Genomic DNA, 57,671 nt, shown 5'->3' on the forward strand with positions numbered 1-57,671 from the left:
GGCGTGCCCTTCGCCCTGCTCCGCAGGGCCGGAGCCGCCGGCGTCTCGTTCGACTTCGGGCTGCTCACCGAACGTGACGAGGAGCCGATCGGCGAGGCGGTGGAGGCCGGCACCAGGCTCTTCGCCGGTGTGGTGCCCTCCACCGACACGGCATTGTCCGACCCGGGCGGTAGCGTCATGGGTGTCAGGACGCTGTGGCGCAGGCTGGGGCTGAATCCGGGGACTCTCGCCGAGTCCGTGGTCGTCACCCCCACGTGCGGGCTCGCGGGCGCCTCGCCCGCGTACGCCCGGGCGGCGCTCGCCCACTGCGCCCGGGCGGCGAGATCGCTCGCGGACAACCCAGAGTGACCGGGTTCTGAAGGCACGGGAGGACGGACGAAGGTGGCAGTCGAACAGGGGGCCCTGCCCGGTGAAGAGGCGGTCGTGCCCTCCGAGGCACGGGAGAAGCACGCCGAGCTGGCCGAGCAGGTCGAGGAGCACCGCTTCCGGTACTACGTGAAGGACCAGCCGGTCGTCAGCGACGCGGAGTTCGACCGGCTCCTGCGCGCCCTGGAGGCGCTGGAGGAGGAGTACCCGGAGCTCCGCACGCCCGACTCGCCGACCCAGAAGGTGGCCGGGCAGTACGAGACGGACTTCGCCTCCGTCGAGCACCGCGAGCGCATGCTCTCGCTGGACAACGCCTTCGACGACGAGGAGCTGGCGACCTGGGCCGAGCGCGTCGCCCGGGACGTCGGCACCCCCGACTTCCACTTCCTGTGCGAGCTCAAGGTCGACGGCCTCGCCGTCAACCTCACCTACGAGCACGGCCGGCTGACCCGCGCCGCCACCCGCGGCGACGGGCGCTCCGGCGAGGACATCACGCCCAACGTGCGCACGATCGCCGACATCCCCGAGCGCCTCCGGGGCGACCGGATCCCGGAGCTCGTCGAGATCCGGGGCGAGGTCTACTTCCCCATGGAGGCCTTCGAGGCGCTCAACGCGCGCCTGGTGGAGGCCGGCGACAAGCCCTTCGCCAACCCGCGCAACGCGGCCGCCGGCTCACTGCGCCAGAAGGACCCGAAGGTCACCGCCACCCGCCCGCTCCACATGGTGGTCCACGGCATCGGCGCCCGCGAGGGCTTCGAGATCTCCCGCCTCTCGGAGGCGTACGGGCTGCTGCGCGCGTGGGGCCTGCCCACCTCCACGCACAACGAGGTGGTCGGCGGCCTCCCCGAGGTGCGCGCGTTCATCGCGCACTACGGCGAGAACCGCCACTCCGTCGCCCACGAGATCGACGGCGTCGTCGTCAAGCTCGACGAGATCCCGCTCCAGGGCCGGCTCGGCTCCACCGCGCGCGCCCCGCGCTGGGCGATCGCCTGGAAGTACGCGCCGGAGGAGGTCAACACCAAGCTGGTCGACATCAAGGTCGGCGTCGGCCGCACCGGTCGCGTCACCCCGTACGCGCAGGTGGAGCCGGTCACCGTGGCCGGCTCCGAGGTCGAGTTCGCCACCCTGCACAACCAGGAGGTGGTGAAGGCCAAGGGCGTCCTCATCGGCGACACCGTGGTGCTCCGCAAGGCCGGCGACGTCATCCCCGAGATCCTCGGCCCGGTCGTCGACCTGCGGGACGGCACCGAGCGGGAGTTCGTGATGCCGGCCGAATGCCCCGAGTGCGGCACGGCGCTGAAGCCGATGAAGGAGGGCGACATCGACCTCCGCTGCCCGAACGCCCGGACCTGCCCGGCCCAGCTGCGCGAGCGGCTCTTCTTCCTCGCCGGCCGCCAGTGCCTGGACATCGAGAACTTCGGCGCGGTGGCCGCCGCGGCCCTCACCCGGCCCCTGGAGCCCGCCGAGCCGCCGCTCACCGACGAGGGCGACCTCTTCGACCTCACCATCGAGCAGCTGCTGCCCATCAAGGCGTACGTGCTCGACGCCGACTCCGGGCTGCCCAAGCGGGACCCGAAGACCGGCGAGGAGAAGATCGCCACCGTCTTCGCCAACCAGAAGGGCGAGCCGAAGAAGAACGCGCTCGCCATGCTGGAGCACATCGCCGCCGCGAAGACCCGGCCGCTCGCCCGGTTCATCAACGGCCTCTCCATCCGCCACGTCGGCCCCGTCGCCGCCGAGGCGCTGGCCCGCGAGTTCCGCTCGCTGGAGCGGATCGAGCAGGCCACCGAGGAGGAGCTGGCCGCCGTCGACGGCGTCGGCGGGATCATCGCCGCCGCCGTGAAGCAGTGGTTCTCCGAGGAGTGGCACCGCGAGATCGTGCGGAAGTGGCGCGCCGCCGGCGTCGCCCTGGAGGACGAGGGCGCCGGGGAGGACGAGGGGCCGCGCCCGCTGGAGGGCCTGACGGTCGTCGTGACCGGCACCCTGGAGCAGTTCACCCGGGATGGCGCAAAAGAATCGCTCCAGAGCCGCGGAGCGAAGGTCACCGGTTCCGTTTCGAAGAAGACCTCCTTCGTCGTGGTGGGGGAGAACCCGGGTTCCAAGTACGACAAGGCGATGCAGCTGAAGGTTCCGGTTCTCGACGAGGACGGCTTCAAGATCCTGCTCGAACAGGGTCCCGACGCCGCTCGCGAGGTCGCACGGCCGATCGAGGAGTAACCCGCGGTCACCCCTCTCCGGGCCCCGGAAGCTCACCCGTTCGGCGCATACCAGATCGTTACGGGTGGCCAGGTCGCATTCGGGCAAGAGAGGGAGAGCGCTGCCCCTCGGCGCCCTCGGCGGCCTAGTGTGGTGACCGTGCGTCTCGTCCCGCACCGCCGCGCGAGGGTGCTGCGCGGCCGTGCGCCAGGACGAACGGCCCCGTGCCATGCGCCCCGCCCCTGAAGCCGGCGGGGCGTACGACCGGTGGCCGGGACGCCACCCGGGCCGCCTCGCCGCGGTCCATCGGACAGCGACGGCACCGCCGCCTGTGAGAGGGACGGGAATGGAACCGACCGAGAGTGCCGCCCCGGTGCCACGGCCGCGCGGCCGGGTGCTCCCCGCGGGCTTCGCCGGCCTGCCCACCGCCGTGGTGGGCACCGCCGCCGCCGTGCTCGTCACCGGGCTCCAGCGGGCCCTGACGACCGGCGTCCCCCTCTTCCCCGGAGGGGTCGCCGGCTGGTCCCTCGCCCTCCTCACCGGCCTCATCGTCGGCCACCTCGTGGCCCTCGGGCGCGAGCGCTGGTGGGGCGGCACCGGCTCCGGCGCCGCCCTCACCCTCGCCGTCCTCCTCCTGTACGGCTGGGTCCCCGCCGGCCTCGTCTCGCTCACCGTCGTCGTCCTCGTCAGCGCCGCCCGCCGGCACCGCTGGCGCCAGGGCCTGCTGCACGGCGCCGCCGACATCCTCGGCGTCGGCGCGGCCGCCCTCGTCCTCGCCCTCTTCGGCGACGTCCCCTCCGTCGACGACCCCTGGCACCCGCTCGACTGGACGATCGGCGACGTCCCCGAGATCGTCCTCGCCGCCGGCGCCTACCTCCTCGCGACCCGGCTGCTGCTGTGGTACACCCTCGCCCCGCCCGGCCGCGGCCTGCCCACCGTCGCCCGCACCGCCCTGCTCCGGCAGGGCCTCGTGGCCGTCGCGCTGCTCGGCATCGCCCCGCTGATCTGCGTCGTCGCCGCCGCCTTCCCGGTCCTGCTGCCGCTCTTCGCGATCCCGCTGATCGCCCTCGACTCCACCCTCTGGATCGCCCGCGCCCGCGCCGAGGAGCAGCTCCGCGACCCCCTCACCGGGCTGCCCAATCGCCAGTGGCTCCTGGAGCGGACCTGGACCGCCCTGGAGGAGGCCCAGGACGCCGAGTCCCGCTCCGCCCTCGTCCTCATCGACCTCGACCGCTTCCGCTCGGTCAACGACACCCTCGGGCACCTCGCCGGCGACCGGCTCCTCCTCCAGATCGCCGAACGGCTCCGCCTCGCCCTGCCCCGCGGCGCCGAGGCCGCCCGGCTCGGCGGCGACGAGTTCGCCGTCCTGCTGCCCCTCGCCGACTCCACCACCAGCGCCCAGCGGGTCGCCCGCCACCTCGTCGCCGCCCTCTCCTCCCCGCTCGACCTCGACGGCCTCACCCTCGTCCTGGAGGCCAGCGCCGGCGTCGCCGTCTACCCCGACCACGCCGGCGACGCCGAGGGCCTGCTGCGCCGCGCCGACGTCGCCATGTACCAGGCCAAGCGCGACCGGACCGGCGTCGAGGTGTACGAGTCCAAGCGCGACTCCAACACCCCCGACCGCCTCGGTCTCCTCGGCGACCTGCGCCGGGCGCTCGACGCCGGCGAGGTCGAGCTCCACTACCAGCCGAAGGTCCGCTTCGACGGCCAGGTCGCCGGCCTGGAGGCGCTCGTCCGCTGGGTCCACCCGGAGCGCGGAAAGGTTCCACCGGACGAGTTCATCGCCATCGCCGAGTCCTCCGGCCTGATGCCGCACCTCACCGAGTACGTCCTGGAGACCGCCCTCGCCCAGGTCGCCCGCTGGCGCGCCCAGGGCCTGGAGGTCCCCGTCGCGGTCAACGTCTCGCCGCGCGACGTCCACACCCCCGGCTTCGCCGGCGCCGTCGCCGCCCGCCTCGCCCGGCACGGCGTCCCGGCCGGCTCGCTCCAGCTGGAGATAACGGAGCACGTCCTCCTGGAGGACCCCCAGCGCGCCGCCGACACGCTCAACGGCCTCACCGGCCACGGCGTCAAGATGTCCCTGGACGACTTCGGCACCGGCTACTCCTCCCTCGTCCACCTGCGCCGCCTCCCGGTCAGCGAACTGAAGATCGACCGCTCCTTCGTCGCCCGGCTCGCCGTCGACACCGAGGACGCCGAGATCGTCCGCTGCACCGTCGACCTCGCCCACTCGCTGGGCCTGCTGGTCGTCGCCGAGGGCGTCGAGGACGACGAGACCTGGGAGCGGCTGCGCGACCTGGGCTGCGACGCCGTCCAGGGCTGGCTGGTCTCCGCCGCCATGCCGCCCGCCGAGACCACCGCCTGGCTGCGCGCCCGCGGCGAGCACGGCTGGCGCCGGGCCGTCGAGACCGCCGCGCCCGCGATCGAGCTCGACCCGGCCCCCGGACACGTCGTGCAGTGACCCGCGAGGGGCCGCGGAGCCGTCCCGGAGGGCCGTCCGGGACGGCCGTTTCACAGGCAGCGGTGCCGTCCCCATAGGATTGGCCCCACACCATCAGACTCACCCCAGAGGATCGCTGCATGCCTGGCATCACGCGCGAGGAGGTCGCACACCTCGCTCGGCTGGCGCGTCTGGAACTCGCCGAAGAGGAACTCGACCACTTCGCCGGTCAGCTCGACGACATCATCGGCGCGGTCGCCCGCGTCTCCGAGGTCGCCGAGCAGGACGTACCGCCGACCTCCCACCCGCTGCCGCTGACGAACGTCATGCGCGCGGACGAGGTCCGTCCTTCGCTCACCCCCGCGCAGGCGCTCTCCGGCGCCCCCGCCCAGGAACAGCAGCGTTTCAAGGTGCCGCAGATCCTGGGGGAGGACTGACCATGACGGACATCATCAAGCTCACCGCCGCCGAGATCGCCGCGGGCATCGCCTCCGGCGAGCTCACCGCGGTCGAGGTTACCGAGGCCCACCTGGCCCGCATCGAGGCCGTCGACGAGAAGGTCCACGCCTTCCTCCACGTCGACCGCGAGGGCGCCCTGGCGCAGGCCCGCGCCGTCGACGAGAAGCGCGCCCGCGGCGAGAAGCTCGGCCCGCTGGCCGGCGTCCCGCTGGCGCTCAAGGACATCTTCACGACCCGGGGCATCCCCACTACGGTCGGCTCGAAGATGCTGGAGGGCTGGATCCCGCCGTACGACGCGACCCTGGTCAAGCGGCTCAAGGCCGCCGACGTGGTCATCCTCGGCAAGACCAACATGGACGAGTTCGCCATGGGCTCCTCCACCGAGAACAGCGCCTACGGCCCGACCGGCAACCCCTGGGACCTGACCCGGATCCCCGGTGGCTCCGGCGGCGGCTCCTCGGCCGCGCTCGCCGCCTTCCAGGCCCCGCTGGCCATCGGCACGGACACCGGCGGTTCCATCCGCCAGCCCGCCGCCGTCACCGGCACCGTCGGCGTCAAGCCCACCTACGGCTCGGTCTCCCGCTACGGCATGGTGGCCTTCTCCTCCTCCCTCGACCAGGGCGGCCCCTGTGCCCGCACGGTCCTGGACGCGGCCCTGCTGCACGAGGCGATCGCCGGCCACGACCCGCTCGACTCCACCTCGATCGACCTGCCGGTCCCGCCCGTGGTCGAGGCCGCGCGCAACGGCTCGGTGGCCGGGATGCGGGTCGGCGTCGTGAAGCAGTTCCGCGGCGAGGGCTACCAGGCCGGCGTCATGCAGCGCTTCGACGAGTCCGTCGAGCTGCTGAAGGAGCTGGGCGCCGAGGTCGTCGAGCTGGACTGCCCGACCTTCGACCTGGCCCTCTCGGCGTACTACCTGATCGCGCCGTCCGAGTGCTCGTCCAACCTGGCCCGCTTCGACGGCCTGCGGTACGGCCTGCGCGCCGGCGACGACGGCACCCGCTCGGCCGAGGACGTCACCGCCCTGACCCGCGAGGCCGGCTTCGGCCCCGAGGTGAAGCGCCGCATCATCCTCGGCACCTACGCGCTCAGCTCCGGCTACTACGACGCGTGGTTCGGCTCGGCCCAGAAGGTCCGCACCCTCATCACCCGCGAGTTCGAGAAGGCCTTCGAGCAGGTCGACGTGATCGTCTCCCCGACGACCCCGACCACCGCCTTCCCGATCGGCGAGCGCGCCGACGACCCGATGGCGATGTACCTCGCGGACCTGTGCACCATCCCGACCAACCTGGCCGGAAACGCCGCCATGTCGCTGCCCTGCGGCCTGGCGCCGGAGGACGGTCTCCCGGTCGGGCTGCAGATCATCGCCCCCGCCATGCAGGACGACCGGCTCTACAAGGTCGGTGCCGCCGTCGAGGCCGCCTTCGTGGAAAAGTGGGGTCACCCGCTGATCGAGGAGGCTCCGTCGCTGTGAGTACCAGTGCACTGCAGAAGGCCAAGGGCTTCAAGAAGTCCAGGACCGGCACGTACCTGTCCATGGGCACCACCGCGTTCGGCGCCGTCGCCGTGACGAAGCAGATCAGGAAGGCCCGTGCCGAGCACGACACGCTGAAGCTGGTCGACGCCGTCGTGTCCGCCGCCGCCATCGTCACCGGCCTCGCGATCCTGTACCGCGAGCTGAAGCGCCTCGGCGACGACGACGTCCTGCTGGGCTGAGAGGGAAAGTTCCACCGTGACTGTCACTGAACTGCTGTCGTACGAGGCGGCACTGGCCTCGTTCGACCCCGTCATGGGCCTGGAGGTCCATGTCGAGCTCGGCACCAAGACCAAGATGTTCTGCGGCTGCTCGACCGAGCTGGGCGCCGAGCCGAACGCGCAGACCTGCCCGACCTGTCTCGGCCTGCCCGGCGCGCTGCCGGTCGTGAACGAGATCGGCGTCGAGTCGGCCGTCAAGATCGGCCTCGCGCTGCACTGCGAGATCGCCGAGTGGTGCCGCTTCGCCCGGAAGAACTACTTCTATCCGGACATGCCGAAGAACTTCCAGACCTCCCAGTACGACGAGCCGATCGCCTTCAACGGCTACCTGGACGTCCAGCTGGAGGACGGCGAGGTCTTCCGCGTGGAGATCGAGCGCGCCCACATGGAGGAGGACACCGGCAAGTCCACCCACATCGGTGGCGCGACCGGCCGCATCCACGGCGCCTCGCACTCGCTGCTCGACTACAACCGGGCCGGCATCCCGCTCATCGAGATCGTCACCAAGCCGATCGTCGGTGCCGGCGAGCGCGCCCCCGAGGTCGCCAAGGCCTACGTGGCCGAGCTGCGCGAGGTCATCCGCTCCCTGGGCGTCTCCGAGGCGCGCATGGACCAGGGCCAGATGCGCTGCGACGTCAACCTGTCGCTGATGCCGAAGGGTTCCGAGACCTTCGGCACCCGCTCGGAGACGAAGAACGTGAACTCGCTCCGCTCGGTCGAGCGGGCGGCGCGCTTCGAGATCCAGCGCCACGCGGCGGTCCTGGAGTCCGGCGGCACGATCGTGCAGGAGACCCGTCACTTCCACGAGGACGACGGCTCCACCACCTCCGGCCGCATCAAGGACAACGCCGAGGACTACCGCTACTTCCCGGAGCCGGACCTGGTCCCCGTCGCCCCGGCCCGCGAGTGGGTCGAGGAGCTGCGCAAGGGCCTGCCCGAGCTGCCGCGCGTGCGCCGCAACCGGCTGCGCGAGGAGTGGGCCGTCTCCGAGCAGGAGATGCAGTCCATCCTCAACGCCGGCGCGGTCGACGCGATCGTCGCCACCGTCGAGGCGGGCGCCGACGCGGCCTCCGCGCGCAAGTGGTGGATGGGCGAGCTGGCCCGCAACGCCAACGAGAAGGGCGTCTCCCTGGAGGAGCTGCCCATCACGCCGGCGGACGTGGCCCGGGTCTCGGCCCTGGTCGCCGGCGGCGACCTCAACGACAAGCTGGCCCGCCAGGTCATCGAGGGCGTCCTCGCCGGCGAGGGCGCTCCGGACGAGGTCGTCGAGAAGCGCGGTCTGAAGGTCGTCTCCGACGACGGCGCGCTCGGCGCGGCCGTGGACGAGGCGATCGCGGGCAACGCGGCCATCGCCGACAAGATCCGCGGCGGCAAGGTCGCGGCGGTCGGCGCCCTGGTCGGCGCGGTCATGAAGGCCACCCGTGGCCAGGCCGACGCGGCGAAGGTCAAGGACCTCATCCTGGAGCGGCTGGGCGTCAGCGAGGGCTGATCCCCCGCCCGTACGGGAGAAGAGGGCGTGCGGCCCCGCACCGGAGCGATCCGGTGCGGGGCCTTCCCGTCTCCCGCGCTCCGTCAGAAGCAGGAGATGGAGGTCGTCGAGCGCACCCGCAGGGAGCTGGCCTCGTCGCGCTGCCCGACCTTGTTGCCGGCGACGTTGTCGGTGGAGAGGCGGTCGTAGTTCACCGCGCTTCCGGGGTTGACGCAGAAGACGAGGCCGCCGCCGTAGTTGGCGTCGTAGTAGTAGTGGCTCTCGTAGCCGCTGTTGCTGGAGTTGCTGGCCGACCAGACGTTGTCGTTGATGTTCAGCGACGTGCCGTCGAAGTAGTTGTCGGTGAAGTTGGTGTCGCTGTTGAAGAAGGCGTGGCCGGACGACTCGCCGATGCCGAGGACGAAGACGCAGTGGTAGCCCGAGGCGCAGTTCGGGCCGGCCGCTGCGGTCGAGGCGGTGGCGACGCCGCCGCCCACGAGGAGCGCGGTGGCGCCGGCGAGGGCGGCGAACCTGCGGCGGAGGCCGGACTTCGGACGGATCGTGGACATGACGGGATTCCTTTCGGACGGGGGGACACCCGCCACCGGGGCCGGTGGCGGAAGACTGGGGCGGTGCGGGGGCGTACGGCGCACGAGGCCGGGGCGTGCGGGGCCGGTGCGGGTGGGGCGCACGGGGGTTGTCGGCGGGGTCAGCCCCGGGTGCCGAGGACGGCCGCGGCCGCCTGGTCCTGGCGGGCCGACAGCCTCTTCCAGTCGGCGCCGACGTCGGGGTGCCCGTCCAGCCAGCGCCGCTGCACGGCGGCGAGCCGTTCGTACGCGGTGGCGAGGTAGCCCGTCTCGGCCTTGCAGCCCAGGTCCGCCGCGACGACCGGGCTGGTCCGCGCCTCCTCGGGCGAGCGCAGCGACTCCTGGACCTGCACCGGGTCCTGGGCCTTGATCCGGGCCCGGTCCATGCACTCCCGCCAGCGGACGGTGGCCTCCCGGAAGACGGGGTCCTTCTCCACGTCCCGGCGCGCCTCCTCCTGCGCCTCGAAGAGCAGGATCCGCACCTGGAGCCAGCGCATCCGCCCGTCCCCGAACATCCGCGTCTCCGCCTCGGCGAGGCAGCCCTCGCCCGGCCGGGAGACGCTGATCCGCACGCCCTTGGCGGTGACCCGCTTCTCCTCCCGGCCGAAGAGGGCGCGGGCGTAGGCGTCGGTGCTCTCCGGGCCGCCGGGGGCGGGCGGCGTCTCGGACGACGTCGCGGCGGCGGCCCGGCGCGGGGCCGCGGACTCGATGCCGAAGGGCTGCGGGCGCTCGTCGGCGTCCCCGGCGGCCTCGGAGGGGGGAGCGGGGGCGTAGCGGTGACCGCCCTCGGCCATGCAGGCGATCGCGAGCTTCCGCTGCGCCTCGGCGCCCGTGCGGTGGGAGGTGAAGAGCAGGGCGGTGACGGGCGGGAGCGCGTGCAGCGCGGTCAGCCGGGCCGGTTCCACCGCCGGCCGCGGCACCGGCGCCGCGGCCGGCCCGGGGCCGGCGCATCCGGCCGCCGCGACGAGGGCCGCTCCCGCGGCGAGCGCGCGGACGAGCCCTCGGGCCGCGACACGCCCGCCGCAACCGTTCCTCGCCAGGGTTCCGGGCATTTTACGATCCACCGTCCTGTGGGTGAGCCTGCTGCGCGCCGAGCGGGCGCCGGACGGATCAGAGTCTGCGAGTACAGGGGGAGTGCCGTGAACTTCGTTGCGCTGGAACGTAATCGTCCTGGTGGGAGGGGTTGAGGTGCTCCGGATCCACTTCACCGGCGACGACCTCGCCCGGGTGCGGATCGCCGCGGGGCCCGATCCGCTGTGGGAGCTGCTGATCAGCCTCAACCGCCTGCGGAGGCGGGATGCGGGGGTGCTCCTCGGGCCGTGGCTGCGCGCCTCGCTGCCCCGGGTCCCCTCCGCCACCCGGCTGCTGACCGCGCTGGCGCCGCCGACCGGCTACTCGGCGGACTTCCTGACCCCGCCGGGCGAGGGGGGCGTGGCGGAGCGGATGGAGGCGCTGCGGGCCGCGCCCCTGCGCCATGTCCTGCGGGACCTGCGGGAGTTCGCGCGGCAGAACACCACGCGCCGGCTGCCGTCCTGGTCCCGGGAGCTGGCGGAGGGCGGGCCCGAGGGGATCGGCCGGGTGGCCGACGCGGCGCAGGTCTCCTTCGACGCGCTGCTCGCCCCCTTCTGGGAGCGGATCCGGGCGCAGGTGGGCCAGGACCGGTCCCGGCGCTCGGCGGTGCTGGCGGAGGGCGGTGTGGGCGCGGTGCTCCGTACGCTCCATCCGTCGGCGCGGTGGGACCACCCGGTCCTCCGGCTCGACTTCCCGGTCGACCAGGACCTGCACCTGAGGGGGCGCGGTCTGCTGCTCCAGCCGTCGTTCTTCAGCCGCTACGCGCCGACGACGCTGGCCGATCCGACGCTGCCCCCGGTCCTCGTCCATCCGATCGAGCACGACGTCCACTGGGCGGCCCCGGAGGCCCGGACGACCGACGGGCGGGCGCTCGCGGCGCTGCTCGGCCCCACCCGGGCGGCGCTGCTGACCGCGCTGGCGGACGGCATCGCGACGACGGGCCAGCTCGCCCGCCGCGCGGGCACCACGCCGTCCAACGCGAGCCGGCACATCACGGCCCTGCGGGAGGCGGCGCTCGTCTCCAGCCTGCGCCACCGCAACGCGACGCTGCACACGGTCACCGAGCTCGGCCTCGCGCTCCTGGAGGGCGGCGGCCCCCGGCCCGGCCCCTGACGCGCGAAGGGCCCCGCACCGGAAGCGGTGCGGGGCCCTTCCTCCGTGCCGGGCTCAGCGCCTGAGCATCGGGGCGGCGATGACCACGTACGCCTCCTGCGAGTAGCTGCACGTGTCCTCGACGCGGATGCGCAGGCGCAGGGCGCCCTTGACCGAGATGGTCTTGGTGACCGGCTTGCCGAGCGACACGGCCTGGGCGAAGGGGGCGGCCTGGTCGTCGACGGAGATCGAGATCCGGGCCTCCTCGGTCGGGGAGTCGTCGTCGATGCCGGCGGTGAACTCCAGCGTCCCCCACGCCCGGCCGAGGTTGAACTCCATGTACGACTCGTTGGAGCAGCCGGCCACGAAGGCGGAGCCGTAGTCCTTCGCGTTGAGCGTGGCGGCGGAGGTGACCCGGAAGCCGTCGAGGCCGTCGATGGGCGTGAGGGTGGTCAGGTCGGCCTCCTTGCTCTCGGGCACGGAGCCGGGGTCGATCGACGGGCTCGCGCCGGTGTCGCCGCTGCCGCTCGGTTCGACGCCGGGCTCCTCCGTCGGCTCCTGGGTGGTGGGCTCCTCCGTCGGCTCCTCGGTGGTCGGTTCCCCGGTGGGGGTCGTGGTGGTCTCCTGCGCCGAGGCGGTGGTGGTGGTCGGGCCGGCCTGCGTGTTCTTGCCGGTGTCCGCGTCCCGGTCGCCGAGGAGCCGGATGCCGGCCACCGCGAGGACGGCGACCAGCAGGACGCCGGCGACGGCGCCGATCAGCGGGCCCTTGCGGCGCCCGGACCTCTCGGACCGCTGCGGAGGCCGGGGGCCGGCCGGTTCGCCGGGGGCGCCGACGGCGGGCATCCCGGCCGTCGCCGGTCCGTGGCCGCCGTAACCCGGCGCGCCGCCGGGCCCGCCGTACGGGGGGAAGCCGCCGGCCGGCGGGCCGTACGGGCCCTGCCCCGCGCCGTGCCCGGCCGGGACCGGGGTCGGCGCGCCGAAGCCGGCCGGGGGCGGGCCGGCGGGCGGCTGCGCGGCCGGGGCGGGCGCGGACGGCTCCGGGGGCGCGGGGGCGGGCTCCGGCGCGGCCGTCGGCGCGGGGCCCGGGTCCGGTGCCGCGTCCCGGGGCGCGGAGTCCTGGGGCGCGGCGGCCGGCGGCGCCGCGGGCGGGGGTCCGGCCGGCGGGGTCACCGGGAGCGGCGGCACGGCGGGCGCGTCGGCCGGGCGGGGCGGGACCGCGTCCTGGGGGCCGGCCGGGCGCGAGGTGGTCGTGGTGGAGACCACCCCGTGCCGGACCTCCTTCACCCAGGACGAGAGCGACAGCGGGCGCCGGTCGGCGTCGGCCGCCGCGATGGCCAGCACCCGCCTGCGCTGCTCCTCCGGCAGTCCGGCGATCTGCGGCACGCCGGCGAAGGCGGCCGCGAGCTGCTCGGGGGCGGCCGGCGGGGACTGGCCGCTCAGCAGGAAGTAGGCGATGGCCCCGAAGGCGTACCGGTCGGTCGCCGGGGTCCGCTTCCCCTCGAAGATCTCCGGCGCCGCGTAGCCGGGGGTGAACCACACCTCGGCCGTCTGGTGGTCGGCGGTCAGCTTGCTGAGGCCGAAGTCGACGAGGGTGGCCTGGCCGTGCTCGTCGACCATCACGTTGCCCGGCGAGAGGTCGCCGTGGACGACGATCCGGCCGGACGGCGTGGCCTTGCCCGAGTGCAGCCAGTTGAGGACGTCCGCGAGCTGTTCGAGCGTCCGCATGACCTCGCGCCGCTCGGCGGGGGTGGCCAGGGTCCGCTCGGCGCGCCAGTCGCGCAGGTCGAGGCCGTCGACGTGGTTCATCACCAGGACGAGGGCCCGGCCGGTGAGGGTGCCGGACTCGCCGGGCGCGTGGATGGGCGCGCCCTGGAAGTGCTCGCGGACGCCGACGACGCCGGGGCGGCTGACGAAGCGGAGCAGCTCGGCCTGTTCGTTCCACTTGCGGCTGACCCGCTCGAAGAGCTCGGGAGTGATCGTCGTCCTGGAGTCGAGGACCTTGACGACGACGGGCTCGGTGCCGCCCGCGAGCTCGATCTCGGCGAGGTAGAGCACCGCTTCGCCGCCGCGCCCGATGGAGCGGAGCAGCCGGTAGCGGTCCGGTGCCGAATCGGGTCCGATGTGGTGTGCCGACTTGCTCAACTTTCCCCCAAGGCACAGTGAATGACAGGAAGTCAGCTTGCCGTTCGGCCGCCCCCGGGGTCAACGCGCGGACGATTGCGGCCGGGTAACCGTCCGTGCGCGCCGCCCGGCCCCTTTCCGGGGTCCGTACGGGACGGGGCCCGGGTGTGGCCGGAAAGAGCCGTTCGGATCGACGGTTTCCGGCGGGTCCTCCGCTCGCGCGCCCCCGGCGGGCCTCCCCGGCGCCCCCGGCCCGCCCTGCCGTCCCCGTCGCCCCCGCGGTCGCGCCGGGCCGGGGACGGCGCGCCACGGCGCGCCGGCCTCCGGGGCGGGGGAGCGGAGCGTCCCCGTCGCGGGCGGCCGGTACCGCTTCGCGATCACCGGCCCCGACGGCTCCCGGCGCGCGTGCGGGGCCCCGTCGCGGGCGGCGCCGGGCCGGCCTCCCGGACCGCCCACCACGACCGTCACCCGGGCCTCGCCGTCCGGTGGAGGGGGCCGGCGCCGCGCGATCGCGGCCGGGCCGCGGTCGCGCCGTCGTCCGCTCCGCCGCCGACGCGCACGGCCGGTACCGCCCGGAGGTCACCGCCCCCGGCGGCTTCCGGCGCCGGCCCGTGGGCCGCATCGGGAACGGCCGCCCGGGCGTCTGCGGCCGAACCGGCCCGGGACCGTCGTCCCCGGGACCCTCGTCCGCGGGGCCCGGGACCTCGGTCCCGAGCTTCGCGGACCCCCTGTGAGGATCGCCACGAAAGGGACAAACGATCACGTTTGGCTGCGACAGTGGGCCGCGAGCACCGATCCAGGCAGGGAGCACGTCCTTTGGCAGCCATCGCACGGTGGTTCATCCGGCACCGCCTCGTCGCCGTCCTCCTGTGGGTTCTCGCCCTCGTCGGGGCCGGTGGCGCCGCCGTCCTCGCCGGCAGCGCGTACTCCAACGACTACGAGGTGCCCGGCACCGAGTCGGGACGCGCCACCGCCCTCCTCGACCGCGGCTTCCACGGCCTCGGCGGCGACACCGACACCATCGTCTGGCACACCGAGCGCGGCAGCGTCCGGGCCGACGCCGTCCAGGACCGCGTCGCCCCCATGCTGGAGAAGGTCGCGGACCTCCCCGGCGTCGCCGCCGTCGCCTCCCCGTACGGGGACGGCGCCGCGCACGGCCGGGTCAGCGAGGACGGGCGCACCGCCTACGCCACCGTCACCTTCCGCGACCAGGCCGACGACATCCCCGTCGAACGGGCCCAGGCCCTCGTCGACACCGCGAAGGCCGCCGGTGCCGACGGGCTCCAGGTGGAACTCGGCGGCAGCGCCGTCGCCCTCACCGAGGCCCCCGGCGGACACCTCGCCGAGGCGGTCGGCGTCGCCGTCGCCGCCGTCGTGCTCTTCCTCGCCTTCGGCTCCCTCGCCGCCTCCCTGCTGCCCATCGCGACCGCCCTGGTCAGCGTCGGCATCGCCTACTCCGGGATCGTGCTCCTCGGGCACCTGATGACGGTCGCCGACTTCGCCCCGATGCTCGGCATGCTCATCGGCCTCGGCGTCGGCATCGACTACGCGCTCTTCATCGTCACCCGGCACCGCAAGGGCCTGAAGCGCGGCCTGGGCGTCGCCGAGGCCGCCGAGACCGCGGTCGCGACCACCGGCAGGGCCGTCGTCTTCGCCGGCGCCACCGTCTGCATCGCCCTCCTCGGCATGCTCATCCTCCGGCTGAGCTTCCTCAACGGCGTCGCCCTCGCGGCCTCCCTCACCGTCGTCCTCACCGTCGCCGCCTCCGTCACGCTGCTGCCCGCGCTGCTCTCCCTCATCGGCATGCGCGCCCTCTCCCGGCGCGAGCGGCGGGTGCTCGCCGAGCGCGGCCCGCAGCCCGAGCTGCCCACCGGCTTCGCCGCCCGGTGGTCCGCCTTCGTCGAGCGCCACCCCAAGCTCCTCGGCGCCGTCGCCGCCGTCGTCATGACGGTCCTCGCGCTGCCCACGCTCTCGCTCCACCTCGGCACCTCCGACCAGGGCAACAACCCCGCCTCCGCCACCACCCGGCAGGCCTACGACCTCCTCGCCGACGGCTTCGGCCCCGGGGTCAACGGCCCCCTCACCCTCGTCGCCGGCCTCGACGGCGCCGACGACCGGATCGCCCTCGACCGGCTCCCGGACGCGCTCGCCGCCACCCAGGGCGTCGCCTCGGTCTCCCCGGTCACCTACAACGGCTCCGGCGACACCGCCTTCCTCACCGTCGTCCCCGACTCCTCCCCGCAGTCCAAGGCCACCAGCGACCTCGTCGACCGGCTGCGCCAGGACGTCGTCCCGGCCGCGGAGAGCGGGACCTCCCTCGACGTCCACGTCGGCGGCATCACCGCCTCGTACGACGACTTCGCCGAGATCATCGTCGGCAAGCTGCCGCTCTTCGTCGGCGTCGTCGTCGCCCTCGGCTGCCTGCTCCTGCTGCTGGCCTTCCGCTCCCTCGGCATCCCGCTCAAGGCCGCCGTCATGAACATCGCCGCCGTCGCCGCCGCCTTCGGCATCGTCGTCGCGATCTTCCAGTGGGGCTGGGGCGCCGAACTCCTCGGCCTCGGGAGCGCCGGACCGATCGAGCCCTTCCTCCCCGTGATCATGGTCTCGGTCCTCTTCGGCCTCTCCATGGACTACCAGGTCTTCCTGGTCAGCCGGATGTACGAGGAGTGGCTGGAGACCGGCGACAACCGGCGGGCGGTCCGGGTCGGCCTCGCCGAGACCAGCCGCGTGATCAACTCCGCGGCGGTCATCATGATCTCCGTCTTCCTCGCCTTCGTCCTCTCCGGCGATCGGGTCATCGCGATGTTCGGCATCGCCCTCGCCGCCGCCGTGGCCCTCGACGCCTTCGTCCTGCGCACCCTCCTCGTCCCCGCCCTCATGCACATGCTCGGCGGGGCCAACTGGTGGCTGCCCCGGAGCCTCGACCGGATCCTGCCCAGGATCAGCATCGAACCCCCCGAGTGCCGCGACGCCGCGGACGCCCGTGCGAAGATCCCGGGACAGCGCGTGACGGCACCGGCCACGGAGGAGAACGAGGATGTTCGCGACATCGCTGGGTGACGACGGTGCCGAGCTGCGGCCCCTGGAGCCCTGGCAGGCGGAGGAGTTCCTCGCCCACATGGACCGCGGCCGGGAGTTCGTCGGCACCCACATCGGCCTCGCCGACGCCGTCCACGACCTCGACTCCGCCCGCGCCTTCCTCCGCGGCTACGCCGACAGGACCGCGCACGACACCGGACGGCTCTACGGCATCTGGAGCGACGGCACCCTCGTCGGCGGCGTCATGTTCCGCACCATGGACGTGGCCGCCGGCAACGCCGAGGTCGGCTGCTGGCTGGAGCCCGCCGCCGCCGGCCGCGGGCTGATCACCCGCGCCTGCCGGACCCTCATCGACTGGGCCGTCGACCGGCGCGGCATCCACCGCCTCGAATGGTTCGTCTCCTCGGAGAACCTGCCGAGCATCGCCGTCGCCCGCCGCCTCGGCATGACCAGGGAGGGCGTCCTGCGCGAGCACCACACCCACCGCGGCACCCGCGTCGACACCGAGATCTGGGCCGTCCTCGCCCCCGACTGGCGCGCCGCCCGGCCCGTCTGACCCCTCTCCGCCGGACCCCGCGCCCACCCGTCCCGGCCGCCCCATCGCGCCCGGCCGACCCGCCCGTCTCCGCCGACCTGCCGCGCTTGGCGGACCCGCCCGTCCCGGCCGACCCATCGCGCCCGGCCGACCGGCCAGGCCTGCGCCCGCCCGCCTTGCCTGCCCGGCCCGCGTCCGCCCTTGCCCGGCCGTAGGGGCCTGCGTGCGCCCGCCCGGCCTGCGTGCGCCCGCCCGTGTCTGCCCGGCCCGCCCGGCCGCGTAGGGTCCTGCCGGTGCCCGCCCGGACTGCGCCCGCCCGTGCCCGGCCCGTCCGGGTGTAGGGGCCGCAGGGGCCGCAGGGGCCGTAAGGCCCGTACCGGACAGGCCCGACGACGGCCTAAGGCACTCCTCGGCCCTCCCTAAGGCCCCCCGCGTCCCGAACATGCGGCACTCGCCCGATGCCCCCGCACCGGCTGGGCGGGGAAGGTGGAGGCATCGCAAGGAGCGATGCCGACACCGCAGCCCAGGGAGCACCCCATGTACGCCTACGAACTCCACCGCGCCGCCCACGCCGAGCTCGTCCGCGAGGCCGCCGCCCAGCGCCTCGGCCGCGAGGCCGCCCGCGCCGCCAAGGCCGCCCGCCGGGCCGGCCGCCATGAACACGAGGGGCGGGTGGGCACCGGCAAGGACCGCTTCGCCCAGGTCGCGTGACCCCCGTATGGGCGAACCGCAGGACGCCTGTGCGATGCTCGGCGCCGTGGAGACCAGGTCCGTCAGCCCCGTCTTCGTCGGCCGCGCCGGCGAACTCACCGCCCTCGCCGAGGCGCTCTCCCGCGCGACAGCGGGAGAGCCCCAGGCCCTTCTCGTCGGCGGTGAGGCCGGGGTCGGCAAGACCCGGCTCGTCGAGGAGTTCCGCGACGCCGCCTGCGCCACCGGCGCCGTGGTCGCCCTCGGCGGCTGCGTGGAGCTCGGTGCCGACGGACTCCCCTTCGCCCCCTTCTCCGCCGCCCTGCGCACCCTGCGCCGCCTCCTCCCCGAGGAGCTCACCGCCGCCGCCGACGGGCACGAGGGCGAGCTCGCCCGGCTCCTCCCCGAGCTCGGCGACCCCGGCGGCTCCGACGCCGGCGACGAGGACGCCACCGCCCGCCTCTTCGAGCTGACCGTCCGCCTCCTGGAGCGGCTCGCCGCGGACCGGACCCTCGTCCTCGTCCTGGAGGACCTCCACTGGGCCGACACCTCCACCCGCCACCTCCTCACCTACCTGCTGCGCACCCTGCGCCGCGGCCGGATCGTGGTCGTCGCCACCTACCGGGCCGACGACATCCACCGCCGCCACCCGCTGCGCCCCCTCCTCGCCGAACTCGACCGGATGCGCACCATCCGCCGCATCGAGCTCGCCCGCTTCACCCGCACCGAGGTGCACCGCCAGCTCACCGGCATCCTGGCCGCCGAACCCGCCCCCGGCCTCGTCGACGAGATCTTCGACCGCTCCGACGGCAACGCCTTCTTCGTCGAGGAACTCGTCGCCTCCCACACCTGCGGCGTCGCCGCCGCACCCCTCAGCGACTCCCTCCGCGACCTCCTCCTGGTCCGCGTCGAGACCCTCCCCGAGGACGCCCAGCGGGCCGCCCGGATCGTCGCCGAGGGCGGCTCCACCGTCGAGCACGGCCTGCTCGCCGCCGTCTCCGGCCTCTCCGAGGACGACCTCATCGAGGCCCTGCGCGCCGCCGTCGGCGCCAACATCCTCCTCGCCGTCCCCGACGGCGACGGCTACCGCTTCCGCCACTCCCTGGTCCGCGAGGCCGTCAGCGACGACCTGCTGCCCGGCGAGCGCTCCCGCCTCAACCGGCGCTACGCCCAGGCCCTGGAGGCCGACCCCGGCCTCGTCCGCCCCGAGGAGCGGGCCACCCGCCTGGCCACGTACTGGTACCACGCCCACGACCCGGCCAAGGCCCTCCCCGCCGTCCTCGACGCCTCGGTGGCCACCCGCAAGCGCCACGCCTACGCCGAACAGCTGCGCCTCCTCGAACGGGCGATGGAGCTCTGGGACGAGGCCCCCGCCGAGGTCCGGGCCGGCCTGCGCCCCCTGGACTACGCCGACTCCTACCCGCCCTGCGGCTGCGACCCCGAGACCACCCCGCTGCGCCAGCTCGACCTGCTCGCCGAGGCCGCCGTCGCCGCCCGGCTCTGCGGCGAACGCGAACGCGCCCTCAAGATCGGCAAGATGGCCCTCCGTCTCCTCGACGGCGACGACGAGCACGACCCGCTGCGCGCCGCCTGGTTCTGGACCGAGCAGTCCCGGCTCCAGTCCAACCTCGGCCGGGGCGACGGCTGGGCGGAGATCTCCCGCGCCCAGGAGCTCGTCAAGGGTCTGCCGCCCTCCGCCGTCCACGCCACCGTCCTCGCCGGCGCCGCCGGCTGGGGCATGCTCCGCAAGCCCGGTCCCGACTCCCTCGCCGCCGCCGAGCGCGCCGTCGAGTACGCCCGCCTGGTCAAGGCCGAGGCGACCGAACTCAACGCCCGGCTCACCCTCGGCACCATCATGGTCGCCGCCGGCGACCGCGAGGCGGGCCTCGCCGAGATGCACGCGGTCCGCGAACGGACCACCGCCCTCGGCCAGTTCCACGAAGCTGCCCGCGCCCACATCAACCTCGTCTCCGCCCTGGAGTCCCTCGGCCGCTCCGCCGAGGCCGTCGAGCTCGCCGACTCCGGCATCGCCCTCGCGCTCGCCCGCGGCCTGGTCGAGTCCACCGGCTGGATCCGCGGCAACAGGGCCGAGTCCCTCCACTCCCTCGGCCGCTGGGACGAGTCCCGCGCCGAGGCCGAACGCCTCCTCTCCTCCGCCACCAGCACCAAGCCCCGCGCCTCCGCCCACCTCCGGCTCGCCCAGATCGCCGTCGCCCGCGGCGAGACCGCCACGGCGGCCCGCCACCTGGACGAGGCCCGCGCCGTCTACGGCACCCGCGACCCCATCCCGCAGTACACCCTCCCGCTGGCCGGCATCGACGCCGCCGCGGCCGCCGCCGAAGGCCGCCTCGCCGACGTCCGCACCCTGGTCGCCAGCGCCGCCGAGGCGGGGTTCCCGCCCGGCACCCACCGCTACGGCTGGCCCCTCGTCCTCACCGCCGTCACCGCCGAGGCCGACAGCAGGGGCCTCCCCGCCGCCGAGGAGGGCCGCGCCGAGGCCCTGGCCGCCGTCCGCCGCTGCGTCCGCGCCCTCGCCGCCCCCGCGCCCGTCTGGGCCGCCCACGCGTCCCAGGTCGCCGAGGAGCTCGCCCGCGCCGAGGGGCGCGAGACCGCCGCCCGCTGGGCCGAGGCCGTCGAGGCCTGGACCCCGCTCGACCAGCCCTACCCGCTGGCCCGCGCCCGCCACCGGCTCGCCGACGCCCTCCTCACCGAGGGAGGCCGGCGCGAGGAGGCCACGGCCCTGCTCCGGCAGGTCCACGCCACCGCCGTCGCCCTCGGCGCCCGCCCGCTCCGCGAGGACGTCGAGCTGCTCGCCGCCCGCGCCCGGATCCCCCTCGCGGCCGACCCCGCCGCCGACGCCCCGGAACCGGAGTCCGAGGCCGACGCCTTCGGTCTGACCCCCCGCGAGCAGGACGTCCTGCACCTGGTCGCGGCCGGCCGGACCAACCGGCAGATCGCCGAGGAGCTGTTCATCTCACCGAAGACCGCCAGCGTCCACGTCTCCAACATCCTCGCCAAGCTGGGCGTCTCCGGCCGAGGCGAGGCCGCCGCGCTCGCCCACCGCCTCCACCTCCTCGACACCCCCCGCTGACCCGCTCAGCCCCGCCCCGCCGCCCTCCGCCCCCGGCCGGGCGGCCGGCGGCGCGCGGGGCCCTGCGGGGCCGCGCCGGGACCGCCTGGGGCCGTCATCTCACGTCGAGACGCAGGATCCGGTCGTCCCCGGGCTCCGGCGTGCCCCGGGTGTCGGTCTCGCTCGTCACCAGCCACAGCCGGCCGGCCCCGTCCGCGAGGACCGTCCGCAGCCGCCCGTGCTCCCCGGTCAGGAAGGCCTCCGGCTCCCCGGAGCGCTCCGCGCCCGCCAGCGGGATCCGCCACAGCCGCTCGCCGCGCAGCCCCGCCATCCACACCGCGCCCCGGGCGTGGGCGATCCCGCTCGGCGACGCCTCCGAGGTCGGCCACTGCGCCACCGGGTCCACGAACCCCGCGGCGCCGGCCCGGCCCTCGACCTCCGGCCATCCGTAGTTCCGCCCCGGCTCGACCAGGTTCAGCTCGTCCCAGGTGTTCTGCCCGAACTCGGCCGCCCAGAGCCGCCCTTCGTCGTCCCAGGCGATGCCCTGCACGTTCCGGTGCCCGGACGAGTAGACGACCGAGCCGGGGTAGGGATTGCCCGGCGCCGGCTTCCCCTCCGGGGTCATCCGCAGGATCTTCCCGCCCAGCGACTCCCGGTCCTGCGCCAGCCCCGTCCGCCCGGTCTCGCCCGTCCCCGCGTACAGCATCCCGTCCGGGCCGAAGGCGATCCGCCCGCCGTTGTGCACCACGCCCTTGGGGATGCCGGTGAGCACCGGCTCCGGCGCCCCCAGCCGGTCGCCCTCCCCGCCCCCGTACCGCATCCGGACGATCCGGTTGTCCGACTCCGCGGTCAGATAGGCGTAGACCCACCCCTCGCGCACGGCGAGGCCCATCAGCCCGCCCTCGCCGCCCGGCACCACGCCCGGCACCTCGCCCAGCGGGGTCTTCGTCCCGCTGCGCCCGTCCACCCGGGTCACCGTCCGCTCGTCGCGCGAGGAGACCAGCAGATCGCCGCCCGGCAGCGCGGCGAGCCCCCACGGCGAGCGCAGCCCCTCGGTCAGCGTCCCGGCCACCGTCACCCGCCCGTCGCCGGCCGGGCGCGCGGCCCCGGAGGAGGCGGGGGCGCTCGACGCGGACCCCGGCGCCGGCGGCGGGGTGCCCCGCGCCCCGGTGTCGGCGCCCGAGGAGCAGCCCACCGCGAACACCAGCGCGGCGGCGCTTCCCCAGGCCTTCAGAACAGCAGGACGGCTCATGATCCGGTCCCTTCGACGGTACGAGTGTGCGAGCGGCATCCCTTCCTCCTTTGATACACCGCTCGCCCCGATCGCGTTCCCGCCTCCGGCGGTCTTTCCCGCTCCCGCCCCCGATCCCCGCCGCCACCGCGGCTCAGGACCGCGGATACTCCCAGGACTCGCGCGCCGCGGGCAGCGCCGCGAGCTCCGCCAGGTCGCCGGCGGTGAGCCGCAGCCCCGCCGCCCCGGCGTTCTCCACCGCCCACCGCTCCCGCTTCGTCCCCGGCACCGGCACCACGTGCCGGCCCTGCGCGAGCACCCACGCCAGCGCCACCTGCGCGGCGGTCACCTCGGCGCCGTGCCGTGCCGCGACCCGCCGCAGCCCGGCCACCAGCGGCTGGTTCGCCGCCATCATCTCCGCCGTGAAACGCGGGTGCCGGGCCCGCGGGTCGTCCGGCTCGAAACCGCCGCCCGGCGTCAGCGTCCCGGTCAGGAAACCGCTGCCCAGCGGCATCGCCGCGAGCATGCCGATCCCGCGCGCCACGCACCAGGGCAGCAGCCGCGCGAGCGCCTCCGGCGCCCACACCGACAGCTCGGCCTGGACCGCCGCCACCGGGAACACCTGCTGCACCCGTTCCAGCTGACGGATCGTTCCCTCGTACAGATCACCGGTCCGCGAACGCCGGGTCCGCCGCACCCCGACCGCGCTGAGTCCCAGGGCCCGCACCTTCCCCGCCGCCACCAGCCCCGCCATCGCGCCCCAGGTCTCCTCCACCGGGACCTCCGGATCGGCGCGGTGCAGCAGGTAGAGGTCGAGCACGTCCGTCTGGAGCCGCCGCAGCGAGGAGTCGCAGGCCCGGCGGACGTACTCCGGGCGCCCGTTGGCCACCACGTGCCCGTCGCCGACGAGCAGCCCGCACTTCGTCGAGACGAAGATCTCCGCCCGACGCTCCTTCAGCACCCGTCCCAGCAGCAGCTCGTTGGTGAACGGCCCGTACATGTCGGCGGTGTCGAGCAGGCTCACCCCCGCGTCCAGCGCCGCGTGCACGGCCCGCAGCGAGCGGTCCCCCCGCTGCTCCGAACGGCCGTAGGCCCAGCTCATCGGCATGCAGCCGAGGCCGACGGCCCCCACGCCGAGCGCCGTCGCCCCGATAGTCCTGCGCTCCACGTGCCGCTACCCCTCCTTGTGCCGCCCCCCAAAGTAACCAATGGCACGCGGGATTCTTCGCATAGCCTCCCGGTCATGACACTCGCACCCACCACCGCTGACGTGTGGCTTCCGATCCCCGCCGACGAGATCGACGGGCTGCCCGACCCGGGCGCGTCGGGACTGAACTACCGTTTCTGGGACGGCGGGGACGACTTCCCGGCCGATCCCGCCGGCTGCGCCTTCTACGTCGTCCCGTACATGAAGGGCTCCGCGATCGCGGTCCGCCCGCTCGCCGCGATGACCTCGCTGCGCGTCGTCCAGACCCTCTCGGCCGGCATCGACCACGTCGTCCCCGGCCTGGGCTCGCTCGGCCCCGGCGTCTCGGTCTGCAACGCCAAGGGCGTCCACGAGGCCAGCACCGCCGAGCTCACCCTCGCCCTGATCCTCGCCTCCCTGCGCGGCATCCCCCGCTTCGTCCGCGGACAGGACGCCGAGGAGTGGCGGGACGGCTTCTACCCGGCGCTCGCCGACAAGTCGGTCCTCATCGTCGGGTACGGATCGATCGGCTCGGCCATCGAGGACCGGCTCGCGCCCTTCGAGTGCGCGCGGGTGGCGCGCGTCGCACGCTCCGCGCGCACCACGGCCCGCGGTCCCGTGCACGCGCTGGACGACCTGCCCGCCCTGCTGCCCGAGGCCGACGTGGTGGTGCTCTCCACCCCCCTCACGCCCGGGACCAGGCACCTGGCCGACGCGGGCTTCCTCGCCCGGATGAGGGACGGCGCGCTGCTCGTCAACGTCGCCCGCGGACCGGTGGTCGACACGAACGCCCTGCTCAAGGAGGTGGAGAGCGGGCGGATCACGGCGGCGCTGGACGTCACCGACCCGGAACCGCTGCCGGCCGGGCACCCGCTGTGGCACGCTCCCGGTGTCCTCGTCACCCCCCACGTCGGCGGATCCACCTCGGCGTTCATGCCGAGGGCGAAGCGGCTGATCGCGGCGCAGGTCGGACGGTTCGCGGCGGGGGAGGAGCTCGCGAACGTCCTCCGGACCACCTGAGCCCCGCGCCCGCCCCGCGCGCCCCCGGTGCGCCGCCCACCACCCCCCTGACAGTCACGGAGAGTACTGCGACCCTGTCCCTGAGTGACGGTCCTGGTGTATCGTCCCGGATCGGGGGACATGCGTCGTGTACGGGCTGACGCTGGGGAGCGAAGTGACGGGCCAACAGAATCCGAGGGGGGCGACGGGTGAAGCACGGCCGGAGGACCGACGGTCCCGTGCGGCGATGCCGCCGGCCGACCTCCCGCGCCTCGCAGCCGATCTCGCGCGCTCGGTGCCGGACCAGGCGGCGCCGCACCGCGCGGAGCGCCGGGACGACCGCCCGGCGCGCACCGACGCGACCGGCCTGCCGCGCGTACCGGACCCCTGCGCCGGCCGCGCCCCCGAGGCGCCGCGGCCGGCCGGGGCCCTCGCGCCCCGCGACCGCACCGCGCCGGACCCGGCCCCACCCGGCCCGCCCCGGCCCCGCGCGGCCGTCCCGGAGCCGTCCGCCCGCACGTCCCCGGCCCGCCCCGGGCCGCGCGTGCTCCCGGTCCCGCACGCCTTCGGAGGGGCGGACGGCGAGGGCGGCGGCTTCGGGCACGACCAGGGGCGGGAGGACGCGGTGACCGGCACCGGCGCGACCGCCGTGATGCGGCGCGGCCCCGCTCCGGCCGGCTCCGCGCCCCTCGGACCCGGGCGGACCGCCCCGGGACCGGAGCGGCCGCCCAACTGGGCGGGCTCGCTCCTCGCGCAGATCGCCCTCGCCCTCGTCTGCGCCGGGTACACCACCGGTGCCGCGCTCGGCTGGGGCTCGTCCCGGCTCGCGCTGTTCATGGGCGACTTCGGGCTCAGTGCCGCCGCGTTCACCGCCGCCGTCTCCTGCTTCCTCTACGCCGGGGCCGAGCGCGGCGCCACCCGCCCCGCCTGGCTCCTCTTCGCCTTCTCCTCCTTCATGGCCGGCGCGGGGAACGCCGTCTGGGGCTGGTACGAGGTGGTGCTCGGCCGGGAGGTCCCCGAGTCCTCCGCCGCCGACCTCTTCTTCTTACTCTTCGCCCCGCCCGCCATCGTCGGCCTCCTCGTCCTCGCCAAGAAGCCCGTCACCCGGGCCGGCTGGGTCTGCCTGGGGCTCGACGCCTGGCTCATCGCCGGATCCCTGCTGACCCTCTCCTGGAGCCTCGCGCTCGCCCACACCGCCCACTTCCAGGGCGAGTCCGTGGCCCAGGCCGCGCTGTCGCTCGCGTACCCGCTCCTCGACATCGTGCTCGTCAGCATGGTCCTGGCGCTCCACTTCCGGCGCTCCCAGGCGAACCGCTCGGCGGTCAACACCGCCATCGCCGCCCTCGCCCTCACCGTGCTCTGCGACGCCCTCTTCACCTCGCCGCTGCTGCGCGCGAACTACGTCTCGGGCCAGCTGCTCGACGCCGGCTGGTTCGCCGGCTCCCTGCTGCTCGCCTACGCCCCCTGGGGCGTCCGCCGCCCGCCGGAGCCGGCCGTCGTCCGCGCCCCGGAGACGCCCAGCCGGCCCATCGCCGGCTCGCTCGCCGCCCTCACGCCCTACCTCGCCGCCGCGGTCTGCACCCTCGGCATCCTGTACAACGTGGTCGAGGGCCGCCGGATCGACCGCGTCGTCGTCCTCACCGGCTGCGCCGTGGTCCTCGCCCTCGTCGTCCGGCAGGGCATCATGCTCATCGACAACATCGCCCTCACCCACGAACTGGCCCAGAAGGAGAACCACTTCAGGTCGCTCGTGCAGGGCTCCAGCGACGTCATCATGATCGCCGCGCCCAGCGGCGTCCTGCGGTACGTCAGCCCCGCCGCCACCGGCGTGTACGGACGGGACGCCGAGGAGCTGATCGGCTCCGAGCTGTCCGCGCTCATCCACCCCGCCGACCTCGGCGCCGTCGTCCACGAGGTCCGGCGCTTCCTCGCCGCCTCGCCCGCAGAGGAGCCCACCACCCGGATCGAGTGCCGCTTCCGCTCCGGTCACGGGAGCGCCTCCCGCCCGGCCGAGGCCGAGGGCGACTGGCTCAACGTCGAGTCCACCGTCAGCCGGCACCAGGGCGGCCTGATCTTCAACAGCCGGGACGTGACCGAACGGGTCCGGCTCCAGGCGCAGTTGCAGCACAACGCGGAGCACGACCCGCTCACCGACCTGCCCAACCGGGCGCTCTTCACCCGCAGGGTCGGCCAGGCCCTGGGCGGGCGCCGCTCCTCCGACGCCGGCGCCGCCGTGCTCTTCATCGACCTCGACGGCTTCAAGGCGGTCAACGACCGGCTCGGCCACCAGGCCGGCGACGACCTCCTCGTCCAGGCCGGCCGCCGCCTCCAGGAGGCCGTGAGGGCCGGGGACACCGCCGCCCGGCTGGGCGGCGACGAGTTCGCCGCGCTCATCCTCGGCGACGGCCCGCACGACCGCGCCGCCCGCGAGACCCAGGTCCAGGAGATCGCCGACCGGCTCCGCCTCACCCTCTCCCGCCCCTACCGGGTCGACGGGGGCACCGAGGTCCGGGTCGCCGCCTCCATCGGCGTCGCCTTCGCCGAGCCCGGCATCGGCGCCGGCGACCTGCTGCGCAACGCCGACCTCGCCATGTACCGGGCCAAGGCGGGCGGCAAGGACCGGGTCGAGCTGTACGTGCCGCAGATGCAGGCCGAGGTGGTACGCCGCACCGAGCTCGCCGCCCGGCTGCGCAGCGCGCTCCACGACGGCGAGTTCGCCCTCCTCCACCAGCCGGTCGTGGACCTCGCCACCGGCCGGATCTCCGCCGTCAGCGCGCAGGCCCGCTGGCGCTCCGCCCAGGGCATCCTCTTCACCCCCGCCGAGTACCTCCGGGTCACCGACGACGGCGAGCGCACCGCCGAGCTGGGCCGCTGGCTCCTGGAGGAGGCCGTCGAGCAGGCCGCCGAGCGGGCCGGCAGCGGCCACCGCACCCCGGTGACCGTCCGGCTCGCGGCCCGCCGACTCCTCGACCGCTCCGTCCCGCTCGGCACCGTCGAGGCCCTGCTGACCCGGCACGGGCTGCCGTCGGGCTCGCTCGTCATCGAGCTGGCCGACACCGACCACCGGACCCCCCTGGACGAGCTGGAGCAGCGCCTGGTCGCGCTGCGCCGCCTCGGGGTGCGGATCGCCCTGGACGGATTCGGCAGCGGACACGTGGCCGTCCACGCCCTCCGGCGCCTTCCGGTCGACATACTGAAACTCGACAGGGGACTCGTCGAGGGCGTGGTCGAGTCGGCCCGGCTCCGCAAGATCACCAGCGGGGTGCTCCGCATCGCCGGGGAGCTGGGCATGCAGACCGTCGCCGACGGGGTCGACGTCCCCGAGCAGGTCCTGGCGCTGCGGGCCATGGGCTGCCGGCACGCGCAGGGCATGGCCTTCTCGGGCCCGCTCGACGAGTACCGGCTCCGCCGGGCCCTGGTCAGGGGCGATTTCCCGCTGCCGGGGACCGTCTCCGTACCGGCCGGCACGGGGCGCGACACGCGGCGGAAAGCATCCCCCGATCAGCTCACATGATGAGACGCGCGTCCCACCCACTTGACAGTGGCGAGGCCCGGGAGGGAGGGTCAGTGCCATGCGCACCCGAATTCTCGTACTTGGACAGCGCGTCGGCTGAAGCAGGGCCCTGAAGGCCCGCTGAGAACCACCCGACGCGCTCCCCTCGCTTGCCTTCCGGCACGAGGGGTTTTTTGTTGCACCGGTTCTCTCTGAAGCCCACGCAAAGCCACGTAAAACACCCCGCAAAAAACCCTCTGCTTCGAGAAGAGATGCTGATGACCGAGCAGGCCACCGGGCACCATCCGCAGCCGCGGCCCCGCAGCGGCGCGACGCCCGCCCCCACCGTCGAGCACGTCACGGGCGCGCAGTCCCTCATCCGCTCTCTCGAGGAGGTGGGCGCGGACACCGTCTTCGGCATCCCGGGCGGCTGCATCCTCCCCGCGTACGACCCGATGATGGACAGCACGAAGGTCCGCCACATCCTGGTCCGCCACGAGCAGGGCGCCGGCCACGCGGCCACCGGCTACGCCCAGGCCACCGGCAAGGTCGGCGTCTGCATGGCGACCTCGGGTCCCGGCGCGACCAACCTGGTCACCCCGATCGCCGACGCCCACATGGACTCGGTCCCGCTGGTCGCGATCACCGGGCAGGTCGCCTCCAAGGCGATCGGCACCGACGCCTTCCAGGAGGCGGACATCGTCGGCATCACCATGCCGGTCACCAAGCACAACTTCCTGGTCACCAAGGCCGAGGACATCGCGAAGACCATCGCCGAGGCGTTCCACATCGCCTCCACCGGGCGTCCCGGCCCGGTCCTGGTCGACATCGCCAAGGACGCGCTCCAGGCGAAGACCACCTTCTCCTGGCCGCCGCAGACCGACCTGCCCGGCTACCGCCCGGTGACCAAGCCGCACGCCAAGCAGATCCGCGAGGCCGCGAAGCTCATCACCGCGGCCAGGCGCCCGGTCCTCTACGTCGGCGGCGGCGTCATCAAGTCGGGCGCCACGGCCGAGCTGAAGGTCCTGGCCGAGCTCACCGGCGCTCCCGTCACCACCACCCTGATGGCCCTCGGCGCCTTCCCCGACAGCCACCCGCTGCACGTCGGCATGCCCGGCATGCACGGCTCCGTCACGGCCGTCACCGCCCTCCAGAAGGCCGACCTGATCGTCGCCCTCGGCGCCCGCTTCGACGACCGCGTCACCGGCAAGCTGGACAGCTTCGCCCCGTACGCCAAGATCGTCCACGCGGACATCGACCCGGCCGAGATCGGCAAGAACCGCGCCGCCGACGTCCCGATCGTCGGTGACGCCCGCGAGGTCATCGCCGACCTGGTCCAGGCCGTCCAGGCCGAGCACAGCGAGGGCAACCAGGGCGACTACTCCGCGTGGTGGTCGGACCTGAACCGCTGGCGCGAGACCTACCCGCTCGGCTACGACCTGCCGGAGGACGGCAGCCTCTCCCCGCAGCAGGTCATCCAGCGCATCGGCCGGCTCGCCCCCGAGGGCACGATCTTCACCGCGGGCGTCGGCCAGCACCAGATGTGGGCCGCCCACTTCATCGACTACGAGAAGCCGGCCACCTGGCTGAACTCCGGCGGCCTGGGGACCATGGGCTACGCCGTCCCGGCCGCCATGGGCGCCAAGGCCGGCGCGCCCGACCGGACGGTCTGGGCGATCGACGGCGACGGCTGTTTCCAGATGACCAATCAGGAGCTCACCACCTGCGCCCTGAACAACATCCCGATCAAGGTCGCCATCATCAACAACGGCGCCCTCGGGATGGTCCGCCAGTGGCAGACCCTCTTCTACAACCAGCGCTACTCCAACACCGTCCTGCACTCCGGCCCGGACGACGTCAACCCGGAGGCCAAGGGCACCCGCGTCCCGGACTTCGTGAAGCTGTCCGAGGCCATGGGCTGCGTCGCCCTGCGCTGCGAGTCCCCGGACGACCTCGACAAGGTCATCGCCGAGGCCAACGCCATCAACGACCGGCCGGTCGTCATCGACTTCATCGTCCACGAGGACGCGCAGGTCTGGCCCATGGTCGCCGCCGGCACCTCCAACGACGAGGTCATGGCCGCCCGGGGCGTCCGCCCCGACTTCGGCGACGGCGAAGACGACTGAGCAGCGACGAGCCACAGGGAAGAGGCCCACACACCATGTCCAAGCACACGCTCTCCGTCCTCGTCGAGAACACGCCCGGCATCCTCGCCCGGATCGCCGCCCTGTTCTCCCGCCGCGGCTTCAACATCGACTCGCTCGCCGTCGGCGTCACCGAGCACCCCGACATCAGCCGCATCACCATCGTGGTCAACGTCGAGTCCCTGCCCCTGGAGCAGGTGACCAAGCAGCTCAACAAGCTGGTCAACGTCCTGAAGATCGTCGAACTCGAGCCCAGCGCCGCGATCCAGCGCGAGCTCGTCCTGGTGAAGGTCCGCGCCGACAACGAGACCCGCTCCCAGATCGTCGAGATCGTCAAGCTGTTCCGCGCCAAGACCGTCGACGTCTCGCCGGAGGCCGTCACCATCGAGGCCACCGGTTCGAGCGACAAGCTGGACGCCATGCTCAAGATGCTGGAGCAGTTCGGCATCAAGGAGCTCGTCCAGTCGGGCACCATCGCCATAGGGCGTGGCGCCCGGTCCATCACCGACCGGTCCCTGCGGGCACTCGACCGCAGCGCGTGACGCTCCGTACCGTCCACGGGGGCTGACCGCCGGTCCATCCGGCGGTCCGCCTGACGAGACCCCTCAACCTTCCTTCCGCTCCCCGCCGTACGGTGGGACGCAACACCAGCACCTCAAGGAGATTTCCAGTGGCCGAGCTGTTCTACGACGCCGACGCCGACCTCTCGATCATCCAGGGCCGCAAGGTCGCGGTGATCGGTTACGGCAGCCAGGGCCACGCCCACGCGCTGTCGCTCCGCGACTCGGGTGTCGACGTCCGCGTCGGTCTGCACGAGGGCTCCAAGTCCAAGGCCAAGGCCGAGGAGCAGGGCCTGCGCGTGGTCACCCCCGCCGAGGCGGCGACCGAGGCCGACCTCATCATGATCCTGATCCCGGACCCGATCCAGGCCAAGGTCTACGAGGAGTCCATCGCCCCGAACCTGAACGACGGCGACGCGCTGTTCTTCGCCCACGGCTTCAACGTCCGCTTCGGCTTCATCAAGCCCCCGGCCGGCGTCGACGTCGCCCTGGTCGCCCCGAAGGGCCCCGGCCACCTGGTCCGCCGCCAGTACGAGGAGGGCCGCGGCGTCCCCGCGATCGCCGCCGTCGAGCAGGACGCCACCGGCAACGCCTTCGCGCTCGCCCTCTCCTACGCCAAGGCGATCGGCGGCACCCGCGCCGGCGTCATCAAGACCACCTTCACCGAGGAGACCGAGACCGACCTCTTCGGCGAGCAGGCCGTCCTCTGCGGTGGCGCCTCCGCCCTGGTCAAGGCCGGTTTCGAGACCCTGGTCGAGGCCGGCTACCAGCCGGAGATCGCGTACTTCGAGTGCCTCCACGAGCTGAAGCTGATCGTGGACCTCATGTACGAGGGCGGCCTGGAGAAGATGCGCTGGTCCGTCTCCGAGACCGCCGAGTGGGGCGACTACATCACCGGCCCGCGCGTCATCACCGCCGACACCAAGGCCGAGATGAAGAAGGTCCTCACCGAGATCCAGGACGGCACCTTCGCCAAGAACTGGATGGACGAGTACCACGGCGGTCTGAAGAAGTACAACGAGTACAAGACCCAGGACGAGCAGCACCTCCTGGAGACCACCGGCAAGGAGCTGCGCAAGCTCATGAGCTGGGTGAACGACGAGGAGGCGTAAGCCCCTCGGCACGGGGCCGGACGCTTCGTCCGGCCCCGTGCCGTTTCCTTGGACACCCCGTCCAACCACGGACGGGTGATCCTTCCAACGAGGCGTACGACGTGCGCCGATGCGGCACTACACTGCTCAACAACATCGCGTCTGGCCCACAGCGTCGTGCGCTTCCACGCGGCAAGCCCCCTCCACCGCCTGCGGCCGTCGGGACGGCCGTCCGCACTGCCTCTGTGAGGACTCACGTGAGCTCGAAACCTGTCGTACTCATCGCTGAAGAGCTGTCGCCCGCCACCGTCGACGCCCTGGGCCCGGACTTCGAGATCCGGCACTGCAACGGCGCCGACCGCGCCGAGCTGCTCCCCGCGATCGCCGACGTCGACGCCATCCTCGTCCGCTCGGCCACCAAGGTCGACGCGGAGGCCATCGCCGCCGCCAAGAAGCTGCGGGTCGTCGCCCGCGCCGGTGTCGGCCTGGACAACGTGGACGTCTCCGCCGCCACCAAGGCCGGCGTGATGGTCGTGAACGCCCCGACCTCCAACATCGTCACCGCCGCCGAGCTCGCCTGCGGCCTGCTCGTCGCCACCGCGCGCAACATCCCGCAGGCCAACACCGCCCTGAAGAACGGCGAGTGGCAGCGCTCGAAGTACACCGGCGTCGAGCTCAGCGAGAAGACCCTCGGCGTCGTCGGCCTCGGCCGCATCGGCGTCCTGGTCGCCCAGCGGATGTCCGCCTTCGGCATGAAGATCGTCGCGTACGACCCCTACGTGCAGCCCGCCCGCGCCGCCCAGATGGGGGTGAAGCTGCTGGCCCTGGACGAGCTCCTGGAGGTCGCCGACTTCATCACCGTCCACCTGCCGAAGACCCCCGAGACCCTCGGTCTCATCGGTGACGAGGCGCTGCACAAGGTCAAGCCGAGCGTCCGCATCGTCAACGCCGCCCGCGGCGGGATCGTCGACGAGGCCGCGCTGTACTCGGCCCTCAAGGAGGGCCGCGTCGCCGGCGCCGGCCTCGACGTGTACGCGAAGGAGCCCTGCACGGACTCCCCGCTCTTCGAGCTCGACCAGGTCGTCTGCACCCCGCACCTCGGCGCCTCCACCGACGAGGCCCAGGAGAAGGCCGGCATCGCCGTCGCCCGCTCGGTGCGCCTCGCGCTCGCCGGCGAGCTGGTCCCGGACGCGGTCAACGTCCAGGGCGGCGTCATCGCCGAGGACGTGAAGCCGGGTCTGCCGCTCGCCGAGAAGCTCGGCCGCATCTTCACCGCCCTCGCGGGCGAGGTCGCGGCCCGCCTCGACGTCGAGGTCTACGGCGAGATCACCCAGCACGACGTCAAGGTGCTCGAACTCTCCGCCCTCAAGGGCGTCTTCGAGGACGTCGTCGACGAGACCGTGTCCTACGTGAACGCCCCGCTCTTCGCGCAGGAGCGCGGTGTCGAGGTCCGCCTCACCACCAGCTCCGAGTCGCCCGACCACCGCAACATGGTCACCGTGCGCGGCACGCTCTCCAGCGGTGAGGAGGTGTCGGTCTCCGGCACCCTGGCCGGCCCGAAGCACCTTCAGAAGATCGTCGCCGTCGGCGACTACGACGTGGACCTGGCGCTCGCCGACCACATGGTCGTGCTGCGCTACGAGGACCGTCCCGGCGTCGTCGGCACCGTCGGCCGGATCCTCGGCGAGGCCGGTCTCAACATCGCGGGCATGCAGGTCTCCCGTACGGAGGAGGGCGGCGAGGCGCTGGTCGTGCTCACCGTCGACGACACCGTCCCGGCGGCCGTGATCTCCGAGATCGCCACGGAGATCGGTGCCACCTCGGCCCGCTCGGTCAACCTGGTCTGACCCGTCCCGGGGGCAGGCCTTCCGTACCCGGTCGGTGGACAAGCGTCCCGGACGCCTGTCCACCGGCCGGGTACGGTGCTGTCGCGGGACACGGGCAAGAGCTGCCGGAGGGCGCCAAGCGGTGCCTCCGGGAGGAGGGGTACGGGCGCACCACGGCCCGCGCCCCCGTCGCCGCCTCCGGCGCCGGCCTCGCCTCCCTCGGCCACCACTCCGGTTCCCAGGACGCCCTGTTCCAGCGGGCGCACCTCGCGCTGACCGGGGGGGTGGGGCGAGCGGGCCGCCGCCGCGGCGGCGGGGAGCTCCCGCCCGGTCCCCGCGAGCGCTTCCACGCCTTCGGGGACCGGCTCGCCGGCGTCGCCGAGGAGAGCCGGCCGGTCCGGCGGACCCCGAGACCGCGCCGGGCGCCGGCGACCTCGGGGAGGGCCTGTGGGGCCTCAGGGGGGAGTGCCCCGGCCCGGCCCGGTCGGGCCGGGGCCCGGAGCCGGAGTCAGAGCCGGGCCGCCTTCAGGGCCATGTGCAGCAGCAGGCGGTCCTCGCCCGCGTCCAGGTCGAGGCCGGTGAGCTGCTCGACCCGGGAGAGGCGGTAGTAGAGGGTCTGCCGGTGGATGCCGAGCGCCGCCGCCGTGCGGCCCGCCTGGCCCGCGTGGTCGAGGAACACCTCGGCCGTGCGGGCCAGTTCGGTGTGCGCGGGCCCCAGCAGCGCCCGTACCGCCGGGTCGGGTCCGCCCTGCGGGAGGGCGGTGAGCAGCCGGTACGGGCCGAGCTCGGACCAGTGGGCGAGCGGACCGAGCCGGGGCTGGGCGTGCGCGGCGCGGGCCGCGGCGGTCGCCTCCCGCCAGCCCAGGTCCAGCTCGCCGAGGCCGCGCCGGGGCGCGGCGACCCCGGCGACGGCCGCCGGGCCGCGCAGCCGCTCGCCGGCGGTGGCGGCGGGGGAGAGGTTGTCGGCGGAGCGCAGCCGCACCAGGGCGGCGAGCGCCCGCCGCGGGGCGGGCCCGGGGGCGTACCCGCCGTCGGACGCGGGCCCCGTGCCGTGTCCCGCCCCGGCGGGGCCCCCGCCGGGGCCGGGCGGAGCGGGCGGGCGACTCCCGGCCGGGCCGCCGGTCTCGGCGCGGCGCCTCGGCGCGGCCGCGGCGCCGGCCGGAGCCGGGGCGGCCGGGCCCTGCCAGGGCAGGACGCAGAGGGCGGCGGCTCCGGGCACGGTCCGGGGGGAGGGGGAGTCCTCGCCGGTCCAGGGGGCGACGCACACCAGGGCGTGCAGGCCCTCCGCGTCCGGGCCCAGGGCGGTGCGGAGGGCGGCCACGGCCATGTCGTACTGCCAGCCGCGCTCCGCGGTGAGGACGGCCCGCAGCTCGCGGGAGAGGTCGGCCCCGGCCCGCTCCTCGTCGGCGAGCAGCTCGCCGATCCGGGCGGCGACGTCCATCGCGGCCGTGAGCCGTTCGCGCGAGGGGCCGGGCTCGGCGTCCAGCAGCCAGACGTAGCCGAGGACGACACCCCGATGGCGTACGGGCAGGCAGATGCGGTCGCGGTAGACGCCCGCGTCCGGCGCGGCCGGGATGCGGACGGGGCCGGTGGCCCGGGTGATGCCGAAGCCCTCGAACCAGGCGCGGACGGCGGGGGTGGACTTCCGGGTCAGGATCGAGCGGGTCCTGACCGGGTCCATGGCGCTGTCGTCGTCGCTGTCGTGGGCCCCGAAGGCGATCAGCCCGAAGTCGCGGTTCTCCAGGGTCGCGGGGGTGCCGAGCAGCGCCGAGATCTCGTCCACCAGCTCCTGGTAATCGCCCTTCACGGCCCCATTCTCGCACCCGTCCGCCGGACCTTCAGACAGATGTCTGAGGGCGTGTTCACGGATGCGTGACAGCTGTAGATGGCGCAGGATCGGAGCGATCCATAGGTTTCACGGTGGTTCTCCGTGCTGTTCCCGGTTCGTACCCCCGCGTCCGGTAACGGCCCCGTTCTACCCTTGCCCCTTTGGAGGTGCCCCGTGCTGGGTCCCGTGATCCTCGCCGCGTCGCGCAGCGACAAGATGCGCCGTCTCGTGTCGGCCGCGCCCGGGACCAAGCAGGTCGTCGCGCGCTTCATCGCCGGCGAGACCGTGGGCGACGTCGTCCCGATCGTCCAGGACCTGACCGACCGTGGTCTGGAGGTCACCCTCGACGTCGTGGGCGAGGACATCACCACCGTCGAGCAGTCCCACGCCGCCCGTGACGCCTACCTGGAGCTGATCGGCCGCCTCAAGGAGCTGGGCCTCGGCGAGCGCGCCGAGATGTCCGTCAAGCTGTCGATGTTCGGCCAGTCGCTGGAGAACGGCCACGAGCTGGCCCTCGCGAACGTGCGCCCGGTCGTCGCGGCCGCCGCCGAGATCGGCACCACCGTCACCCTGGACGCCGAGGACCACACCACCCTCGACTCGATGTTCGCCATCCACGAGGAGCTGCGGAAGAACTTCCCGCAGACCGGCTGCGTCATCCAGGCCTACCTCTTCCGCACCGAGGAGGACGCCCGCCGCCTCGCCGCCGCCGGCTCCCGGGTGCGGATCGTGAAGGGCGCCTACAAGGAGCCCGTCGAGGTCGCCATCCAGGACAAGCCCGAGATCGACAAGGCGTACGTCCGGATCATGAAGATCCTGATGGACGGCGAGGGCTACCCGATGATCGGCTCGCACGACCCGCGCCTGATCTCCATCGCCCAGGAGCTGGCCCGCCGCGCCGGCCGCAAGCTGGACGAGTACGAGTTCCAGATGCTGTACGGCATCCGCTCCGAGGAGCAGACCCGCCTCGCCGCCGAGGGCCACCGCATGCGCGTCTACACGGCCTACGGCACCGACTGGTACGGCTACTTCATGCGCCGCCTCGCGGAGAAGCCGGCCAACCTGCTCTTCTTCGTCCGCTCCATCCTCACCAAGGGCTGAGCCCACCTCTCACAAGGAGTTACGCGACTCATGGACGCTGTCACCCAGGTCCCCGCTCCGGTCAACGAGCCGGTGCACGGCTACGCCCCCGGTTCGCCCGAGCGCGCCCGGCTGGAGGCCAAGCTCAAGGAGCTCGCCGACAACCCGCGCGAGCTGCCGATGACCATCGGCGGCGTGAAGCGCCTGGGCGGCGGCGAGGAGTTCGAGGTCGTCCAGCCGCACAACCACAAGGCCGTCATCGGCACCTTCCGCGGTGCCACCGAGCAGGACGCCCAGGACGCGATCGACGCGGCCCTGGCCGCCGCTCCGGCCTGGCGCGCGATGTCCTTCGACGACCGCGCCGCGATCATCCTGCGCGCCGCCGAGCTGCTCGCCGGCCCGTGGCGCGAGACGCTGGCCGCGTCCACCATGCTCGGCCAGTCGAAGACCGCCCAGCAGGCCGAGATCGACACCCCGTGCGAGCTCGTCGACTTCTGGCGCTTCAACGTGGCGTACGCCCGCCAGATCCTGGCCGAGCAGCCGCCGGCCAACTCCCCGGGCGTGTGGAACCGACTGGACCACCGCCCGCTGGAGGGCTTCGTCTACGCGATCACGCCGTTCAACTTCACGGCCATCGCGGGCAACCTGCCCACCGCCCCCGCCCTCATGGGCAACGTGGTGGTCTGGAAGCCGTCCCCGACGCAGACCCACTCCGCCGTGCTCCTCATGGAGCTCCTGGAGGAGGCCGGCCTGCCGAAGGGCGTCATCAACCTGGTGACCGGCGACGGCATCGCCGTCTCCGAGGTGGCCCTGAACCACCGCGACCTGGCCGGCATCCACTTCACCGGCTCGACCCGCACCTTCCAGCACCTGTGGAAGACGGTCGGCACCAACATCGAGAAGTACCGCTCCTACCCGCGGATCGTCGGCGAGACCGGCGGCAAGGACTTCGTCGTCGCCCACCCCAGCGCCGACCGCGCCGTCCTGAAGACCGCGCTGACCCGCGGCTCCTTCGAGTTCCAGGGCCAGAAGTGTTCCGCGTCCTCGCGGGCCTACATCCCGGCGTCGATCTGGAACGACGGCTTCAAGGAGGAGTTCGCGGCCGAGGTCGACGGCATCAAGATGGGTGACGTCACCGACCTGTCGAACTTCATCGGTGCCGTCATCGACGACCGCTCGTTCGCGAAGAACAAGGCGGCGATCGACCGTGCGTCCTCCGACCCGAGCTGCACGATCATCGCCGGCGGCACCTACGACGACTCGGAGGGCTACTTCGTCCGCCCGACCGTCATCGAGTGCGCCGACCCGGAGAACGAGGTCTTCAAGGCCGAGTACTTCGGCCCGATCCTCGCGATCCACGTCTACGAGGACGACCGGTACGACGAGATGCTGGAGCAGATGGAGTCGGTCTCCGACTACGCCCTGACCGGCGCCGTCATCTCCAACGACCGCGCCGCCGCCGCGCACACGATGGAGAAGCTCCGCTTCGCCGCGGGCAACTTCTACATCAACGACAAGTCGACCGGCGCCGTCGTCGGCCAGCAGCCCTTCGGCGGCGGCCGCGCCTCGGGCACCAACGACAAGGCCGGCGCCCCGCAGAACCTGATGCGCTGGACGCTGACCCGCGCCATCAAGGAGACGCTGGTCCCGCCGACCGAGTACGGCTACCCGCACATGGGCTGACGCCCGCCCGCCGCGTGAGCGGCCCCTGAACACCGCCCCCCTCCCCGGTCCCCCCAGGCCGGGGTCGGGGGCGGTACTCATGTCCGGGCACGCGGCGCGTGGCAGGGTGGGGGCATGACCGTGAGGACCGCGCCCACCCACGCGCTCGGCGCCGGCCGGCTCCGCGCCGTCCGGACCCTGCTCGACGCCGCCTTCGACGGGGACTTCTCCGCCGAGGACTGGGACCACGCGCTCGGCGGCGTCCACGCCTGGATCGAGGACGAGCGGGGGATCGCCGCGCACGGGGCGGTCGTCCAGCGCCGGGTGCTGCACCGCGGACGCTCGTACCGGATCGGGTACGTGGAAGCGGTCGCCGTCCGGGCCGACGTCCGCCGACGGGGGCTCGGCGGCGCCGTGATGGACGCCCTGGAGCCGGTGATCGACGCCACCCACGCCTTCGGCGCGCTCTCCGCCTCCGACGAGGGCGCCGCGCTCTACCGGGGGCGCGGCTGGCGGGTCTGGGAAGGGCGGATCGAGGTGCTGGGCCCCGGGGGGACCCGGCGGCTCCCGGAGGAGGAGGGGAGCGTCCTGGTCCGCGCGGCCGGCGCCGCGGGGCCGCCGGACGCCGCCGCCCCGCTGGTCTTCGACTGGCGGGACGGCGACGTGGTGTGAGGCGCGCGCGGCGTCGGGAGCGGGACCGCCCGACCCGGCCCGTGGCCGTCTCCGGCCGGGAGGCCACGACGGCGGAGAGGGCGGAGGCCGGCGCGGTGGTGACCGCGGGCCCGCCGGTGCCGAGCACGCCGCCGTCGCGCCGCCGGCCGGCACGGTCCAGACCGCGAGGACGGCCCTGCCGCGCCGGCCGGGGAGGAGCCACCGGTGCGGGGCGGCGGGCCGGCCTCCAGGGCGCCCGCGGGGCCCGACGTCGCCGCGTACGGCCGCTGGGAGCAGCCGTACACCAGCCACTCGCCGCACGGTTCCCAGCCCTCGGGCTCCAGCTCCGCGAGGACCTTCTCCCGTCGCCGGCCGCCGACGGCCTCGCGGCGGTACTCCCGGCGCAGCGCCGTGGTGCGGGACCGGCGGCAGACGAACCGGCCGAGGGGGCCGGGGACTCCACCTCCCGGCCCTGGTCGCCGTGGACGGCGGGCGTCCGGCGGTCGTCGAAGAGGCCGGCGGTCCGGGACCAGGACCCGGCCGCCCCGTCCGGCTCGCCGGGGGCCGGACGGGGGGTGCCGTCTCAGATAGTAGGAAGTCCGAGTAATTGTGGAGACAGATGAGGGTCCCTGCCCTAGCTTTGTAGAAGCCGAACGTCTCGCTTCATCAGCGAATGGCGGTCGAGAGCGCGACGCCCCGTGCAGGCAACCCCTGCGGCGACGCTCCCCGTCTCCTTCCGGCGCCTTCGATCATCACTGATCTCCCGATCGCAGCTGATCTCCGCACGTTCCGGATCACCACTGATCTCAAGGAGTCGATCCCCCATGGCCGCTCAGACCGCCCCCCGCGTCCGCCACTCCGCCACCCGTCCCAGCGACGAGGCCCGGCAGAACGCCGCCGCCGCCCTCCAGCGCGCCCTCGACCGGCGCGACAACGGCGGCTCCACCGGCCACTGACCCGTCCGCCGCGCTGTCCGTTCGTCCACATGGTGGACGATGCGTGTCAGACGATGGGACGAAGAGTAGGGTGCCGCCATGTCTCACAGCATCAATCTCGCAGTCATTCCCGGCGACGGCATCGGCCAGGAGGTCGTGGCCCAGGGCCTCAAGGTCCTCGCGGCCGCGCTTCCCCAGGACGTGAAGCTGGAGACCGAGGAGTACGACTTCGGCGCCCGGCGCTACCACGCCACCGGTGAGACCCTCACCGACGCCGACCTGGACTCCCTCAAGAAGCACGACGCCATCCTGCTCGGTGCGATCGGCGACCCCTCGGTCCCGTCCGGCGTCCTGGAGCGCGGCTTCCTCCTGAAGCTGCGCTTCGCCTTCGACCACCACGTCAACCTGCGCCCCTCGAAGCTGCTCCCCGGCGTCGCGACCCCGCTCGCCGGCCAGCCCGCGATCGACTTCGTCGTCGTCCGCGAGGGCACCGAGGGCCCGTACACGGGCAACGGCGGCACCATCCGCAAGGGCACCGAGCACGAGGTCGCCACCGAGGTCTCGGTCAACACCGCCTTCGGCGTCGAGCGCGTGGTCCGGGACGCCTTCGCCCGCGCCCAGGCCCGCCCGCGCAAGAAGCTGACGCTGGTCCACAAGAACAACGTGCTGACCTTCGCCGGCCACCTGTGGACGGACGTCTTCAACCGGGTCGCCGGGGAGTTCCCCGAGGTCACCACGGACTACCTGCACGTCGACGCCGCGACGATCTTCCTCGTCACCGACCCGGCCCGCTTCGACGTGATCGTCACCGACAACCTGTTCGGCGACATCATCACCGACCTCGCCGCGGCCGTCTCCGGCGGCATCGGCGTCGCCGCCTCGGGCAACATCAACCCGAGCCGCGACTTCCCGTCCATGTTCGAGCCGGTCCACGGCTCCGCGCCGGACATCGCGGGCCAGGGCAAGGCCGACCCCACGGCCACCGTCCTCTCCGTCGCCCTCCTCCTGCGCCACCTCGGTCACGAGGCCGAGGCCGCCCGGGTCGAGGCGGCCGTCGAGGCCGACCTCACCGAGCGGGGCGCCGCCGTCCGCACGACGGACGAGATCGGCGACGCGCTCGCCGCGCGAGTAGCGAGCTGACCCGCGCGCGCCACTGACACCACAGAGCAGCCGCCGGGTCTCCCAGACGCCCGGCGGCTGCTTCGTCGTACGCGACCGCGGGGCGCCGGGCCCCTCTGACCCCCCCCTTTCGCCGGATCGCGCACACCCGCGCCGCGTACACCCGTTTCGCCCACCGGCCCCCCCGAGCGATAATCGAACGTGGGGCCGTGGCATGCGGGCACGCCGTGGGCGCGGTCCGACCCACACAACCGGTGAAGGACACGCACTCATGACCAAGCCCTCGATCGAGCTCAAGCCCTCCTCCAGCCCGCTGTCCGCCGCGGAGCGCGAGGCGATCCTGGTCAACCCGGGATTCGGCCGCCACTTCACCGACCACATGGTCACCATCCGCTGGACCGAGGGCCGCGGCTGGCACGACGGCCAGCTCGTGCCGTACGGCCCGCTCTCCCTCGACCCGGCGACCAGCGTCCTCCACTACGCGCAGGAGATCTTCGAGGGCCTGAAGGCCTACCGCCGTCCGGACGGCTCGGTCGCCTCCTTCCGGCCGGACGCCAACGCCCGCCGCTTCCAGTACTCCGCCCGCCGGCTCGGCATGCCGGAGCTCCCGGTCGAGACCTTCATCGAGGCCTGCGACGCCCTGGTCCGCCAGGACGAGGCGTGGGTCCCGCCGCACGGCGGCGAGGAGTCCCTCTACCTGCGCCCCTTCATGATCGCCACCGAGGTCGGTCTCGGCGTCCGCCCGGCCAACGAGTACCTCTTCGTCGTCATCGCCTCCCCGGCCGGCGCCTACTTCCCGGACGGCGTCAAGCCGGTCGCGATCTGGGCCTCCGAGGACCGCGTCCGCGCCGTCCCCGGCGGCGTCGGCGACGCCAAGACCGGCGGCAACTACGCCGCCTCGCTGCTCGCCCAGGCCGAGGCCGCCGAGAAGGGCTGCATCCAGGTCGCCTACCTCGACGCCGTCGAGCACAAGTGGGTCGAGGAGCTGGGCGGCATGAACCTGTACTTCGTGTACGGGAACAAGATCGTCACCCCCACCCTCACCGGTTCGCTGCTCGCGGGCATCACCCGTGACTCCCTCCTCCAGGTCGCCCGTGACCTCGGCTACGAGGCGGAGGAGACCCGCGTCTCCATCGACCAGTGGCAGGAGGACTCCGCGAACGGCAGCCTCACCGAGGTCTTCGCCTGCGGCACCGCCGCCGTCATCACCCCCGTCGGCACGGTCAAGTCGGCCCGCGGCGAGTGGAAGCAGTCGGACGGCGAGCCCGGCGAGGTCACGATGAAGCTGCGCGAGGCCCTGCTCGCGATCCAGACCGGCAAGGCCGAGGACACCCACGGCTGGATCCACCAGCTGGGCAAGTGACCCCGGTCAGTCGACCAGTGCGCCCGGGACGGCCTCCGTCCCGGGCGCGTCGCGTTCCGGCGCCGGGGTGAGGACCGCGTACAGCAGACCGCCGGTGAGCCCGGACAGCACGAAGCTGCAGTCGATCCCGCCGGTCAGGGCGAGCAGCGGGCCCTCGTACAGCGGGGTCGAGACGGCGGCGAGCCCCACTCCCGCGCCGAGCGCCCAGGAGGCGGTGGCGCGCGGGTGCCAGCCGGCCGCGTACCAGTAGATCCCGCCCCGTGAGCGCCGGTTGTAGACCTGGAGCGCCTCGGGGTCGTACGCGCCCCGGCAGCGCAGGTGTCCGATGAGCGTGATGACCGCCCACGGGGTGCCGATCGCCGTCAGGAGCAGCACGAACGAGGTCATCGCCGACTGGGCGTCCGAGGCGAAGTGCCCGAGGAAGACGAAGCCGGTGGCGACCGCCGCCACCACGAGGGTGGCCCGGGCGCGGGTGGCCCGGGGCAGGATCGCGTCCAGGTCGAGGCCCATCGAGTACAGCATCAGACCGGCGTTGCCGACCGATCCCGCGGTGGCGGCGATCAGCAGCGGGACCAGGTACCAGCCGGGGGAGGCGGCGACCAGCGGTCCGGCGTAGTCGAGCCCGGCGCGCGCGGCGAGCGCCGTGAACGTGCCGAAGAGCTGCGGCACCAGCAGGCCGACGAGGAGCCCGAGACAGGTGGCGCGCCAGACCGTCCGGGCGCTGTGCCGGGCGGGGGAGACGTACCGGGTGTAGTCGCCGAGCAGGGTGATGAAGGCGACCGGGCCGCTGAGGCCGGCGGCGACCGCCGAGAGCATCCAGGTCGGCCAGAAGGAGCCGAGCAGGTACGGGGTGTCCGGCACGGGCGCGGCGGTGAAGTCCCCGGCGTAGGCGAACAGGCCCACCGCGAGCAGGACGGTCATGCCGACCGCGAGCGCCTTGCTGAGCCGGAGCAGCAGCCGGTAGCCGTACACGGCGCCCACCACCGTGCAGGCCGCGAGCAGCGCGTAGACGGCGGCGTGCGTTCCGTCGCCGGTGGAGAGGCCGGTCAGGCGGGCGAGGGTGCCCACCATGACGTCGCCGCCGATCCAGAGGGTCAGGGCGGTGTAGCCGAGGGAGAGCAGCAGCCCCACCACCGAGCCGACGAGCCGGCCGCGGACGCCGAAGAAGGCGCCGGAGGAGGTGGAGAGGTTGGTGGCGGTGCGCAGGGACACCAGCGCCAGCGGGGCGGTGACGGCGACGCCCGCGACGGTGCCGGCGACCACGGAGGTCACCGAGCCCCACAGGCCGAGCCCGAAGGAGACGGGCAGCCAGCCGAAGACGATCACCCCCAGGCAGAGGTTGGAGCCGAGCAGGATCGCGACGAGGTCGCGGGGGCCGCTGGTGCGTTCGGCCTCGGGGATGGTGTCGACTCCGCGCTGTTCGATCGCCATGGGACCTCCGGGGAAGCGGTCGGGGAAGTTTTTGAGTGCTGCTCAATGTGACGTGGGCCAGTACTGCCCGTCAATCCTTGGAAGACTCCTTCTCAACATTTAGAGTGTCACTCAAACAGCGGGTGCACGACGTGCGACCGACCGCCACGAGCCCGTCCCCCCGAACAGCCGCCAACCTCCCCGAGGACCACGCCCATGACCGCGTACCGCATGCCCGCCGAGTGGACCCCGCACGAGCGGACCTGGATGGCCTGGCCCAGCCCCAACCCCACCTTCACCGACGAGGAGGAGCTGGCCGCGGCCCGCGGGGCCTGGGCCGCCGTGGCCCGCGCCGTCCGCCGCTTCGAGCCGGTGACGATGGTGGTCGCCCCCGGCGACCGCGAGGGCGCCCGCGCCCTCCTCGGCGACGACGTCGAGCTGGTCGAGCACGAGCTCGACGACGCCTGGATGCGGGACATCGGCCCCACCTTCGTCACCGACGGCACCTCCCTCGCCGCCGTGGACTGGGTGTTCAACGGCTGGGGCGCCCAGGACTGGGCGCGCTGGGAGCACGACTCGCAGATCGCCCGCCACGTCGCCGGCGTCGCCGGCGTCCCCGTGCGGAGCAGCTCCCTGGTGAACGAGGGCGGCGGCCTCCACGTCGACGGCGAGGGCACCGTGCTGCTCACCGACACCGTCCAGCTCGGCTCCGGCCGCAACCCCGAGTGGACCCGCGAGGAGGTCGAGCGGGAGATCCACGACCGGCTCGGCACCACCCGGGCGATCTGGCTCCCGCACGGCCTCGCCGGCGACTACGGCATGTACGGCACCCAGGGCCACGTCGACATCGTCGCCGCCTTCGCCCGCCCCGGCACCGTCCTCGTCCACAGCCAGCAGGACCCCCGCCACCCCGACTACGAGCGCTCCCGGCTCTACGTGGACCTGCTCCGCGCCCGGACCGACGCCCAGGGCCGCCCCCTGGAGGTCATCGAGGTGCCCGCCCCCACCGTCCTCAAGGACGAGGAGGGCGACTGGGTCGACTACTCCTACATCAACCACTACCTCTGCAACGGCGCCGTCATCCTGTGCGCCTTCGACGACCCGCACGACGAGCTCGCCGCCGAGATCTTCCGCCGGCTCTTCCCGGACCGCGAGGTCGTCCTGGTCGACGCCCGCACGATCTTCGCGGCCGGCGGCGGCATCCACTGCATCACCCAGCAGCAGCCGGCCGTCTGACCGACCGCTCGGGCGGGGGTCCGTCCGGCGCCATCCTGTAGAACGTACGAGTGAGTCAGCGCAGCAACCAGGCCCCCGCCCCCCGCCGCCGCAACCAGGCGGCCCCGCCCCGCGAGGACGTCTTCGCGGCGGCGATGGACACCGTCGCCGCGCGGGGGCTCGACGGGCTGACCATGGCCGGACTCGGCCGGCAGGTCGGGATGAGCAGCGGTCACCTCCTCTACTACTTCCGCACCAAGGACGAGCTGCTGCTCCAGACGCTGGAGTGGAGCGAGGGCCGGCTCGGGGCCGAGCGGGGCGCGCTGCTCTCCGGCCCCGGCAGCCCCCGCGAGCGGCTCGACGGCTACGTGGACCTGTACGTGCCCACCGGGCCGCGCGACCCGCACTGGACGCTCTGGCTGGAGGTCTGGAACCGGTCGCAGAACGCCGACGACGACGCCCGCGCCCGCCAGGCCGCCATCGAGCTCGCCTGGCACCGGGACCTCGTCGCGATCCTCGCCGAGGGCGTCTCGCGCGGCGCCTTCCGCCCCGTCGACGCGGACCGCTTCGCCGCCCGCACGCGCGCCCTCCTCGACGGCTTCAGCGTGCACGTCGCCGTCGGGATCCCCGGCACGGGACGGGGCGAAGTCCTGGCCCAGGTGCGGGAGTTCATCGACGAAACCCTGATTCCGCGACCGTAACGCACGCAAGTACTCCCGATCGTTGCCCCCTGCACCCTTGTCCGCCGCGGGGGCGCTCCGGCACGGTTCCGGGCCATGGGACGAGATCACTGGAAGAAGATCTGGATCGGCTCGGCCGGGAACATGGTCGAGTGGTTCGACTGGTTCGTGTACGCCAGCTTCGCCGTCTACTTCGCGGGCGCCTTCTTCCCCGAGGGCGACGACACCGCCAAACTCATGAACACCGCCGGCATCTTCGCCGTCGGCTTCTTCATGCGCCCCGTCGGCGGCTGGCTCCTCGGCCGGGTCGGCGACCGGAAGGGCCGCAAGGCCGCGCTCACCCTCACCGTCACCCTGATGTCCGCCTCGGCGCTGCTCATCGCCGTCGCCCCCACCCACGCCGTCGCGGGCTACGGCGGTGCCGCCGTCCTCCTCGTCGCCCGCCTCCTCCAGGGCCTCTCCGTCGGCGGCGAGTACGCCGCCAGCGCCACCTACCTCACCGAGGCCTCCGCCCCCGGCCACCGCGGCTTCGCCTCCAGCTTCCAGTACGTCTCCATGACCGCCGGGCAGGTCCTCGGCCTCGGCCTCCTGCTCGTCCTCCAGCAGACGATGTCCACCGAGGCCCTGCACTCCTGGGGCTGGCGCATCCCCTTCGTGATCGGCGCCCTCGGCGCCGCCGTCGTCTTCTACCTGCGGCGGAACATGCTGGAGACCGAGGTGTACGAGGAGACCGCCGACGCCGGCGTGGCCCCCGGCCGACAGGGCACCCTGCGCGCGCTCTGGGACCACCGGCGCGAGGCCTTCCTCGTCGTCGCCCTCACCATGGGCGGCACGGTGGCCTACTACACGTACACCACCTACCTCACCAAGTACCTCTCCAACAGCGCCGGGCTGCCGAAGCAGACCGCCACCCTCGTCTCCTTCTGCGCCCTGATCGTCTTCGCCTGCCTCCAGCCGCTCGCCGGCCGGCTCTCCGACCGGATCGGCCGCCGGCCCCTCCTCGTCACCTTCGCCGTCGGCTCCACCGTCCTGACCGTCCCGATCCTCACGATGCTGAAGCGCGCCGACTCCTTCTGGCCCGCCCTCGGCCTCTCGCTCCTCGCGCTGCTCGTCGTCACCGGCTACACCTCGATCAACGCCTGCGTGAAGGCCGAGCTCTTCCCCACCGGCATCCGCGCCCTCGGCGTCGCCCTGCCCTACGCGATCGCCAACGCGCTCTTCGGCGGCACCGCCGAGTACGTCGCCCTCTGGTTCAAGAACGCCGGCGTCGAATCCGGCTTCGCCTGGTACGTGGCGGGGTGCGCGGCCGTCTCGCTGATCGTCTACCTGACGATGCGGGAGACCCGCGACATCGACCTCGCCCGGGTGGGCGCCACCGGCGGAACCGGGGCCCCCGGACCGGGTCCCGTGCCCCCGGTCCGGAAGGAGACCGCCGTGGATTCCGCATCGTGAGATCCGCGTCCTGAACCGCGCGGGCCTGTGGCAGACTGCGGGCGTGCTTGCTACCACGATGATTATCGGCAGCAGCGCGCCGGTCCGCAGTGACCGCTGAACCCCGGGACCCCACCCCCGCGGCGGCGGCCACCGTGCCCCAGACCCGCGCGCAGACCTCTCGCACCCGCGAGGGGTTTTTTCGTTTTCCGGCCCCACCCACGCCGGAGACGGACGGCGCGTGAGAATGGGGGCAAGTGGATCCATACCTTCCGGAGCCACATCCGACAGGAGCCAACACAGTCATGACCACCGAGAACGGCGAGAGCCCCCGTCCGGGCGCCGGCCCGGCCGACGACAGCTTCCACGTCTTCGACACGACGCTCCGCGACGGAGCCCAGCGTGAGGGCATCAACCTCACCGTCGCGGACAAGCTGACCATCGCCCGGCACCTCGACGAGTTCGGCGTCGGCTTCATCGAAGGCGGCTGGCCCGGCGCCAACCCGCGGGACACCGAGTTCTTCGCCCGCGCCCGCCAGGAGATCACCTTCCAGCACGCGCAGCTCGTCGCCTTCGGCGCCACCCGCAGGGCCGGCGGCAGCGCCGCCGACGACCCGCAGGTCAAGGCGCTGCTCGACTCCGGCGCCCCGGTGATCACCCTGGTGGCCAAGTCCCACGACCGGCACGTCGAACTGGCCCTGCGCACCACGCTCGACGAGAACCTGGAGATGGTCCGCGACACCGTCGCCCACCTGCGCGCCCAGGGCCGCCGCGTCTTCGTCGACTGCGAGCACTTCTTCGACGGCTACAAGGCGAACCCCGCCTACGCCAAGGCCGTCGTCAGCGCCGCGCACGAGGCCGGCGCCGACGTCGTCATCCTCTGCGACACCAACGGCGGCATGCTCCCCGCCCAGGTCCAGGCCGTCGTCGCCACCGTCCTCGCCGACACCGGCGCCCGGCTCGGCATCCACGCCCAGGACGACACCGGCTGCGCCGTCGCCAACACCCTCGCCGCCGTCGACGCCGGCGCCACCCACGTCCAGTGCACCGCCAACGGCTACGGCGAGCGGGTCGGCAACGCCAACCTCTTCCCGGTCGTCGCCGCCCTGGAGATCAAGTACGGCAAGAAGGTGCTGCCCGACGGCGCCCTCGCCGAGATGACCCGGATCTCGCACGCCATCGCCGAGGTCGTCAACCTCACCCCCTCCACCCACCAGCCGTACGTGGGCGTCTCCGCCTTCGCCCACAAGGCCGGACTGCACGCCTCCGCCATCAAGGTCGACCCCGACCTCTACCAGCACATCGACCCCGAGCTGGTCGGCAACACCATGCGGATGCTCGTCTCCGACATGGCGGGCCGCGCCTCCATCGAGCTCAAGGGCAAGGAGCTCGGCGTCGACCTCGGCGGCGACCGCGCCCTCGTCGCCCGGGTCGTCGAGCGGGTCAAGGAGCGCGAGCTCCAGGGGTACACCTACGAGGCGGCCGACGCCTCCTTCGAACTGCTGCTCAGGGCCGAGGCCGAGGGGCGGGCCCGCCGCTACTTCCGCACCGAGTCCTGGCGGGCCATCACCGAGAACCGCCCCGACGGCACCCACGCCAACGAGGCCACCGTCAAGCTCTGGGCCAAGGGCGAGCGGATGCTCGCGACCGCCGAGGGCAACGGCCCGGTCAACGCCCTCGACCGCGCCCTGCGGGTCGCCCTGGAGCGGATCTACCCGCAGCTCGCCAAGTTCGAGCTGGTCGACTACAAGGTCCGCATCCTCGAAGGCCGGCACGGCACCGAGTCCACCACCCGGGTCCTCGTCACCACGAGCGACGGCAACACCGAGTGGGCCACCGTCGGCGTCGGCGAGAACGTGATCGCCGCCTCCTGGCAGGCCATCGAGGACGCCTTCACCTACGGTCTGCTGCGGGCCGGGGTCGACCCCGCCGAATGAGACCGACATACGCCAGGTATGTCTAGTTCGATCCCGTTCGGGTAATTTCGAACCATGAGGACCAGGGCGATATCGGTGTGGTCGGCCCTCGCCGGGCTGATCCTCCTGCTGCTCCTGGCCCTGGCCCCCGCGTCGGCGGGCGCCAGGGCCACCGGCGTCCCGGACGCGGGCGCCGCGCTGAGAGAGGGCCCGGTCTACGTGGACCCGGGCGCCGCCGACCAGCTCTCGAAGGCCGATGCGGCCGCCCTCGCGCAGCGGATCGTCGATGCGGACAAGCCGCTCTTCGTGGCGGTCCTGCCGGAGGGCGCGGAGTACCCGCCCCAGGGCCTCATCGACAACCTGCGCGAGCAGACCGGCCTCGCCGGCGTGTACGCCGTGCGGCTCGGCGACCGCTTCGACGCGAAGGCGGACACCCGGGTGCTGTCGGCGGGCGCGGTGGAGAACATGGTCGCCACCGTCACCCGGCCCGGCACCGACGCCGCCACCGAGCTGAACGCCTTCGCCGACCAGGCCCTCCCGGCCATGCGCGGCACCGCGCCGGACGCCTGGGGAGGCGCCTCCTCCGGCTCCGGCGTGCCGGTCGCCGGCCTCGTCACCCTCGGCGCGGTCGCCGTCGCCGGCGGGGCGGGCGCCTACGCCGTGGTGCGCGGCCGGCGGAAGCGGAAGGAGGCGGAGGAGCGGGCCGCCCTGGACCGGCTCCGGGTCGTCGTCGACGAGGACATCACCGCCTTCGGCGAGGAGCTGGAGCGGCTCGACTTCCACCCCGCCGAGCGCGGCGCCGACGAGGCGATGCGCGCCGACTACGAACAGGCCCTGGACTCCTACGACCGGGCGAAGTCGCTGATGGGCTCCGCCGCCCGGCCGCACGACGTACGGGGCGTCACCCAGGCCCTGGAGGACGGCCGCTACGCGCTGGCGGTCCTGGACGCCCGCCGCGGCTCACGCCCGCTGCCCGAGCGCCGCCCCCCGTGCTTCTTCGACCCGCGCCACGGCCCCTCCACCGGGGACCGCACCTGGACGCCGGCCGGCGGAGCCTCCCGGGAGGTGCCGGTCTGCGCCGCCGACGCGGCCCGCCTCGACGACGGCGAGGACCCGCACGCCCGCACCGTCGAGACCGACTCCGGCCGCCGCCCCTACTGGGAGGCGGGCCCGGCCTACGGCCCCTGGGCGGGCGGCTACTTCGGCGGCGGCCTCCTCCCCGGCCTCCTCGTGGGAACCCTCCTCGGCTCCGCGCTCTCCACCCCCGCCTACGCCTCCGAGTACGGCGGCCCGGACTTCCAGGGCGACGACTTCGGCGGCGGCGGCGACTTCGGGGGCGACTTCGGCGGCGGGGGCGGCTTCGGCGGCGGCGACTTCGGGGGCGGCGGCGGCTTCGACGGCGGCGGAGGCTTCTGAAGCGTCCGCCGACACCCCTCAGACCAGCGGCTTCACCGACATCAGCAGGTGGCGGTGGTGGTCGCCGGGGCCGTCGGTGAGGAGGGCGCGCTGGCCCGGGCCGAGGAGGTGGAGACGGACGTCCTCGGCGGTGAAGCGGGTCAGGGCGTCCAGCAGATAGCCGGGGTTGAAGGCCACCGTCAGGGCCTCGGCGCCGTCGAGCGCCGCGGGCAGCCGCTGGGAGGCGACGTCGTCCTCGTAGCCGGCCCGGAGCCTCAGGGCGGTCCCGTCGAAGGCGAGCTGCACCGGACTGTCGCCCTCGGCGACTACCGCGACCCGCTTCACGGCCTCGACCAGCGCGGCCCGGCCGGTGACCGCCACGGCGTGGTCGCCGAGGGCGAAGAGCTTGTCGTGGCGGGGGAGCCGCCCGTCGAGCAGCCGGGCGGTGGTGCGCAGGCCGGCCCGCTCGAAGCCGATGGAGTGCGCGTCGAGTCCGATCCGGGTCCGGCCGGCGCCCGCCAGGGAGCGGGCGGTCTCGGCGAGGCGGCGGGCCGGGACGACCACGTCGGCACCGGCCGCGGGGACCGCGCCGGCGCCGGGGTGCCACTCCAGGGTGCGGACCGCGTAGCGGTAGCGGTCGGTGGCGGCGAGGGTCATCACGGGACCGTCCAGTGCGAGCCGTATCCCGGTGAGGACCGGCAGCGAGTCGTCCCGTCCGGCCGCAGCCGTGACCTGGCCGACCGCCTCCGCGAAGGCCGCGCCGTCGACCTCGCCGAGGACCGGCGGGAGCGCCGGGGCGGCAGGGTGGGCGTCGAGCGGCAGCAGGGAGAGGCCGAAGCGGACGTCGCCGGAGGTGACCGAGAGCCGGGCGTCCTCGACGGCGAGCGCGGTCCGGCCGCGCGGCAGCACCTTGCAGATGTCGAGCAGCCGCCGGCCGAGCACCAGCGCGCGGCCCGGCACCACGGTCTCCGCCTCGACCTCCACGCGGGCCGAGGCCTCGTGGTCGAGTCCGAAGACGCTCAGCCGGCCGTCCTGCGACGCCTCCAGGAGCAGGCCGCCGAGGACGGGCATGGGGGAGCGGGCGGGCAGGACGCGCGCGGCCCACTCGACGGCTTCGGTGAGCACGGCACTGTCGATGCGGATCTCCATGCCGCCGACGCTAACGGCCGCCTCTGACAACGGCGTCGGGCACGGAAGCCGAGTGCCGGAAGCCGAGTGCCGGAAGCCGGAAGCCGGGAGCCGGAACGCCGAGCGCCCGCCGTCCGCCGTGGGGCGGAGGGCGGGCGCGCTCGTGTCCGGAGCCTGCGGGGAGGGTCAGGCGGCGTTCTTGATGGCGGAGATGTCGAAGTTCAGCTTCACCTTGTCGCTGACCATGACGCCACCGGTCTCCAGGGCCGCGTTCCAGGTGAGGCCCCACTCGGAGCGGAGGATCTCGGCGGAGCCCTCGAAGCCGACGCGCTGGTTGCCGTACGGGTCGGTGGCGGTGCCGTTGAACTCCAGGTCGATGGAGAGCGGCTTGGTGACGTCCTTGATGGTCAGGTCGCCGGTGATGCGGTACTTGTCGCCGCCCAGCTGCGCGGCCTCGGTCGAGCGGAAGGTCATGAGCGGGAACTGCTCGGCGTCGAAGAAGTCGCCGCTGCGCAGGTGGTTGTCGCGGTCGCCGATGCCGGTGTCGACGGAGGCGATCCTGACGTCGATGGAGGCGGCGGAGGCGGCCGGGTCGGAGCCGTTCAGCCTCAGGGTGCCCTCGTGCTCGCCGAAGGAGCCGCGGACGTTGGTGACCATCGCGTGGCGGACGGTGAAGCCGATGCTGCTGTGCGCGGCGTCGATGGTGTAGTCGCCGGTCAGGGCGGCCAGGGCCGGGTCCACGGGGAGGGTGGCGGTGGCGGTGGCGGACTCGGTGGTCTTGCGGCCGAAGAGACCCATGACGTGCTCCTTCTCGGGGGTGGTGTCGAAGGCGGGGTGTTGTTGAACCTTCAACGAGAACGACTGTAACCCCATTCCGTTCAACTTTCAACATCTCTCGCGAAGGTTCATCCGAACGGCCCCGCGCCGGGCCGCCCCGCCGGCTCGCGCGCCTTCCCTGACGCCCTCTGGCGGACGCGCGTAGAACTGCGGCACCATCTCCCTGCGCGACGAGCACCACCTGCACCACCGTCCCCACCCGTCACGGTCATCCGCAGGAGGCACCCCCCGTGAAGCTCCGTTCCGTCCTCACCGCCGTCGCCCTCGTCCTGGGGGCCCTCTTCGCCCCCGGCTTCGGCGCCCTCACCACCGCGGGCGACGCCCACGCGGTCACCAAGATCAGCCACGCCACCGCGACCTCGATGTTCCGCTCCTCCGGCATCACCTGGTCCTCGTCCGGGGGCTGCTCCGACCGCTCCAACCCCACCTGCACCTCCTTCGAGCAGCTCAACCTCGCCACCGCCCAGGGGGCCCAGACCCTCAGGAGCGCCAGCGGCTGCGCCCTCAACATCACCGGAGGCACCGAGACCGGCCACGCGGGCGGCACCTACTCGCACTGGAACGGGTACAAGCTCGACTTCGCCAAGGGCACCTGCGTCACGAACTACGTGAAGAACACGTTCACCTACATCGGCGTGCGGGGCGACGGTGCCCCGCAGTGGCGTTCCGGCGCCGGTAACGTCTACGCCGACGAGGGGAACCACTGGGACGTGACCTTCTACAACTGCGGCGGCTGCTGACCGACACCGGCGCACGGCGCGCGGGTCCCCCGAACGGCGGGGGCCCGCGCTCTGCTTTTGTGGTATCCCCACAAGCAAAGGGGGCCTCCGGCTGTGGACTCGCTCCGGGGTCCCCCGGGTTCTGTCCGTCCCCGCCAGGAATCGACACGCGAGACTGTACGGAGTCGACGGCGGGGTTTCCTTGGTCGAGTTCGTAGGGTCGGTACATGACCCTTGTCGACGAGATCCCGAGCGAGCCCACCGACGCACGTGGCCGCGTCGCCGAACTGCACGTCCTGCGCGAGCAGGCGCTGGCCGGCCCCAGCGAGCGCGCGACCGAGGCCCAGCACGCGAAGGGCAAGCTGACCGCGCGCGAGCGCATCGAGCTGCTCCTCGACCCGGGTTCCTTCAACGAGGTCGAGCAGCTCCGCCGCCACCGCGCCCAGGGCTTCGGCCTGGAGGCCAAGAAGCCCTACACCGACGGCGTCATCACCGGCTGGGGCACGGTCGAGGGCCGCACGGTCTTCGTCTACGCCCACGACTTCCGGATCTTCGGCGGCGCCCTCGGCGAGGCGCACGCCACCAAGATCCACAAGATCATGGACATGGCCATCGCGGCCGGTGCCCCGCTGGTCTCCCTGAACGACGGCGCCGGCGCCCGCATCCAGGAGGGCGTCTCCGCCCTCGCCGGCTACGGCGGCATCTTCCAGCGCAACACCCGTGCCTCGGGCGTCATCCCGCAGATCAGCGTGATGCTCGGCCCGTGCGCCGGCGGCGCGGCCTACAGCCCCGCCCTCACCGACTTCGTCTTCATGGTCCGCGAGACCTCGCAGATGTTCATCACCGGCCCGGACGTCGTCAAGGCGGTCACCGGCGAGGAGATCACCCAGAACGGCCTCGGCGGCGCCGACGTGCACGCCGAGACCTCCGGCGTCGCGCACTTCGCGTACGACGACGAGGAGACCTGCATCGCCGAGGTCCGCTACCTCCTGTCGATGCTCCCGCAGAACAACCGCGAGAACCCGCCGACCGCCGCCTCCGAGGACCCGGCCGACCGCCGCTCCGACGTCCTGCTCGACCTCGTGCCCGCCGACGGCAACCGCCCGTACGACATGCACAAGGTCATCGAGGAGCTCGTCGACGAGGGCGACTACCTGGAGATCCACGAGCGCTGGGCGCGCAACATCATCTGCGCCCTCGCCCGCCTCGACGGCCAGGTCGTCGGCATCGTCGCCAACCAGCCGCAGTCCCTGGCCGGCGTCCTCGACATCGAGGCCTCCGAGAAGGCCGCGCGCTTCGTCCAGATGTGCGACGCCTTCAACATCCCGATCATCACCCTTCTGGACGTCCCCGGCTTCCTCCCGGGCGTCGACCAGGAGCACGGTGGAATCATCCGCCACGGCGCGAAGCTGCTGTACGCGTACTGCAACGCGACCGTGCCCCGGATCTCACTGATCCTGCGCAAGGCCTACGGCGGCGCTTACATCGTCATGGACTCCCAGTCCATCGGCGCCGACCTGACGTACGCCTGGCCCACCAACGAAATCGCGGTCATGGGCGCCGAGGGCGCCGCCAACGTGATCTTCCGCAAGCAGATCGCGGAGGCCGAGGACCCCGAGGCCATGCGCACCCGCATGGTCAAGGAGTACAAGGCCGAGCTGATGCACCCGTACTACGCGGCCGAGCGCGGTCTCGTCGATGACGTCATCGACCCCGCCGACACCCGCCAGGTGCTCATCCGGTCCCTCGCCATGCTCCGCACCAAGCACGCCGACCTGCCGTCCCGCAAGCACGGCAACCCGCCTCAGTAAGACCCGGCACAAGGAGTCCACGAAGTGACCACGCCTGCCACGGCCAACCTTCTCCGCGTCGAGAAGGGCCACGCCGACCCCGAGGAGCTGGCCGCCATCACCGCGGTCCTGCTCGCCCGTGCCGCCTCGCAGCCCGAGCCGGCCGCCGCCCACCACTCCCGCACCCCGGCCGGCTGGCGCCGTCTGGAGCGCGAGGGCGGCTTCCGCGCCCCGCACAGCTGGCGCTGACGCCCCTGGCACACGGGAAAGGGCCCCCGCTCCTCGAAGGAGCGGGGGCCCTTTCCCGTGGCGGTGCTGCCGCCGAGCCCGTCGGGACGGTTACCGCAGGCGGGCCATGAGCGCGTGCTCCACCAGGGTGATGAGCGCGCTCTTGGCGTCCCCGCGGTGGCGGGCGTCGGTGGTGATGATGGGGGTGTCCGGCCCGATCTGGAGGGCCTCGCGGACCTCGTCGGGGGTGTACGGCTGGTTGCCGTCGAAGCCGTTGAGGGCGATGACGAAGGGCAGGCCGCTGTTCTCGAAGTAGTCGACGGCCGGGAAGCAGTCGGCGAGACGGCGGGTGTCGACGAGCACGACGGCGCCGATGGCGCCGCGGACCAGGTCGTCCCACATGAACCAGAAGCGGTCCTGGCCCGGCGTACCGAAGAGGTACAGGATCAGGTCCTGGTCCAGCGTGATGCGGCCGAAGTCCATGGCGACAGTCGTCGTCGTCTTGTCGCCGGTGTGCGTGAGGTCGTCGATGCCCGCGGACGCGGACGTCATGACGGCCTCGGTACGCAGCGGGTTGATCTCCGAGACGGCGCCGACGAACGTGGTCTTGCCCACGCCGAAGCCACCCGCCACCACGATCTTCGCGCTGGTGGTTGAACGGGCCGCGCCGCCGCTAGAGCTTGCGAAGTCCACTGAGCACCCTTTCGAGCAGTGTCACGTCTGGCTGACCGCCGGCGGCTTCGTCGCCGCCGGGCTGGTGAATGGCGACGAGTCCGGCCTCGGCCAGGTCGGCGACGAGGATTCGGGCGACGCCGAGGGGAATGGAGAGAAGGGCCGAGATCTCAGCGACCGACTTGATCTCGAAGCAGAGCCGGCAGATCCGCTGGTGCTCGGGCAACTGCCCCTGCAGCCGGGACGGGTCGGCCGTGGTGCTGACCAGCGCCTCGATGGCGAGCTGGTAGCGCGGCCGGGTCCGGCCACCGGTCATCGCGTACGGACGCACGAGCGGGTTGTGACCGCCCCCGGCGCCCGCGCCGCCCGAGGCGCGCGGGGCCGACGGCTGGGCCTGCGGCTGCCCGTAGGGCTGCTGGACACCCTGTCTGCTGGGTGCGGAAGGGAAGTTGTACCGGTTCTGCGCGGCGTCGCCCATCGGCGCCTGATGCGCATCGAAACCGTTGTAGGGGTTCGCCCCCGGGGGTGTTCCCACGTCTCCTCCTCCGACTGCCTCGCGGTCCATGTCCCTTGGAGCCGCGTCACCGCACCCTAACGGTGCGGTGACGAGATACGCACTGTGTGTCTGTTAGTTGAGAAGACTTCCCTGGAGCTCCGCCCGCAGGTCCGGGGTGAGGACGGAGCCCGCGCGGTCCACGAGCAGGGCCATCTCGTATCCCACCAGACCGATGTCGGACTCGGGGTGGGCGAGGACGGCCAGCGAGGAACCGTCCGAGACCGACATGATGAAGAGGAAGCCGCGCTCCATCTCCACCACGGTCTGGTTGACCGCGCCGCCCTCGAAGATCCGGGAGGCGCCCGCGGTCAGCGAGGTCAGCCCGGAGGCGACCGCCGCCAGCTGGTCGGCACGGTCCCGGGGGAATCCTTCGGACATGGCCAGCAGGAGTCCGTCGGCGGAGACCACCACCGTGTGGGACACCCCGGGGGTGTTGTCCACGAAGTTGGTGATCAACCAGTTCAGATTCTGCGCCGCCTGGCTCATCGGGCTCACACTAACGCTCCTGGTTGTAGGTACTACCCGGGCCGAAGCCCGATCCGTTCGTGTCCGACCCCGCGGTACGACCCTGCTGGACACCGCGGCGCAGGTTGCTCAACCTGCCCCGGACGTCCTCGGGCGCGCGGGAGACCTGGGGGCCGCCCTGCGGGGTCTGCTCCGCGGTGCCCTCGACCAGGTTGGCCTTGGGGACGCGCCGGGGGAGACCGGACGGAGTGACCCCGCCCGCCTTCGGCTCGCGGAGCTTCTTGGCCTGCTCCCAGCGCTCGTCGTTGGCCGAGCGCCATTCCTCGGAGCCGTCGTTCTGGTTCTGCTCGTCCTGCCCCTCCGGCTGCGCGGGCTGGGCCGGCGGCGCGGACCGCTGCGCCTGGGGCGCCTGCGGGGCGGCACCGCCGCGGCGCGGCAGACCGGCGTCGGTCAGTGCGCTGCCGGTGTCCGGAGCGGGACTCGGAGCCGGAGCCGGACGGTCGAAGCCTACGCGGTCGTGGCCCTGTTCGGGAGCGACCTGGGAAGATTCCGATTCCGGCCGGTAACCCTGGTCGAAAGCGCCCTGGTAGGAGGTCTGCGCGGGCCACTCGCCCTGGTGGGACTGGCCTTCGAACGCCTGGTCGTATCCGGCGTGGGGCGCGTCCTGGGTTCCGTACGACGCTTCCGCATACGCCTGCTGCGGGTACCCCTCGGGCTGCTGTCCGTAGCCCGCGTAGCCCTGCTGCTGGGGGTAGCCGTAGCCGTCCTGCGGCTGCTGCTCGTACCCCTGCGCGTACTCCTGGCCGTACTCCTGCGCCTGCTCCTGGGCGTACTCCTGGCCCTGCTGCTCGTACCCGGAGCCGTACTCCTGGCCGTAGCCCTGCTCCTGGCCGTACTCCTGCGGGTGCTCCTGGCCGTACCCGGCCTCCTCGGCGTAGAGCGGCGCGTCGCCGCCCTGCACCTGGGCCTCCAGGGCCGCCCGGCGCTCCTCGCGCATCAGCGAGCGGTTGACCGGGTCGAGCTGGCGGCCCTCGCCCTCCTGCTCGTAGCGCGAGTCGTCGAAGCCGAGCTCCGCCGCGGTCCGCATCGGGGCGACCGCGGGCTCGAAGCCGGTCTGCTGCTGGTGCGGGATGATCTGGGAGACCGTGAAGTCGTCCTGGACCGGCTGCTCGCCA

General features: G+C 73.5%; 44 protein-coding genes and 1 pseudogene (2 of these 45 cut by a window edge). 32 read left to right on the forward strand and 13 right to left on the reverse strand.

From position 1 onward, the window contains the following. The 7 genes from IE287_RS07125 to gatB form a co-directional block, all read left to right on the forward strand. Positions 1 to 348, forward strand: partial view of a methionine synthase gene (locus tag IE287_RS07125; RefSeq protein ID WP_189848044.1) — the end only. It extends 651 nt beyond the left edge of the window; the window shows 348 of its 999 coding nt (coding positions 652–999); its start codon lies off the left edge, out of view; its stop codon occupies positions 346 to 348. 33 nt (positions 349 to 381) lie between these two features. After that, a complete protein-coding gene (gene ligA / locus IE287_RS07130) occupies positions 382 to 2,583 on the forward strand; it encodes an NAD-dependent DNA ligase LigA (RefSeq protein WP_189848045.1) in 2,202 nt (733 codons plus the stop codon). Between the two features lie 325 nt (positions 2,584 to 2,908). After that, positions 2,909 to 5,023: a putative bifunctional diguanylate cyclase/phosphodiesterase gene (locus IE287_RS07135; RefSeq protein WP_189848046.1), complete on the forward strand. Its 2,115-nt coding sequence runs from the start codon at positions 2,909 to 2,911 to the stop codon at positions 5,021 to 5,023. Between the two features lie 119 nt (positions 5,024 to 5,142). Continuing rightward, positions 5,143 to 5,439 carry an Asp-tRNA(Asn)/Glu-tRNA(Gln) amidotransferase subunit GatC gene (gene gatC, locus IE287_RS07140; protein WP_030750846.1) on the forward strand — a complete coding sequence of 99 codons (297 nt, stop codon included), beginning with the start codon at positions 5,143 to 5,145 and terminating at the stop codon, positions 5,437 to 5,439. A gap of 2 nt (positions 5,440 to 5,441) precedes the next feature. Further along, positions 5,442 to 6,935 carry an Asp-tRNA(Asn)/Glu-tRNA(Gln) amidotransferase subunit GatA gene (gene gatA, locus IE287_RS07145; protein WP_189848047.1) on the forward strand — a complete coding sequence of 498 codons (1,494 nt, stop codon included), beginning with the start codon at positions 5,442 to 5,444 and terminating at the stop codon, positions 6,933 to 6,935. After that, a complete protein-coding gene (locus tag IE287_RS07150; RefSeq protein ID WP_189848048.1) occupies positions 6,932 to 7,177 on the forward strand; it encodes a hypothetical protein in 246 nt (81 codons plus the stop codon). The genes gatA and IE287_RS07150 overlap by 4 nt, the downstream gene beginning before the upstream one ends. A 16-nt stretch (positions 7,178 to 7,193) precedes the next feature. Next, on the forward strand, positions 7,194 to 8,705 hold the full coding sequence (gene gatB / locus IE287_RS07155) for an Asp-tRNA(Asn)/Glu-tRNA(Gln) amidotransferase subunit GatB (protein WP_189848049.1): 1,512 nt from the start codon (positions 7,194 to 7,196) through the stop codon (positions 8,703 to 8,705). A gap of 83 nt (positions 8,706 to 8,788) precedes the next feature. Here gatB and IE287_RS07160 read toward each other — a convergent pair whose 3' ends face one another. Both IE287_RS07160 and IE287_RS07165 read right to left on the reverse strand, forming a co-directional pair. Continuing rightward, positions 8,789 to 9,253, reverse strand: a complete 465-nt coding sequence (locus IE287_RS07160) for a hypothetical protein (RefSeq protein ID WP_189848050.1) — start codon at positions 9,251 to 9,253, stop codon at positions 8,789 to 8,791. 140 nt (positions 9,254 to 9,393) lie between these two features. After that, positions 9,394 to 10,323 (reverse strand): hypothetical protein, encoded by a 930-nt coding sequence (locus IE287_RS07165; RefSeq protein ID WP_189848051.1) that lies wholly within the window; start codon positions 10,321 to 10,323, stop codon positions 9,394 to 9,396. A gap of 121 nt (positions 10,324 to 10,444) precedes the next feature. Between IE287_RS07165 and IE287_RS07170 the strand changes: the two genes are divergently transcribed. Further along, on the forward strand, positions 10,445 to 11,455 hold the full coding sequence (locus IE287_RS07170) for an ArsR/SmtB family transcription factor (RefSeq protein ID WP_189848052.1): 1,011 nt from the start codon (positions 10,445 to 10,447) through the stop codon (positions 11,453 to 11,455). Positions 11,456 to 11,509: 54 nt separating this feature from the next. On the opposite strand, the gene IE287_RS07175 is transcribed toward IE287_RS07170, so the two are convergent. Then, positions 11,510 to 13,576: a serine/threonine-protein kinase gene (locus tag IE287_RS07175; protein WP_189848053.1), complete on the reverse strand. Its 2,067-nt coding sequence runs from the start codon at positions 13,574 to 13,576 to the stop codon at positions 11,510 to 11,512. 795 nt (positions 13,577 to 14,371) lie between these two features. Here IE287_RS07175 and IE287_RS07180 point away from each other — a divergent pair. From IE287_RS07180 to IE287_RS07195, 4 genes are all read left to right on the forward strand, one after another. Beyond that, a complete protein-coding gene (locus IE287_RS07180; protein WP_189848054.1) occupies positions 14,372 to 16,615 on the forward strand; it encodes an MMPL family transporter in 2,244 nt (747 codons plus the stop codon). Continuing rightward, entirely contained in the window at positions 16,593 to 17,150 is a 558-nt protein-coding gene (locus IE287_RS07185; protein WP_189848055.1) for a GNAT family N-acetyltransferase, read from the forward strand. The genes IE287_RS07180 and IE287_RS07185 overlap by 23 nt, the downstream gene beginning before the upstream one ends. Before the next feature lie 486 nt (positions 17,151 to 17,636). Continuing rightward, on the forward strand, positions 17,637 to 17,840 hold the full coding sequence (locus IE287_RS07190; protein ID WP_189848248.1) for a hypothetical protein: 204 nt from the start codon (positions 17,637 to 17,639) through the stop codon (positions 17,838 to 17,840). Between the two features lie 34 nt (positions 17,841 to 17,874). After that, positions 17,875 to 20,907, forward strand: a complete 3,033-nt coding sequence (locus IE287_RS07195) for a helix-turn-helix transcriptional regulator (protein ID WP_189848237.1) — start codon at positions 17,875 to 17,877, stop codon at positions 20,905 to 20,907. Between the two features lie 94 nt (positions 20,908 to 21,001). Here IE287_RS07195 and IE287_RS07200 read toward each other — a convergent pair whose 3' ends face one another. Next, positions 21,002 to 22,138 (reverse strand): PQQ-dependent sugar dehydrogenase, encoded by a 1,137-nt coding sequence (locus IE287_RS07200; RefSeq protein WP_189848238.1) that lies wholly within the window; start codon positions 22,136 to 22,138, stop codon positions 21,002 to 21,004. Positions 22,139 to 22,271: 133 nt separating this feature from the next. Beyond that, positions 22,272 to 23,285, reverse strand: a complete 1,014-nt coding sequence (locus tag IE287_RS07205) for an aldo/keto reductase (RefSeq protein ID WP_189848056.1) — start codon at positions 23,283 to 23,285, stop codon at positions 22,272 to 22,274. A gap of 75 nt (positions 23,286 to 23,360) precedes the next feature. Between IE287_RS07205 and IE287_RS07210 the strand changes: the two genes are divergently transcribed. From IE287_RS07210 to serA, 6 genes and pseudogenes are all read left to right on the forward strand, one after another. After that, positions 23,361 to 24,323 (forward strand): 2-hydroxyacid dehydrogenase, encoded by a 963-nt coding sequence (locus tag IE287_RS07210; protein WP_189848057.1) that lies wholly within the window; start codon positions 23,361 to 23,363, stop codon positions 24,321 to 24,323. Positions 24,324 to 24,954: 631 nt separating this feature from the next. Beyond that, positions 24,955 to 27,841: pseudogene (locus tag IE287_RS07215) on the forward strand (putative bifunctional diguanylate cyclase/phosphodiesterase). A gap of 226 nt (positions 27,842 to 28,067) precedes the next feature. After that, a complete protein-coding gene (locus IE287_RS07220) occupies positions 28,068 to 29,921 on the forward strand; it encodes an acetolactate synthase large subunit (protein ID WP_189848058.1) in 1,854 nt (617 codons plus the stop codon). A 35-nt stretch (positions 29,922 to 29,956) separates the two neighbouring features. Next, entirely contained in the window at positions 29,957 to 30,481 is a 525-nt protein-coding gene (gene ilvN / locus IE287_RS07225) for an acetolactate synthase small subunit (protein ID WP_043219928.1), read from the forward strand. Between the two features lie 128 nt (positions 30,482 to 30,609). Continuing rightward, a complete protein-coding gene (ilvC, locus tag IE287_RS07230; RefSeq protein WP_189848059.1) occupies positions 30,610 to 31,611 on the forward strand; it encodes a ketol-acid reductoisomerase in 1,002 nt (333 codons plus the stop codon). Between the two features lie 236 nt (positions 31,612 to 31,847). After that, a complete protein-coding gene (gene serA, locus IE287_RS07235) occupies positions 31,848 to 33,437 on the forward strand; it encodes a phosphoglycerate dehydrogenase (protein ID WP_189848060.1) in 1,590 nt (529 codons plus the stop codon). A 487-nt stretch (positions 33,438 to 33,924) separates the two neighbouring features. Here serA and IE287_RS07240 read toward each other — a convergent pair whose 3' ends face one another. Next, positions 33,925 to 35,223 carry a PucR family transcriptional regulator gene (locus tag IE287_RS07240; RefSeq protein WP_189848061.1) on the reverse strand — a complete coding sequence of 433 codons (1,299 nt, stop codon included), beginning with the start codon at positions 35,221 to 35,223 and terminating at the stop codon, positions 33,925 to 33,927. A gap of 195 nt (positions 35,224 to 35,418) precedes the next feature. On the opposite strand from IE287_RS07240, the gene IE287_RS07245 reads away from it, so the two are divergent. From IE287_RS07245 to IE287_RS07265, 6 genes are all read left to right on the forward strand, one after another. Next, positions 35,419 to 36,345 (forward strand): proline dehydrogenase family protein, encoded by a 927-nt coding sequence (locus IE287_RS07245; RefSeq protein ID WP_189848062.1) that lies wholly within the window; start codon positions 35,419 to 35,421, stop codon positions 36,343 to 36,345. A 30-nt stretch (positions 36,346 to 36,375) separates the two neighbouring features. Beyond that, complete coding sequence (gene pruA, locus IE287_RS07250) at positions 36,376 to 38,007, forward strand: L-glutamate gamma-semialdehyde dehydrogenase (protein ID WP_189848063.1); 1,632 nt, start codon at positions 36,376 to 36,378, stop codon at positions 38,005 to 38,007. Positions 38,008 to 38,121: 114 nt separating this feature from the next. Then, positions 38,122 to 38,658, forward strand: a complete 537-nt coding sequence (locus tag IE287_RS07255) for a GNAT family N-acetyltransferase (RefSeq protein ID WP_189848064.1) — start codon at positions 38,122 to 38,124, stop codon at positions 38,656 to 38,658. Positions 38,659 to 39,461: 803 nt separating this feature from the next. Beyond that, positions 39,462 to 39,593 (forward strand): hypothetical protein, encoded by a 132-nt coding sequence (locus IE287_RS39065; protein WP_268254967.1) that lies wholly within the window; start codon positions 39,462 to 39,464, stop codon positions 39,591 to 39,593. A gap of 78 nt (positions 39,594 to 39,671) precedes the next feature. Beyond that, complete coding sequence (locus IE287_RS07260) at positions 39,672 to 40,712, forward strand: 3-isopropylmalate dehydrogenase (RefSeq protein WP_189848065.1); 1,041 nt, start codon at positions 39,672 to 39,674, stop codon at positions 40,710 to 40,712. Positions 40,713 to 40,962: 250 nt separating this feature from the next. Then, positions 40,963 to 42,054 (forward strand): branched-chain amino acid aminotransferase, encoded by a 1,092-nt coding sequence (locus IE287_RS07265; protein WP_189848066.1) that lies wholly within the window; start codon positions 40,963 to 40,965, stop codon positions 42,052 to 42,054. A 6-nt stretch (positions 42,055 to 42,060) separates the two neighbouring features. On the opposite strand, the gene IE287_RS07270 is transcribed toward IE287_RS07265, so the two are convergent. Continuing rightward, positions 42,061 to 43,485 carry a cytosine permease gene (locus IE287_RS07270; RefSeq protein WP_189848067.1) on the reverse strand — a complete coding sequence of 475 codons (1,425 nt, stop codon included), beginning with the start codon at positions 43,483 to 43,485 and terminating at the stop codon, positions 42,061 to 42,063. A gap of 195 nt (positions 43,486 to 43,680) precedes the next feature. Here IE287_RS07270 and IE287_RS07275 point away from each other — a divergent pair, with 195 nt between their 5' ends. From IE287_RS07275 to IE287_RS07295, 5 genes are all read left to right on the forward strand, one after another. After that, on the forward strand, positions 43,681 to 44,700 hold the full coding sequence (locus IE287_RS07275; RefSeq protein ID WP_189848068.1) for an agmatine deiminase family protein: 1,020 nt from the start codon (positions 43,681 to 43,683) through the stop codon (positions 44,698 to 44,700). 134 nt (positions 44,701 to 44,834) lie between these two features. After that, the gene (locus IE287_RS07280; protein ID WP_189848239.1) at positions 44,835 to 45,380 is read left to right on the forward strand and encodes a TetR family transcriptional regulator C-terminal domain-containing protein; all 546 of its coding nucleotides are present in this window, start codon (positions 44,835 to 44,837) and stop codon (positions 45,378 to 45,380) included. 75 nt (positions 45,381 to 45,455) lie between these two features. After that, positions 45,456 to 46,811, forward strand: a complete 1,356-nt coding sequence (locus IE287_RS07285; RefSeq protein ID WP_229883323.1) for an MFS transporter — start codon at positions 45,456 to 45,458, stop codon at positions 46,809 to 46,811. A 284-nt stretch (positions 46,812 to 47,095) separates the two neighbouring features. Then, positions 47,096 to 48,727 (forward strand): citramalate synthase, encoded by a 1,632-nt coding sequence (gene cimA, locus IE287_RS07290; protein WP_189848069.1) that lies wholly within the window; start codon positions 47,096 to 47,098, stop codon positions 48,725 to 48,727. A 54-nt stretch (positions 48,728 to 48,781) separates the two neighbouring features. Continuing rightward, positions 48,782 to 50,122: a hypothetical protein gene (locus tag IE287_RS07295; RefSeq protein ID WP_189848249.1), complete on the forward strand. Its 1,341-nt coding sequence runs from the start codon at positions 48,782 to 48,784 to the stop codon at positions 50,120 to 50,122. An 18-nt stretch (positions 50,123 to 50,140) separates the two neighbouring features. On the opposite strand, the gene dnaN is transcribed toward IE287_RS07295, so the two are convergent. After that, on the reverse strand, positions 50,141 to 51,250 hold the full coding sequence (gene dnaN / locus IE287_RS07300) for a DNA polymerase III subunit beta (RefSeq protein ID WP_189848070.1): 1,110 nt from the start codon (positions 51,248 to 51,250) through the stop codon (positions 50,141 to 50,143). Between the two features lie 165 nt (positions 51,251 to 51,415). Beyond that, positions 51,416 to 52,027, reverse strand: a complete 612-nt coding sequence (locus IE287_RS07305; RefSeq protein WP_189848240.1) for a YceI family protein — start codon at positions 52,025 to 52,027, stop codon at positions 51,416 to 51,418. A gap of 269 nt (positions 52,028 to 52,296) precedes the next feature. On the opposite strand from IE287_RS07305, the gene IE287_RS07310 reads away from it, so the two are divergent. The 3 genes from IE287_RS07310 to IE287_RS07320 all read left to right on the forward strand — a co-directional run bounded on the left by IE287_RS07310 (position 52,297) and on the right by IE287_RS07320 (position 54,824). Continuing rightward, a complete protein-coding gene (locus tag IE287_RS07310; protein WP_189848071.1) occupies positions 52,297 to 52,806 on the forward strand; it encodes a hypothetical protein in 510 nt (169 codons plus the stop codon). Positions 52,807 to 53,012: 206 nt separating this feature from the next. Next, a complete protein-coding gene (locus IE287_RS07315) occupies positions 53,013 to 54,596 on the forward strand; it encodes an acyl-CoA carboxylase subunit beta (protein ID WP_189848072.1) in 1,584 nt (527 codons plus the stop codon). Positions 54,597 to 54,620: 24 nt separating this feature from the next. Continuing rightward, a complete protein-coding gene (locus IE287_RS07320; protein ID WP_189848073.1) occupies positions 54,621 to 54,824 on the forward strand; it encodes an acyl-CoA carboxylase subunit epsilon in 204 nt (67 codons plus the stop codon). Between the two features lie 90 nt (positions 54,825 to 54,914). Here the strand turns inward: IE287_RS07320 and IE287_RS07325 are convergent, their stop codons facing one another. The 4 genes from IE287_RS07325 to IE287_RS07340 form a co-directional block, all read right to left on the reverse strand. After that, positions 54,915 to 55,496, reverse strand: a complete 582-nt coding sequence (locus IE287_RS07325; RefSeq protein WP_189848074.1) for a GTP-binding protein — start codon at positions 55,494 to 55,496, stop codon at positions 54,915 to 54,917. After that, positions 55,477 to 56,010 carry a DUF742 domain-containing protein gene (locus tag IE287_RS07330; protein WP_189848075.1) on the reverse strand — a complete coding sequence of 178 codons (534 nt, stop codon included), beginning with the start codon at positions 56,008 to 56,010 and terminating at the stop codon, positions 55,477 to 55,479. Before IE287_RS07330 ends, IE287_RS07325 begins: the two co-directional genes overlap by 20 nt. A 93-nt stretch (positions 56,011 to 56,103) precedes the next feature. Continuing rightward, a complete protein-coding gene (locus IE287_RS07335; protein ID WP_030496939.1) occupies positions 56,104 to 56,517 on the reverse strand; it encodes a roadblock/LC7 domain-containing protein in 414 nt (137 codons plus the stop codon). 10 nt (positions 56,518 to 56,527) lie between these two features. Beyond that, positions 56,528 to 57,671, reverse strand: the final stretch of a protein-coding gene (locus IE287_RS07340) for a nitrate- and nitrite sensing domain-containing protein (RefSeq protein ID WP_189848076.1). The gene runs 2,105 nt beyond the window's last position; only the last 1,144 of its 3,249 coding nucleotides appear in the window; the start codon falls outside the window, past its right edge; it ends in the stop codon at positions 56,528 to 56,530.

The organism is Streptomyces omiyaensis (assembly GCF_014650895.1).
In the GTDB taxonomy this organism is placed as follows: domain Bacteria; phylum Actinomycetota; class Actinomycetes; order Streptomycetales; family Streptomycetaceae; genus Streptomyces; species Streptomyces omiyaensis.

Excerpts from the sequence above, each read along its gene's own strand:
- IE287_RS07160 (WP_189848050.1), bottom strand. The coding sequence starts at position 9,253 with ATGTCCACGATCCGTCCGAAGTCCGGCCTCCGCCGCAGGTTCGCCGCC.
- IE287_RS07165 (WP_189848051.1), bottom strand. The coding sequence starts at position 10,323 with ATGCCCGGAACCCTGGCGAGGAACGGTTGCGGCGGGCGTGTCGCGGCC.
- IE287_RS07195 (WP_189848237.1), top strand. The coding sequence starts at position 17,875 with ATGCTCGGCGCCGTGGAGACCAGGTCCGTCAGCCCCGTCTTCGTCGGC.
- IE287_RS07265 (WP_189848066.1), top strand. The coding sequence starts at position 40,963 with ATGACCAAGCCCTCGATCGAGCTCAAGCCCTCCTCCAGCCCGCTGTCC.
- ilvN (WP_043219928.1), top strand. The coding sequence starts at position 29,957 with ATGTCCAAGCACACGCTCTCCGTCCTCGTCGAGAACACGCCCGGCATC.
- gatA (WP_189848047.1), top strand. The coding sequence starts at position 5,442 with ATGACGGACATCATCAAGCTCACCGCCGCCGAGATCGCCGCGGGCATC.
- gatC (WP_030750846.1), top strand. The coding sequence starts at position 5,143 with ATGCCTGGCATCACGCGCGAGGAGGTCGCACACCTCGCTCGGCTGGCG.
- IE287_RS07185 (WP_189848055.1), top strand. The coding sequence starts at position 16,593 with ATGTTCGCGACATCGCTGGGTGACGACGGTGCCGAGCTGCGGCCCCTG.
- IE287_RS07135 (WP_189848046.1), top strand. The coding sequence starts at position 2,909 with ATGGAACCGACCGAGAGTGCCGCCCCGGTGCCACGGCCGCGCGGCCGG.
- IE287_RS07335 (WP_030496939.1), bottom strand. The coding sequence starts at position 56,517 with ATGAGCCAGGCGGCGCAGAATCTGAACTGGTTGATCACCAACTTCGTG.
- IE287_RS07220 (WP_189848058.1), top strand. The coding sequence starts at position 28,068 with ATGCTGATGACCGAGCAGGCCACCGGGCACCATCCGCAGCCGCGGCCC.
- IE287_RS07260 (WP_189848065.1), top strand. The coding sequence starts at position 39,672 with ATGTCTCACAGCATCAATCTCGCAGTCATTCCCGGCGACGGCATCGGC.
- IE287_RS07210 (WP_189848057.1), top strand. The coding sequence starts at position 23,361 with ATGACACTCGCACCCACCACCGCTGACGTGTGGCTTCCGATCCCCGCC.
- dnaN (WP_189848070.1), bottom strand. The coding sequence starts at position 51,250 with ATGGAGATCCGCATCGACAGTGCCGTGCTCACCGAAGCCGTCGAGTGG.
- IE287_RS07275 (WP_189848068.1), top strand. The coding sequence starts at position 43,681 with ATGACCGCGTACCGCATGCCCGCCGAGTGGACCCCGCACGAGCGGACC.
- IE287_RS07200 (WP_189848238.1), bottom strand. The coding sequence starts at position 22,138 with ATGAGCCGTCCTGCTGTTCTGAAGGCCTGGGGAAGCGCCGCCGCGCTG.
- IE287_RS07285 (WP_229883323.1), top strand. The coding sequence starts at position 45,456 with ATGGGACGAGATCACTGGAAGAAGATCTGGATCGGCTCGGCCGGGAAC.
- IE287_RS07280 (WP_189848239.1), top strand. The coding sequence starts at position 44,835 with ATGGACACCGTCGCCGCGCGGGGGCTCGACGGGCTGACCATGGCCGGA.
- IE287_RS07190 (WP_189848248.1), top strand. The coding sequence starts at position 17,637 with ATGCCGACACCGCAGCCCAGGGAGCACCCCATGTACGCCTACGAACTC.
- IE287_RS07255 (WP_189848064.1), top strand. The coding sequence starts at position 38,122 with ATGACCGTGAGGACCGCGCCCACCCACGCGCTCGGCGCCGGCCGGCTC.
- IE287_RS07295 (WP_189848249.1), top strand. The coding sequence starts at position 48,782 with ATGAGGACCAGGGCGATATCGGTGTGGTCGGCCCTCGCCGGGCTGATC.
- IE287_RS07305 (WP_189848240.1), bottom strand. The coding sequence starts at position 52,027 with ATGGGTCTCTTCGGCCGCAAGACCACCGAGTCCGCCACCGCCACCGCC.
- IE287_RS07270 (WP_189848067.1), bottom strand. The coding sequence starts at position 43,485 with ATGGCGATCGAACAGCGCGGAGTCGACACCATCCCCGAGGCCGAACGC.
- cimA (WP_189848069.1), top strand. The coding sequence starts at position 47,096 with ATGACCACCGAGAACGGCGAGAGCCCCCGTCCGGGCGCCGGCCCGGCC.
- IE287_RS07315 (WP_189848072.1), top strand. The coding sequence starts at position 53,013 with ATGACCCTTGTCGACGAGATCCCGAGCGAGCCCACCGACGCACGTGGC.
- IE287_RS39065 (WP_268254967.1), top strand. The coding sequence starts at position 39,462 with ATGGCCGCTCAGACCGCCCCCCGCGTCCGCCACTCCGCCACCCGTCCC.
- pruA (WP_189848063.1), top strand. The coding sequence starts at position 36,376 with ATGGACGCTGTCACCCAGGTCCCCGCTCCGGTCAACGAGCCGGTGCAC.